This window comes from Sinorhizobium meliloti (assembly GCF_017876815.1).
GTDB lineage: Bacteria > Pseudomonadota > Alphaproteobacteria > Rhizobiales > Rhizobiaceae > Sinorhizobium > Sinorhizobium meliloti.
Map to the genome: position 1 here is coordinate 1,941,235 of NZ_JAGIOS010000001.1, position 57,671 is coordinate 1,998,905.

Consider the following 57,671-nt stretch of genomic DNA (forward strand, 5'->3'; position numbering starts at 1 on the left):
GGTCATTGCAAATCGACGGCGAAAACAATAGCCCTCTATGCGACGAAAAGTGACGTCCGTATGGCGTCGCTCCCATTGCGGCGGATCTTCCCGGAAATGAACGAATGTCAAAGGCACTGACGGTTCTCCTGCTGCTGGCCATGTGCGTCCAGCTCATCAAGCCGCTCGGCTTTCCGGGCCTCAGGCAGCGCCGCGATTTCTGGAAGATTGCCGTCTTCGCCATCGTCGTGATGATGGTCACGGTGCTCGTGCGTCCTTGAACTACTGCCGTGCCGCGCGGGATCTCGATTCTCCGGCGGCTCGGCGTTCCCCGAGAAACAGCAGCTTGGGCTAGGGCCGCGCTATTGTCGTCACCAAGTCGCTCTATCTCCGCACGACATGACGACAGGAAAAGGTTAAATTACCGTGCTCGGCCACAAGATGAAGATCGAGGCTCTGTTGGAACGTCGTCTCACCGCCATTCTCGCAGCCGATGTCGTGGGCTACAGCCGCCTCATGGGAGCGGATGAGGCCGGCACGCTCGCGGCGCTGAAGCGCCACCGCCGCGAGCTGCTGGAGCCCAGGATCGCCGATCATAAAGGCCGAATCGTCAAGCTGGCAGGAGACAGCATGCTCGTCGAGTTTTCGAGCGTGGTGAACGCTGTTGCCTGTGCCGCCGCCATTCAGCGCGGTATGCTCGCCGCCAACGAGGGCTTGCCGAAGAGCAGGCGCATCGAGCTCAGGATCGGCATCCATCTCGGCGACGTGATCGTCGAGGACGGCGACATCTTCGGCGACGGCGTCAATGTCGCGGCGCGGCTCGAAGGGCTTGCCGACCCTTCCGGCATCGCGGTTTCTGCCTCCGTGCGGGACCATGTCGGCTCGAGACTCGATGTCGGCTTCATCGATAAGGGCGAATACAGTCTGAAGAACATCGCATCGACCGTTCGCGTCTATACGGTGTCCCTCGGCGACAATTCGCTCGGCAAGCGTGCGGAATCGTCCGGCGTGGTCGACCGCGGTTACGAATTATCGATCGCCGTCCTGCCCTTCACCAATATGAGCCATGATCCCGAGCAGGAATATTTCTCCGACGGTATCACAGAGGACGTCATCACCGATCTTTCGAAGATTTCGCGCCTGCACGTCGTCGCCCGCAACACCGTCTTCACTTACAAGGGCAAGTCCGTGAAGGTTAAGCAGATCGCCCATGAACTCGGCGTTCGCTTCATCCTCGAAGGCAGCGTGCGCAAGGCGGGCGGGCGCGTGCGCATCACCGGCCAGTTGATCGACGCGCAGACCGGCGGGCACCTCTGGGCCGACCGTTACGACCGCGATCTAACGGATATTTTCGCGATTCAGGACGAGATCACGCACGCCATCGTCGACCAGCTCAAGATAAAGCTTCTGCCGGAGGAGAAGAGGGCGATCGAAAGCGATCCGACGACCTCGGTCGAGGCCTATACCTACTATCTCCGCGGTCGCCAGTTCTCCCATACCTGGACCCGGCCCTATCTGCTGCTCGCACGCCGCATGTTCCTGAAGGCCGTCGAACTCGACCCGAACTATGCGCGTGCCTATGCCGGCATCGCCGAGTGCGAATGTGCGATCAGGGACTGGCACGAAAAGGAGTTTCCGCTGGAGAGTATACTCGACATGAGCGCCAGGGCGCTCGCGCTCGATCCGAACCTGGCGGAAGCGCATGCCTCGCGCGGGCTCGCATTGAACCACGACGGCCAGACGGAGGAGGCAAGCCGTGAGTTTCTCCAGGCTCTGGCGCTCGACCCTTCGCTCTATGAGGCGAATCTATATTATGGCCGTTTCCTCTTCGCGCAGGGTCGATTCCGGGAAGCGATCGGATTCTTCGAGCGCGCGGCGGAAATCCGGTCGGACGACTACTTTTCGCCGATCCATTTGATGGGTTGCTACCTGTCGCTTGGTATGGAGACCGAGCGCCAGCGCTGGGCGCGGATCGGCATCGAAAGAGCGCAAAGCGCAATGGAGCGGAACCCCGAGAATGCCAGCCCGGCGCATCGCGGTGCATTGGCGCTAGCGCATATGGGCGAGGCGGAACGTGCGAAGGAATGGGTTTCTCGCGCGCTGGCGATCGATCCGGACGATATCGTCGCGCAGTACAATGCAGCCTGCGTCCATTCGCTCCTCGGTGAGGGCGAACGTGCGCTGGAACTGCTGGAAACCGTGGTGCCGCAGAGCTCCAGCTACCATGTCCAGTGGTTCAATCAGGACCCCGACCTGGACCTCATTCGCGACGATCCGCGCTTCCGCGCGCTCCTCGACGCACTCGCAGAGTGCAAGGGCGGGAGGCGCTGAATAGTTCGGCGATCAGATCTCGATCTCGCCGCGCATCGCCGAAACGCAGTCGCCCGAGACGCTGACCTTGCGGATTGTGCCGTTCCTCTTGTCGATACCGACCGTGATGAGGCTGCGGCGCCCCATTTCCACGCCCTGTTCGATGACGAGTTCCACCTCCGCGTCGGCCGCGGGAAGCAGCGAGACGAGGTAAGCGCCGAGCGCCGCCGAAGCGCTGCCGGTTGCCGGATCCTCGATGACGTTGTCGAGCGGCGCGAACATGCGTGCCCTTACCTGGCCGGGCCGCTCGCGCGTGCGGGCATAGAGAAACAGGCTGAAGCTGTCTTCCGCAAGCGGATAGCGGATATTCGCCTCCTCGAAGGCCGAGACGTTCGGCCGGGCTCTCGAAAGGGCCTCAACGTCGCGCACCTCAGCGACGGAGAAGGGCAGTCCGACCGAAATGCGCACCGGCGGATGATTTCGGTCGATGAGGTCGTCCTGGCGCAGCGATGCGCAGGCGGCAATCGTCGCGGCGTCTATGGCGGGGCCGATTTGCAGCGCCTGCGGGGCGACGATCCTTGCGCCCGTGACGATGCCGTCACTGCCGAGAAGGGTCACTTCGACCAGGCCCGCCTTTTCCTCGAAACGCAATGCGCCGCCCGGGTTGCGGCCGAAGATTTCCTGTTGCCGGCCGAGCACGAAGGCCGTGCCGACATTCGGGTGGCCGGCGAAAGGCACTTCGGTCGTCGGCGTGAAGATGCGCACGCGCGCAGTGTTCTCCGGGTTTTCGGGCGGAAGGACGAAGGTGACTTCGGAATAGCCGAACTCGGTGGCGATCGCCTGCATCCGGGCCTCGCTCAAGCCCCGCGCATCCGGGATGACGGCAAGCTGATTGCCGGCGAAACGCTCGGCCGTGAAGACGTCGACGGTAATGAAGGAGACGGTGCTCATGGGGCCCTCTGGTCGGTCGCAGATGGCGCAGATTTAAAGTCGTCGCCGGCGCTGCTGAAACAGCGAACTTGTCTCCCTGACAATTGTCGGGGCAGCAAGGCGGCGCCATGCAAAAAGGCCCGGCGGCATCGCTGTCACCGGGCCTCTCCTCTCTCCCTCTGACTATTTTGGCGCTTAGGCTGCCTTTTCGAAGTCCTTCGTCCAGCTTCCCTTGGCGGCGAGGCTGCACATCTTGGCGCGATGGGCGAAGGCGCGCTGACCGGCGGCGACGTTTTCCGACTTTCCGCCCCAGGCATTGAGCGCTTCCTGCTGCAGTGCCCGGCCATAGGAGAAGGTAAGCTTCCAGGGCAGGTCGTGCGCTGCGTTCATGGCCGAAAGGTGGGCCGTCGCCTCTTCGGTCGATTGGCCGCCGGAGAGGAAGGCGATGCCCGGAACAGCCGCCGGAACGGTGCGCTTCAGCACCTTGATGGTGCGTTCGGCGACCTCGTCGACGGACGCTTTGCGCGCTTTTTTGCCGTCGATCACCATGCTCGGCTTCAGGATCATGCCTTCGAGCCTGACGCGGAGCTCGCCAAGTTCCTCGAAGACTGTGCGCAGGACCCATTCGGTGACTTCTTCCGAGCGCTCGATCGAGTGATCGCCGGGGGCGCCATCCATCAGCACTTCCGGCTCCACGATCGGTACGATCTTCGCCTCCTGGCAGAGCGCGGCATAACGGGCGAGCGCATGGGCATTGGCCCTGATCGCGCCCCAGGTCGGGAGAGCGTCGGAAATCGCGATCACGCCCCGCCATTTGGCGAAGCGGGCGCCGGCCTCGTGATATCTGGCGAGGCGGGCGGCGAGCCCGTCGAGGCCTTCGGTTATCGTTTCATTCGGGAAATGGGCCATCGGCTTGGCACCGGTGTCGACCTTGATCCCCGGGATCGAGCCCGCGTTGCGGATGACGTCGGCGAGGGGCGTGCCGTCGGCAGCCTTCTGGAACAGTGTTTCCTCATAGAGGATGACGCCGGAGATATACTCGCGCATCGCATCGTCCGAGCGCAGCAGCATCTCGCGATAGTCGCGGCGCGACGTCTCGGTGGACTCCAGGCCGATGCTGTCGAAGCGCTTCTTGATCGTTGCGGTCGACTCGTCTGCAGCGAGCAGGCCCCGGCCATGGGCGACCATGGCAACCGCAATGTCTTCCAGTCTTTCGCTCATATTCTTCTCCTACACACAGCGCCGATCACCAGCGGAACAGCGAATGAAACCAATCTCGAACTGAGGCGCGAAAGCGTCGTTCGCACCTCAGGAACAAAGGCGCGTTAACAGAAGATACCGCGCGGGAAAATGGCAGTAAAACGGGCTAAAACGATTTAAATAATTTTAATCGTTTGAAAAGGCATAATTATTTTTGATGGTCAGGTCAGAAGCTCTCCTCGAAAGCCCCTCACCCTAATCCTCTCCGTTCCGACGCTACGGCATGCACATATCTCTTGTTGTCCAGCCCTTCGCGGACAGTAGCGAGGCTTGCGGATGGGTCCATGGGATCAAACCCGTATGCGCTAGAGCAGATCCTGTTCAATCCGGGTCATACCCGGCAGCCCTGAAGTAGTTGGCACACTCGTCAGGAGTGAAGCGGGGTATCAAGGCGCCGACTGCGTCCCACAGGGCATCGATCTTTCGCTCCGCGCGGCCTCGCAGCATGGCTTTCAGTTTCGAGAATGCATTCTCGATGGGATTGAAGTCTGGGCTATAGGGCGGGAGGAACATAAGCTTGGCCCCGGCGCGCTCGATGGCATCCCGCACACCGGATGTCTTGTGTGCTGGCAAGTTGTCCATGACTACGACGTCCCCGGCCTGAAGGGTCGGCAGAAGTACCTGTTCGACATAGGCCAGGAAGACGTTGCCGTTCATCGCGCCGTCGTAGACAAACGGTGCGGTCATTCCGGTTAGGCGCAAGGCGCCGGTGAAGGTCGTTGTCTTCCAGTGCCCGTGCGGTACGCCGGCCCGGCAACGTTCGCCTCGCAGTGCACGCCCGCGCAGACGTGCCATCTTCGTGGAAAGGCCGGTTTCATCGATGAAGATCAGCTTCTCCGGATCGAGATCGAGCTGACCATCAAACCAGACGCGCCGGCGCTTCAGGACATCCGGCCGGTCTTGCTCCAGTGCGTGTGCGGTCTTTTTTTAAAGGTCCATCCTCGGCCTCGAAGCCAGGCGCCAAGTGCGCTACGGCTGATCTTCACCTGCCGTTCGACGGACAAGCGCTGGACCATTTCATCGAGCGTCACGTCCTTCCGCTCTTCGATCAGGGCGACAACAAATTCCTCGTGTGCGTCTACCGCCGATGGCCGCCTCCAGCCCTGCGGCCGAGGGGTCAGCTCGCCCTCTTTCGCTCTCGCGATCCAGCGGATCGCTGTCGAGATCCCAACTCCGAACCGGGCTGCAGCCTGTCGAGCTGACATGCCCGCTGCAGACGCTTTCAAAACCCGTATTCGAAGATCGTCGCTCAGTGCCTGGCCCATCATCCACCTCTTCGCTGTGGATGTTGAATCAGCTTCGGCCTGCGTCGTCACTTCACAATCGATTCATCGATCGCAGCACGTGCTCTAGCATTGGCATTAGCGGTCACCCGCCCCTCATCCGCCTGCCGGCACCTTCTCCCCGCAGGCGGGGAGAAGGGACAAGCGGCGCCGACTGAACCCCGCATTCACCGCCCGCCCGAGGGCGCGAGCGGGGCGCGGCATATCCCTTCTCCCCGCCTGCGGGGAGAAGGTGGCGGCAGCCGGTTGAGGGGCAATCCCGACCGAGCGGGGTTGAGGCGGTTGGGTTCCCGAGGGATCCCTTTCATGAGCAGTATCCGCCGCACCGGACCGCAAGAGATATGTGCATGCCATAGCGTTCCGACGGGGAGAGGGGACTGAAAGTCGCCGCGAATCTCCTTCGCCCCGCTTGCGGGGAGAAGGTGGCCGGCAGGCCGGATGAGGGGCTGAAGCCGAGCTCAGTTCCGCTGCCGGAGAACATCTACGCCCGGCAAGGGCTTGCCTTCCATCCATTCGAGGAAGGCGCCGCCGGCGGTCGAGACATAGGTGAAATCGTCCGCGACCTCGGCATGGTTGAGTGCTGCGACCGTGTCGCCGCCGCCGGCGACGGAGACGAGCGAGCCGGCGCGGGTGCGGGCTGCCGCGTGTTTCGCCGCCGCCACGGTCGCCCTGTCGAAGGGCGCGATCTCGAACGCGCCGAGCGGGCCATTCCACACGAGGGTTTCGGCGCGCGAGATCCATTCGTTGATGGCCTCGATCGATTTCGGCCCGACGTCAAGCACCATGGCGTCGGCAGGGATGGCCTTGATATCGACGACCTCGTTGTCGGCACCGGCCTTGAACTCACGGGCAACGACGCCGTCGACCGGAAGCACGATTGCGCATCCCGCTTCCGAGGCGGCCGCGAGGATGGCCTTGGCGGTCTCCGCAAGATCGTGCTCGCAGAGCGACTTTCCGACATCGACGCCTTGCGCCGCGAGGAAGGTGTTGGCCATGCCGCCGCCGATGACCAGCGCGTCGACCTTCTTCACGAGGTTCTGCAGAAGGTCGATCTTGGTCGAGACCTTGGCGCCGCCGACGATCGCGACGACCGGGCGCTTCGGATTGCCGAGCCCCTTTTCAAGCGCTTCGAGCTCCGCCTGCATGGTGCGGCCGGCATAGGCGGGAAGGTGATGGGCAAGCCCCTCGGTCGAGGCGTGGGCGCGATGGGCGGCGGAGAAGGCGTCGTTGACATAGATGTCGCCATTGGCGGCGAGCGCCGTCACGAAGTCCGAATCGTTCTTCTCCTCGCCCTTGTGGAAGCGGGTATTCTCGAGCAGCAGCACTTCGCCGTCGTTCAATTCGGCAATGGCGTTGGCGGCCTTGTCGCCGATGCAGTCGGCAGCGAAATAGACGCGCTGGTCGAGGATCTCCTCGACGGCGGAGGCGATCGCCTTCAGCGACATGTCGGCGACGGGCTCGCCCTTCGGCCGGCCGAAATGCGCGAGCAGAACGACTTTCGCGCCCTTCTCGGAGAGTTCGCGAATGGTCGGCGCCACGCGCTCGATGCGGGTGGTGTCGGTCACCTGGCCGTCCTTGACAGGCACGTTCAGATCGACGCGCACGAGAACGCGCTTGCCGGCGATGTCGGTCAGATCGTCGAGAGTCTTGAAAGTCATCAGATGGTCTCCGGTGATAGTCTCTGGAACAGGGTAGGGTAGTCGAGGACGAGGCCGTCCTCGTCCACCGGCAGGTCCGCCGTGAAGCTGCCGTCCGCCGCCTCGTAGCGGTAGAGCTTGCCGTCATCGAGGCAGGTATAATGCTGGCCGTCGACGGTCGGTTCGAAGCTGTCGAAGGGCACGTAAAGCATGTTGAGCCTGGCGGTGCCGGATTGCCGGGTGAGGCCCAGGCGGCGGATCGGCAGCGTGTTCGTGAAGGGCGTGCCGGCGAGGTCGATATCGACGCAGCCATCGAATTGCGGCAAGGCCGTTCCGTCTGCTTTGCGCCAATGGCCGTGCCCATCGGACATGAGGTGCAGCCTCTGCCCTTGGGTCGTTTCTATGAGAAAGGAAAAGACGCGCCAGCCGGCATCGCAGTCGATTCGGTAGCGGGCGCCATAGGCCGTTGCGCCGCGTTCGCCGATGAGAACGCTTTCGGCGCGGATGGCCGCGCCGAGCGATGTATCGATAGTCCTGAGCGTCAGATGTTCGAGCCCTTCCCCTTCGAGCGGACGCCAGCGCACCGTCGTTGAGGAAAGAGCCCGGAACATCGGTCTTAGATGAGCTTGCTCAGGGCAACCGCCGTGTCCGACATGCGGTTGGAGAAGCCCCATTCATTGTCGTACCAGGACAGGATCGAGACGAACTTGCCTTCCATCACCTTGGTCTGGTCCATGTGGAAGACCGAGGAACGCGGATCGTGGTTGAAGTCGATCGAGACGTTCGGAGCGAGCGTGTAGCCGAGAACGCCCTTGAGCGGGCCGTCGGCGGCAGCCTTGATGGCCGCGTTGATTTCCTCCTTGGTCGTCTCGCGCTTGGCGACGAACTTCAGGTCGACCACCGAGACGTTCGGGGTCGGGACGCGCACGGAGATACCGTCGAGCTTGCCCTTGAGTTCCGGCAGCACGAGACCGACCGCCTTTGCAGCTCCCGTAGAGGTCGGGATCATCGACAGCGCCGCGGCGCGTGCACGGTAGAGATCCTTGTGCATCTGGTCGAGCGACGGCTGGTCGTTGGTGTAGGAGTGGATCGTCGTCATCATGCCGTGATCGATGCCGACGGCATCGTGCAGCACCTTGGCGACCGGTACCAGGCAGTTGGTCGTGCAGGATGCGTTGGAGATGACGAGATGATCCTTCGTCAGCTTGTCGTGGTTGACGCCGTAGACGACGGTCAGGTCCGCGCCGTCGGCCGGAGCCGAGACGATGACGCGCTTGGCGCCGGCTTCCAGATGAGCGGCTGCCTTGTCGCGGGCGGTGAAGATGCCGGTGCACTCCATGGCGATGTCGACGCCGAGTTCCTTGTGCGGCAGTTCTGCCGGATTGCGGATCGCGGTCACCTTGATCGGCTTGCCGTTGTTGATGACGATCGCGTCGCCGTCGACCTTCACGTCGGCCGGAAAGCGGCCGTGGATGGAATCGAAGCGCAGCAGGTGAGCGTTGGTCTCGACCGGACCGAGGTCGTTGATGGCAACGACTTCGATGTCCGTGCGGCCGGATTCGACGATGGCGCGGAGAACGTTGCGGCCGATGCGGCCAAAACCGTTGATGGCGACTTTCACTGTCATATCGGGTCTCTCCCTGTCAGAATGCGTGTGGTGGGAAGGAGGACATCCGGGAATGTCCTCCAGGCTTGATCAGGACAGCTTGGCTTCGGCGGACGCAACCACGACTTCTGGCGTAATGCCGAAGTGCTTGTAGAGATCCTTGTAGGGGCCCGAAGCACCGAAGCTCGACATGCCGATGAAGATGCCATCGTTGCCGATGAAGTGGTCCCAGCCCTGGCGGATGCCGGCTTCGACGGCGATCTTGACCGGCGACGTGCCGATGATCGCCTGCTGGTAGTCCTCGCTCTGCTCGGCGAAGAGCTCGAAGCAGGGGACGGAGACGACGCGCGTCGCGATGCCCTTGGCGGTCAGCGTCTGGCAGGCCTTGACGGCGATCTCGACTTCCGAGCCGGTGGCGAAGATCGTCACCTGCGCATCGCTTGCGGAGATCAGGTCATAGGCGCCGCGGGCGCAGAGGTTCTGTTCCTCGTATTCCGTGCGCACCGCCATCAGGTTCTGGCGGGTGAGCGCAAGACCGGAGGGGCGCTTGCGGTTTTCCAGGGCGAGCTGCCAGCATTCGGCGGTCTCCGTCGCATCCGCGGGGCGGAACATCAGGAGATTGGGGATGGCCCGAAGCGCGGCCATGTGCTCGACCGGCTGGTGGGTCGGCCCGTCCTCGCCGAGACCGATGGAATCATGCGTGAGCACGTGGATGACGCGGATGCCCATGAGCGCGGCAAGGCGGATCGACGGGCGGCAATAATCCGAGAAGATCAGGAAGCCGCCGGAATAGGGGATGAGGCCGCCATGCAGCGCCATGCCGTTCATTGCGGCCGCCATGCCGTGCTCGCGCACGCCGTAGTGGATGTAGCGGCCGGAGAAATCGTCCGGGGTGATGGAGTGTGTCTGGCTCGTCTTGGTATTGTTGGAGCCGGTCAGGTCGGCAGAGCCGCCGATCGTCTCGGCAAGTACGCCGTTGATGACTTCCAGCGCATCCTCCGAAGCCTTGCGCGTCGCCGGCGAGGGCTTGGTCTCGGCAAGCTTCTGCTTGTAGGCGCCGATCGCAGAGGCGAGGCTGCCTTCGAGCTCGCCGGAGAAGCGGCGGACGAACTGCGCCTTCTTCTCCGCCTCAGCGGCTTCGAGCCGTTCTTCCCATTCCTTGCGCGCCTTGGCCGACCGCAGGCCTGCGATGCGCCAGGCGTCGAGCACGTCGGAGGGAACCGTGAACGCCTCGGCTTCCCAGCCGAGCGCCTTGCGGGTGGCGGCGATTTCCTCGGCGCCGAGCGGGGAGCCGTGGACCTTGTGCGTACCGGCCTTGTTCGGCGCACCGAAGCCGATCACGGTCTTGCAGGCGATCATGGTCGGCTTGTCGGACTTGTGAGCCTCTTCGATCGCGGCGGCGATCGCTTCGGGATCATGGCCGTCGACGGCGATCGTGTGCCATTTGCTGGCGCGGAAGCGGGCGTGCTGGTCGGTCGAGTCGGCAATGGAGATCGGACCGTCGATCGAGATGTTGTTGTCGTCCCAGAAGACGATCAGCTTGTTGAGCTTCAGGTGGCCGGCAAGCGCGATCGCTTCCTGACTGATCCCTTCCATCAGGCAGCCGTCGCCGGCGAGCACATAGGTATAATGCTCCATCAGTTCGCTGCCGAACTCTTCGCGCAGCTTGCGCTCGGCGATCGCCATGCCGACGGAATTGGCAATGCCCTGGCCGAGCGGACCCGTGGTCGTCTCGATGCCGGCGGCGTGGCCGTATTCCGGGTGACCCGCCGTGCGCGAACCCAGCTGGCGGAAGTTCTTGATCTCGTCGATGGTGATGTCGTCGTAGCCCGTGAGGTAGAGCAGCGAATAGAGCAGCATGGACCCGTGGCCGGCCGACAGGACGAAGCGGTCGCGGTTCGGCCAGGCGGGGTTTTTAGGGTCGAAGCTCAGATAGCGGGTGAACAGCACTGTTGCGATATCGGCGGCGCCCATTGGGAGGCCAGGGTGGCCGGAATTTGCCTTCTCGACGGCGTCCATGGAGAGGAAGCGGATTGCATTCGCCATCCGGTCGTGTTTTTCGCGAGAGATCATGACTGTTCCGTTTGCGTTCGGTGGTCAGGGGACGGTCTCTATCCTCCAAAGACCGCATGAGAAGCGGCAGACACATAGCAGGTGCGTGAGCCGAGTCAATAAATACGGGCCCTCCGCGACCAAATGCGGCGGCCCCGGCGCGGCGCCTCTCGATGGCAGAAACGCCGCCGGTCGGTGGCCGGTTCGGGAGGCGAAATCGACCATCCACAGCTTCCGCAGTTCAATGCCGCGCTTGGCATTGTTGAGACTTGCGTAATAGGTTTAAAAAGAAAAGGGCCGAAGTGATGAACGCTCTACGATTCGGCCTTGGAGCGAGGCGCATCCAGGCAAGGTGCAAGCGCTCCGCACTTTGTTTTAGGGCAGGGCGAAGCCGCTCCCCCTAGAGAGGTATCGGAAGACATGCCGGCAAAGACGGTCAAGGCGGCGATCGACGAGTTGCGCAACGCGGTTCAGTCTCTTGAGATCGCGATCGACGGCCGCTTCGACAAGGAAAGGGATGTGAGCGAGTTCGAAGGCGAGGTCAGGCGGGTCAACGAGGACCGGTCTCGCCTGGCGCAGGAACTCGACCAATCCCAATTCCGCGCCAACCGGTTGGAAGAGGTCAATCGCGAGGTATCCCGTCGTCTGGTGACGGCGATGGAGACCATTCGCGCGGTGCTGGATCGCTGAGGTTCTGAACGTATGGCGCAGGTGACGGTAACGATCGACGGCAAGGCCTACCGGATGGCCTGCGAGGAAGGGCAGGAAGATCACCTCGGCGACCTCGCGACCAGGTTCGACCAGTATGTCGGCCATCTGAAGGCCCAGTTCGGCGAAATCGGCGACCTCAGGATCACCGTCATGGCGGGGATCATGGTCATGGACGAGTTGAGCGAGGTCAATCGCCGGCTGAAGAGCATCGAAGCGGAAGTGGACGATCTGAAGAGAGGCCGCGATACCGCGCTTTCGGATCAGACGAGAAGCGAGGAGGCGCTTGCCTCGGCGCTCGGCGAGGTGACGGCGCAGATTCAGGATATCGCCGCCAAGCTCAACGGGCGGCCGACTCCCTCGGCAAATTGAGCCCCGCCTGCGATTTCGCAGAAATTATGCAGCTCCATCGCATCCGGCTCTGGTGAAAAGCCCCGGGACGCTCTATATCTGCCAGGCGATCTGCGCTTCCCGACAGGAACCACAATCCCCGGGGCCATACACGATCTCAAGGGGACTGTCCCTGGCCGGACCCGTGGGTCCGGGCATACGGTGCCCACCTACCTAGTAGGTACCCGGGATCGTAAATCATCCATCGGTCGTCGTGGATCGCACTTCTTCCTTTTCCTTCTCGGCCGGTGCCCGGAACGCTCGGCGGATGGCATCCGCCATCGCGTCGACCGTCGGCGACCGGTTCCCGCGCCTCGTCCGCAGCACGACATTGGTCATGTCGATGATGCCGAAGCCGTCCTCCTCGGTAAGTTCCCTGCACCCCGCCGGTATGGCGGTTCGCGACAAGGGTGCGATGGCAAGGCCCGAAATGAGGGCGGCGATGAGGCCGCCGCTCGTGCGGCTCACATATGCGATGCGAGACTCTATGCCGCGGCTCTGCAGGCTCCGCCGGGCCAGTTCGTCGCACCAGCCGCCTTCGGCATAGGTATAGGTCGCGATCGGTACCGGCCGGCGCTCATGGGCACCGTGCTGGTCGCAGGTCGCCCAGACTGTAGGGTTCACCATCAGGACCTCGTTCCGGCTGCGCCCGCCCGGCTCGAAGACGACGGCGATGTCGAGTTCTCCGGCCGCGAGCGCTGCCGAATTGGCCATGGAGGTTTCCTGCCGCACCGTCACCTCCACGCCCGGATGAATGGCAGCGAAGGCGCCAAGTGCCTTCGGAAGCGTGGAGTTGACGTATTCCTCCGAAATCCCGATCCGGACCGAACCCTCGAGCGCCGGCGATCGCATGGCCGCCGCGGTGTCGTCGAGAAGAGAGACGATGCGGCGCGCATTGTCGGCGAGCCGCCGCCCGTCATCGGTCAGTATGACGCCGCGCGAATGGCGTTCGAAAAGCGCCGAGCCGATGAGCTCCTCGAGCTTGCGGATCTGCATGCTGACGGCCGACTGCGTCCGCCGCACCGTATCGGCAGCCCGCGTCAGGTTGCCGGTGTCGGCGACCGCGAGAAAGGTTCTGAGCAGATCGCTGTCGAGCGGAGTTGACATGCTGTCGCCATAAGAAAACTTGATGACAGGCATGGTTGCAATTCATTTGTCAGATGTCAACAAAGGAGAGAGGATCGAGGCTGTCGCTTTCCTCCCGAGGGTCTCGCCATGCCCGTTCTGGTCGTGCCAGCACATCCTGCCGCTCGAAGCTCCCCGCCGCTTGCGACGGCGTTTGCGCGTTGGCGGCTGGGGCTCACCCTTTACATGGAATGGTCGATCGTAAGCCGCCGCGCCGACCCGCACCTGCTGGCAGACGCAGCTATCCCGGACACATATCGTCTCGGATGCGAGGAAGCCCGGCGCCAGCGTGAAGCGGTTCGGCATCTGCACTGGATGCTGTAAATCAGCTCCCTCCGGGAAAGCTCCATAAAGCGTCGCGATACGCGAACGAGTCGCGAAGTATTGCAAAAAGCGGCGGCCGCATGGTTCCAGCCGGAGGCCGTTTTGCGCTATGGCAGGGGCATTCCGATCATGTAAAAGCGGTTCGGTCTGCCCGGAAGGAAGGTTCGATGTCACCCAGGGATTTGAAGGCAGCGTTGAGGAAGGAGCGGCTGGCGCTCCGCGATGCGATGCCGGCGGAAGTGCGGATCGAGGCGAGCCTTGCCATGGCCGATCATGCCGGCGACATTATCGCGCTCGATCCGGGACATGTCGTCTCGGGCTTCTGGCCGATCCGTTCGGAGGCCGACGTCCGGCCGCTGATGGTGCGGCTCAGGGATCGCGGTGCGCGCCTCTGCCTGCCGGTGATCCTGGACAGCAAGGACATCGTTTTCCGGGAACTGCTCGACGGCATCGCAGTCGTCGAAACCGGTTTCGGCACCACCGGTCCCGGCCCCGATGCGCCGGAAGTCGATCCGGACATCATGCTCGTACCGCTTTCGGCCTTCGATGCCGTGGGCCATCGGATCGGCTACGGCGCCGGCTATTATGATCGGGCGATCGAGCGGCTGCGTCGCAAAGGCCACATGCCGCGCCTGATCGGGATTGCATTCGACTGCCAGGAAGTGGCATCAGTGCCGGCTGAACCGCACGACGTGGCGCTGGACGCCGTATTGACGGAGAGCGGTTTTCGGCATTTCAGAGCGGGATGAGGATATTTTGCGCGGATTCCGCCACATCCTGTTCTAAATTCATGGAACCGACCACGTGCACGATTTGGTGTCGATCCAAATTGCCTTGGTCCAAGCGGGATTGACCGGCATGCGACTTCTGTTTCTGGGGGATATGGTGGGCAAGACGGGCCGCATGGCCGTCTGGGAGCGCCTCCCGGGACTCGTGAGCGATCTCAAGCTCGACTTCGTCATCGTCAATGGCGAGAACGCAGCCGGCGGGTTCGGCATCACCGAAGACATCTTTCTCGAGACGATCAGCGCCGGCGCCGATGTAGTGACCACCGGCAATCACGTCTGGGATCAGAAGGAGGCGGTGGTCTTCTGCGAGCGGCACGATCAGTTCCTGCGGCCGGCAAACTATCCTGCGGGGACGCCGGGTCGCGGTTCCAATCTTTTCTTCGCGCGAAACGGCGCACGCGTTCTGGTTGCCAATGTCATGGGGCGGGTCTTCATGCATCCCGAGCTCGACGATCCCTTCAAGACGGCCGAGGCGATCCTTGACGCCTGCCCGCTCGGCGAGCAGGCCGATGCAGTCGTCTTCGATTTTCACGCGGAGGCGACGAGCGAGAAGCAATGCTTCGGCCACTTCGTCGACGGGCGTGCCAGCCTGGTGGTCGGCACGCACACCCATGTGCCGACGGCGGACCATCAGATACTCAACGGTGGCACCGGCTATATGAGCGATGCCGGCATGTGCGGCGACTACGACTCGTCCTTGGGGATGGACAAGGAAGAGCCGCTCAACCGGTTCATCTCGAAGATGCCCAAGGGCCGCTTCGAAGCGGCATCCGGCCCGGCGACCATCTGCGGCGTCGGGATCGAGATTTCGGACCGGACGGGATTGGCGGAGAAGATCGCGCCGCTCAGGATCGGCCCGCGTCTGGCCGAGACGATCCCGCAATTCTGGGTTTGAGCGGCAGAGCTTCTGTTTCTCCACCTGCAATCCTGCCGCGCCCTGCCTCTGCCGAATTGCCTTTTTTCAAGGGTGACAGACCTGTCAAATGGTGGCAGGTTAGCGACCAAATGAGAGCCGCAATCCACGCGGCCGCTATTCGCAAGTTTCCATGCCCAATAGTTGAAGCGGGATGCGGGCGGAGGCGCCCATACCTTCCCTCGTCCCGTCTTAGTGCAACCGAGCCCTATAGCGCCGCACGTCTGTCGGACGCTTAAAGGTCGCTATAGCGCCCCGGTATTGGAATGTCGCCGCGCCAATTGCAGACCCCGGTGCCGGCGATCTGATGTTCAGGTAATTTGGAGAGCGTGCATGTTGCGAAAGTGGCGTCTGCCGGCCATCGCCGGCGTATTCGTCTCCCTTCTCGTTTCGGCACCGGCGGTCGCGCAGGACGCGCAAATGCCGACGGTGACCGTTGCCAAGCCGGTCGTGCGCGACGTCATCGACGCCGACGAATTCATCGGCCGCTTCGAGGCGGTCGACGAGGTTTCGATCCGCGCGCGGGTCGGGGGCTATCTCGATCAGGTCTTCTTCACCGACGGTGCCATGGTGAAGAAGGGCGACAAGCTCTTCGTCATCGACCAGCGGCCGTTCCGCACCGCTCTTTCCCAGGCGGAAGCCTCGCTCGAGGCAGCGCGATCGACGCTCGTCTTCGCGGAGACCACGTTCAAGCGAACGGAATCGCTCGCCGGAACCGGCACGCTCTCCGTGTCCAGGCTCGACGACGACCGCCGGGCGCTGCTCTCGGCACAGGCGAATGTACGCGGCGCCGAGGCGGCGGTTGAGCGGGCCAGGCTCGATCTCGATTACACCACCATCACCGCGCCGCTGAGCGGCCGCGTCGACCGGCGGCTCATCTCCCCGGGCAATCTCGTCCAGGCGGACCAGACGGTACTGACGACGATCGTCTCGCTCGATCCGATCGATTTCTATTTCGATGTCGACGAGCGCCGGCTGCTTTCCTATGCGCGGACGGCGCGGGAACGCGGCAGCGCGCTGCAGGAAGGGGCCGGCTCCATCCCGGTGCTCGTCACGATCGCCGACGCCAACGAGCCGCCTTTCGAAGGCAAGCTCGATTTCGCCGAGAACCGGGTCGACAACGAGACCGGCACGATGCGGGTGCGCGCCCGCTTTGCGAACCCCAAATTCGTCCTGCAGCCCGGCCTGTTCGGGCGTGTGGAAGTCGAAGGCTCGAATACCTATCGAGCGGTTCTCGTCCCTGACGAGGCAATCGCTGCCGACCAGAACGAACGCATCGTCTACGTGGTCGGCGAGGATGGCAGCGTCGCCACCAAACCGGTCCGTCTTGGCCCGAGGCTCCACGGTTACAGGGTCATCCGCAGCGGCTTGACGGGGGACGAGACAGTCGTCGTCAACGGCCTCATGCGCGTCCGGCCGGGGGTGAAGGTCAAGCCCGAACTCGTCGTCCTGCCCCCCGAGGCCGCGCAATCGGCGGAGAATGCCCAATGAGGTTCGCGCATTTCTTTGTCGACAGACCGATCTTCGCATCGGTGCTATCGATCGTTCTGCTGATCGTCGGCAGCATCGCCTATTTTCAGCTTCCGGTGGCGCAGTATCCGGAGATCGCACCGCCAACCATCGTCGTGCGCGCCTCCTATCCGGGCGCGGATGCGGAGACCGTCGCCAATACCGTTGCTACCCCGCTCGAGCAGGAGATCAACGGCGTGGAGAACATGCTCTACATGTCCTCCTATGCCACCGCTGACGGTTCGATGGCGCTGACGATCACCTTCAAGCTCGGGACCGATCTCGATCAGGCACAGGTGCTGGTGCAGAATCGTGTTTCGATCGCCGAGCCCCGGCTTCCCGAGGAAGTCCGGCGCATCGGCGTCACCACGACGAAGAGCTCGCCGGATCTGATGATGGTCGTTCATCTGCTTTCGCCGAACGACCGCTACGACCAGCTTTATGTTTCCAACTACGCCCGCACGCGCATCCGCGACATATTGGTCCGGCTGGACGGAGTCGGCGACGTTCTTCTTTTCGGCGAGCGTGAATATGCGCTGCGCATCTGGCTCGACCCGCAGAAGCTCTCCGCCTACGGCATGACCGCAGGCGATGTCGTTTCCGCGCTGCGCGAGCAGAACGTCCAGGTCTCGGGCGGCTCCATCGGTGGTCCGCCGATGTCGAGCGACAGCGCCTTTCAGTATACGGTGACCACCGACGGCCGCTTCAGCGACGCTCGTCAGTTCCGCTACGTCATCGTCAAAGCGACCGAAGAAGGCAGGCTCGTCCAGTTGCAGGACGTCGCCCGCATCGAGCTCGGTGCGCGCGAATACGTGACCAACAGCTATCTCAACGGCAGCCCCGCCGTCGCGCTCGGCATCTTCTCCCGCCCCGGCAGCAATGCGCTCGCTGCGGCCGATGCGATCCAGGCGACGATGACCGAACTTTCGCGAGATTTTCCCGAAGGACTCGAATACAGGATCATCTACAATCCGACGGAATTCATCTCGGAATCCATCGACGAGGTCTACAAGACCATTGCGGAAGCCGCGCTTCTCGTCGCCCTGGTCGTGATCGTGTTCCTGCAGTCGTGGCGCACGGCGATCATTCCCATCGTCGCCATCCCCGTTTCGCTCGTCGGCACATTCGCGCTTCTCTATGCCTTCGGTTTTTCGCTGAACATGCTGACGCTTTTCGGTCTGGTCCTCGCGATCGGCATCGTGGTCGACGACGCGATCGTCGTTGTCGAGAACGTCGAGCGCAACCTCGCGCGCGGGATGACGCCGCGCGAGGCGGCGCATGTGACGATGGACGAGGTGGGCGCCGCGGTTATCGCGATCTCGCTCGTCCTGACGGCTGTGTTCGTGCCGACCGCGTTCATTCCCGGTATTGCCGGGCAGTTCTACCTGCAATTCGCGGTGACGATCGCAGTCGCGACGGTGATCTCCGCGGTCAATTCCCTGACGCTCTCGCCGGCGCTTGCCGCAATCCTGTTGCGGCCGCACGAGAACCACGACCATGAGAGCCGCAATCCCCTGACGCGGCTCGGCCGCGGGTTTGCCAACGGCTTCAACCGCGGCTTCGACCGCATGGCCGATGGCTATGCATGGACGGTGCGCCACCTCGTCAGGACGCGGATCGCGCTGGCCGGGGCGCTCCTCGTCTTCGTCGCCCTGCTCGGAGCCACCTGGTACATGGCGCAGGTCGTGCCCCGCGGCTTCATACCCACGATGGACCAGGGCTATGCCATCGTCGTCATTCAGCTTCCGGACGGCGCCTCTCTCGAGCGCACCGATAAGGTCGTCCGGCGGGCCTCGGAGATGATCCGCGAGGTACCCGGCGTCAAGGATGCAGTCGCCTTTGCCGGTTTCAACGGCGCGACCTTCACCAATGCATCCAATTCCGGCGTGATCTTCACGCCCTTCGACAGCTTCGAGGAACGCCTCGAGCAAAAGCAGAGTGCTGAACAGATCATCGGCCAGATCTTCGGTGCCATGCAAGGCATTCAGGAGGCTTTCATCATCGCCGTTCCGCCACCCTCCGTGCGAGGCATCGGCAATTCGGGCGGCTTCAAGATGCAGATCATGGACCGGCAGAGCGCCGACATGCGCCGCGCGCTCGGGCTCGCCTATCAGATGATGGGAGCGGCCAACCAGACGGAGGGGCTGACCGGCGTCTTCACCACATTCACGGCCTCCAGCCCGCAATTCTTCCTGGCGATCGACCGCGACAAGGCGCGGGCCCTGAACGTCCCGATCCCCAATATCTTCGAGACGCTCTCGATCAATCTGGGGACGTCCTACGTCAACGATTTCAACGCCTTCGGCCGCGTCTATCAGGTCCGCGCCCAGGCCGACCAGCAATTCCGGCTGGAGCGGGAGGACATACTCGCGCTCAAGGTACGCTCCGCCTCGGGCGCCCTGGTGCCGCTCGGAACGCTCGTCGAAATCCGCGATACGAGCGGACCGGCGCTCGTCCAGCGCTACAACATGTATGTTTCGGTCCCCGTTCAGGGCAATCCCGCGCCGGGCGTCTCGACGGGCAGCGCCCTCGACAAGATGGAAGCGCTTGCAGGTCAGATCCTGCCGCAGGGCACGACCTTCGAATGGACGGAACTCGCTTTGCAGGAGCGCCAGACCGGCAACACTGCGGTCTTCATCTTCGCTCTTTCGGTGGTCTTCGTCTTCCTGGCGCTCTCGGCGCAATATGAAAGCTGGGTGCTGCCGCTGGCCATCATCCTGATCGTGCCGCTTGCCGTCCTCGCGGCACTTCTCGGCGTTTCGATCCGGGGCTTCGACAACAATGTGCTGACCCAGATCGGGCTCATCGTCCTTATCGGTCTTGCCGCCAAGAACGCGATCCTCATCGTGGAATTCGCCCGCCAGGGCGAGGAGGAGGGCAAGACGCCGATCGAGGCGGCGATCGATGCGAGCCGGCTCAGGCTGCGGCCGATCCTGATGACCGCTTTCGCCTTCATTCTCGGCGTCGTGCCACTGGTCATCGCCACGGGGCCCGGCGCCGAAATGCGCCAGTCTCTCGGTACCGCGGTCTTTGCCGGCATGCTCGGGGTCACCTTCCTCGGCCTGTTCCTGACGCCGGTCTTCTACGTGGCCCTGCGCTCCCTGCGCCGCAAGCCCGCACCGGCGGCTGTGCCGGCGCCGGCGCCGGGAGAGTGAGGAGACCAGGTGCATCGGCAATGACGTAATTGTGAGCGGTTGTCCGTCGTTAGACGCTGGACGCGATCATGACCTTGAATGATCCTGCCTGCCGCCCGGCATGAGCGGCAACGCGGGATGCGGGCGGAATGAGAGAGCAAGTTTTTCATCCCGCATATGTGAGAGGTGAAGGATGCTGCTGCGATACCTTGCCTACACCCTGACCGTCATCTGGCTCATCCATGCGCTCTGGCCGACACCGGCTCACGCGCAGCAGGCGAAAGCCCATGTGAGCCAATGCCAGGCGATCGCGGCAGCCACGCCGGCGGCGACGTTCGCCAGCTTCTCGGCCGCCGATGCCACTCCGGTGGCGTCGGCCGACACGAGCGAGGTGACGATCACCTTTCTCGGCCATTCGACCTTCCTGATCGAAACGCCGGGCGGGGTTTCGATCGCCACGGACTACAACGGCTGGTTCCGGACCCCATCGCCGCCTACGGTGGTGACGATGAACAGGGCCCATTCCAGCCACTACACCCTGGCGCCTGATCCGGCGATCGCGCATGTCCTGCATGGCTGGGGCGACAATGGCGAGCCGGCGGATCATGACCTCGTCGTCGGCGACGCCTATATCCGCAATGTGACGACGGATATCCGTTCAGGCTTCGAGGGCATGGAACGGGACGGCAATTCGATCTTCATTTTCGAGATTGCCGGGCTCTGTATCGGCCATCTCGGCCATCTGCACCACGAGCTCGACGAAAGCCATTACCGGCAGATCGGCCGGCTCGACGTGCTCATGGTGCCGGTGGACGGCGGGCTGACGATGGGCGCGGAGAGCATGAGCCGTGTCGTCTCGCGGCTGCGCTCGGCGCTGATCCTGCCGATGCACAGGCCGATGACCAACGACTTTCTGGCGATGTTCGGCGATGACTTCGACAAGCGCTTCGCCACGGAGCCTTCCGTGAAGGTGTCGCTGCGTTCCCTGCCGAGCAGACCGCTCATCTATGTCCTGCAGGGCGTTTGAGGACCGCTGCAGCGCATTTCCCGCCTCCTGAAAACACGACGCGACTGCTGGACTGGACGCGGCAATGAAACTATAAGGCGCCCGATCTCACCAAAATCACGCATGCAGAGGGCGTCATGGCTGGCCATTCACAGTTCAAGAACATCATGCACCGCAAGGGCCGTCAGGATGCGGTGCGCTCCAAAATGTTTTCCAAGCTCGCGCGCGAAATCACCGTCGCAGCAAAAACCGGTCTTCCCGACCCGACGATGAATCCGCGTCTGCGTCTGGCGATCCAGAACGCCAAGGCGCAGTCGATGCCGAAGGACAATATCGAGCGCGCGGTCAAGAAGGCTGCGGGCGGCGATGCCGAGAATTACGAAGAAGTCCGCTACGAGGGCTACGGCCCGGGCGGCGTCGCGGTCATCGTCGAGGCGCTGACGGACAACCGCAACCGCACCGCCTCCAACGTACGATCCACCTTCACCAAGGCGGGCGGAGCGCTCGGCGAAACCGGTTCGGTTTCCTTCTCCTTCGATCGCGTCGGTGAAATCACCTACAAGCTTTCCGCCGGCGACGCCGACAAGGTCATGGAAGCCGCGATCGAAGCGGGTGCCGACGACGTCGAGACGGATGAGGAAGGCCACACGATCACCTGCGGTTTCGAGGATATCGGCGAGGTGTCGAAGGCCCTCGAAGGCGCGCTCGGCGAGGCGGAGACCGTGAAGGCGGTCTGGAAGCCGCAGAATACCGTGCCGGTCGACGAGGAAAAGGCACAGTCGCTGATGAAGCTCATCGACAATCTCGAAGACGACGACGATGTCCAGAACGTCTACTCGAACTTCGAGGTTTCCGACGAGGTCCTGGCGAAGCTTTCGGCCTGAGGAGAGGAAGGGTACCCCCCTCTGGCCTGCCGGCCATCTCCCCCGCAAGGGGGGAGATCGGCAAGCGGCGATGTTCCACTCAATTCAATTAGGCAGCGTGCACGCACTGCGTTCACCGTCGGGCAGGACGGGAGATGCCCGGCAGGGCAGAGGGGGCGTATCGGGCCGGTTGGATCAGAGCACTCAACCCGTTCTTCGGACCCCGCCGAAAAGCTTCACCGAACGCAACCGCGCTTCCATGTCGAAGATCGGCATTGAGACGATCAGCTCGTCCGCCCTGGTGAGATCCACAAATGCCTCGATCTTTCGGCGGATCGTCTCGGGGCCGCCGACCACCGCGTAGCTCATTGCGTGGTCGACGAAAATCTTCTCGTCCTGGCTCCAGAGGCCGTCCATCGATTTGACCGGCGGCGGGAAGCGCCCGCGCGCATTGCGGCGAAGCGCGACGAAGGATTGCTGCATGGAGGTGAAGAGGTGGTTCGCCTCCTCGTCCGTGTCCGCTGCGACGCCCATGACGCCCACCATGACATGCGGCTTGTCGAGCTGTGGCGACGGGGTGAAGCGCTCGCGGTATATTTCGAGCGCGGAAAGCAGCATGTCCGGCGCGAAATGCGAGGCGAAGGCGAAGGGAAGGCCGAGCATGCCGGCGAGATGGGCGCTGAAATGGCTCGAACCGAGCAGCCAGATCGGCACGTTCGAATCCGCGCCCGGAACGGCGATGATCTTCTGGTCTTCGGTCGCCGGGCCGAGCAGCGCCTGCAGTTCCACGACATCGTTGGGGAAATTGTTGGCGCTCGCCTCCATGTTGCGGCGGAGCGCCTGCGCCGTTCTCATGTCCGTGCCGGGCGCGCGGCCGAGGCCGAGATCGATGCGGCCGGGGTAAAGCGCCGCAAGCGTGCCGAATTGCTCGGCGATGACGAGCGGTGAATGGTTGGGCAGCATGATGCCACCTGAGCCGACGCGGATCGTCCGCGTGGCCGAAGCCACATGCGAAATCACGAGAGACGTCGCGGCGCTGGCAATGCCCTTCATGCCATGGTGTTCGGCCAGCCAGAAGCGCTGATAGCCATTCTCCTCCGCCGCGATTGCCAGCCGCTGCGAATTTTCGAGCGACTCTGCGATGCTGCCCCCTTCGGTGATCGGCGACAGGTCGAGAATGGAAAAGGGGATCATGGCGAGGCTTTCAATTAAGAGAAATTGATCTTCCGCAATGTAGGTTCAAGTTTCCTTACGCCAAGGGTGCCCCGGCGCTTTTAGGCAGCACGCCACCATTTCTGTGCAATGTTTTTGTTTTGTTCACTTTTTGCTGGCAGCGTCCCGCCGACCGAAATAGGGTGAAGCATGCAGAATACGATTCGCATCATCGGCATCGATCCGGGCTTGAGGCGCACCGGCTGGGGGGTCATCGAAACGCTCGGCAATTCGCTGCGTTTCGTCGCTTCCGGCACCGTCACTTCCGATGGCGAGTTGGATCTTGCCTCCCGCCTCTGCCAGTTGCATGACGGGCTTGCCGAGGTGGTGCACGGCTACCAGCCGCACGAGGCCGCTGTCGAACAGACCTTCGTCAACAAAGATGCGACCGCCACGCTGAAGCTCGGCCAGGCGCGCGGCATCGCCATGCTGGTGCCGGCCCGGGCGGGCTTGAGGGTCGCGGAATATGCGCCGAACGCCGTCAAGAAAGCCGTGATCGGCGTCGGCCACGGCGAAAAGCAGCAGATACATATGATGTTGAAAGTCCTGATGCCCAAGGCCGAGTTCAAAGGCAACGATGCCGCCGACGCGCTCGCCATCGCCATCTGCCACGCCCATAACAGGCAGGCAGTCACGAGCCGCCTTGCGGCGCTTGCGGGGTAGGTCGTGCGAATGAATATGACGGCAAGCGATGCGCCCTCTGGCCGGCAGGTCAAAGGGCGTTGGAGGGCAACCGGATGATTGGCAAGCTCAAGGGCACGATAGACGAGATCGGCGAGGATCACGTGGTTCTCGACGTGCATGGGGTCGGGTATGTCGCCCATTGCTCCGCGCGCACGCTCGGAAAGCTCGGAAGCGCTGGAGAGGCGGCCGTACTCTTCATCGAGACCTATGTGCGCGAGGATCAGCTGAAGCTGTTCGGGTTCCTGAGCGCGTTGGAGCGCGAATGGTTCCGCCTGCTTCAGAGCGTTCAGGGTGTGGGATCCAAGGTGGCGCTGGCGGTGCTCTCCACGCTGACCCCCGGGGAACTCGCCAATGCCATCGCCTTGCAGGACAAGACGTCGATCTCGCGCGCGCCGGGCGTGGGTCCGAAAGTTGCCGTGCGCATCGTCACCGAACTCAAGAACAAGGCTCCGGCCTTCTCCGGCGAGATGGCACCATCGATCGGCCTCAAGCAGGAGCTCGGCGAAGGCGTTGCCGCAGCGCCGGTTGCGGACGCGGTCTCGGCGCTCACCAATCTCGGCTATTCGCGAGACCAGGCGGCCAACGCCGTTGCGGCTGCGCTGAAAAACGGCGGGGAGGGCGGCGACAGCGCCAAGCTGATCCGCCTCGGCTTGAAGGAACTGTCGCGGTGAGGAAGCGGCGAGCCTTCCTGCGGCCACAAAAGCATTGGAGTAGAGGGACGCTGGCCGTTCTCGCTGGATTGATCCGGGCGCCCCAATTATGGTTGAGCGCGGCAGCGGCGGTGACCGGCCTCAACACCGGCACCCCTATGGCCGCGGACAGCCCGAAACGGAAGCAATGACATGAGCGAAGCCGCACGTCTGATCGCGCCGGAAAAGCGAGGCGAAGACCTCGATGCGACCATGCGCCCGCAGACGCTCGACGAGTTCACCGGCCAGGCTGAAGCCCGCGCCAATCTGAAGATCTTCATCGAGGCGGCGCGCAATCGCGGCGAAGCGCTCGACCACGTGCTCTTCGTCGGCCCGCCCGGGCTCGGCAAGACGACGCTGGCGCAGATCATGGCAAAGGAGCTCGGCGTCAATTTTCGCTCGACTTCCGGCCCGGTGATCGCCAAGGCCGGTGACCTTGCGGCGCTGCTCACCAATCTCGAAGAGCGCGACGTGCTCTTCATCGATGAAATCCACCGCCTCAATCCGGCCGTCGAGGAAATCCTCTATCCGGCCATGGAGGATTTCCAGCTCGACCTCATCATCGGCGAGGGGCCGGCGGCCCGTTCGGTGAAGATCGATCTCGCAAAGTTCACCCTCGTGGCGGCGACGACGCGCCTCGGACTGCTGACGACGCCGCTGCGCGATCGCTTCGGCATCCCCGTGCGGCTCAATTTCTATACGGTCGAGGAGTTGGAGCTGATCGTCCGGCGTGGCGCGCGGCTGATGGGTCTCGGCATGACCGACGAAGGCGCGCGCGAGATTGCCCGCCGGGCGCGCGGAACGCCCCGCATCGCCGGCCGCCTCCTGCGCCGGGTGCGCGACTTCGCCGAGGTCGCACGGGCGGAGGCCGTGACGCTAAAGATTGCCGACGAGGCGCTGACCCGGCTGCTCGTCGACAGCATGGGTCTCGACCAGCTCGACCGGCGCTATCTGACGATGATCGCCCAGAATTTCGGCGGCGGGCCGGTGGGGATCGAGACGATCGCCGCCGGGCTTTCCGAGCCGCGCGACGCGATCGAAGACATCATCGAGCCCTATCTGATCCAGCAGGGCTTCATCCAGCGCACGCCGCGTGGCCGCGTGCTCACGGCGAATGCTTGGAAGCATCTCGGCCTCAATCCGCCACGGGATGTCGAGGCAAGCCAATTCCGGCTGACGCTCGAGGACGACTGAAATGATCACCCGGCGGGGCTTCATGAAGGTCCTCGGCGGTGGATTGGTGAGCGCCGTGGCCCTGGGCAGCTACGCCTTCGGCATCGAACCGCTTGCGCGTCTGAGGGTGGCCCGCTACGCCCTGACACCACCCGGCTGGAGCCCCGGCCTGAAGCTCCGCCTGGTCGCGCTCGCGGATGTTCATGCCTGCGAACCCTGGATGTCTGCGCGCCGCATCGCATCCATATGCGAGCGCGCCAACGACCTCGGCGGCGACGTGACGGTCCTTCTCGGCGACTACGCTTCCGGCATGAATCTCGTGACGCGCTATGTCCATTCGAGCGAGTGGTCGAAGGCGCTTGCCACGCTCAGGGCACCCCTCGGCGTCCATGCGATCATGGGAAATCATGATTGGTGGGAAGACAGGACCGCCCAGAAGAGCGGCGGCGGCGATACCTTCGGCCATCGGGCATTGGCCGGCGTCGGCATTCAGGTGTACGGCAATCGCGCGGTCCGCCTTGAGAAGAGCGGCTTCCCCTTCTGGCTCGCAGGGCTCGAGGACCAGCTTGCGCTCCTGCCGGGACGGAAATGGAAACGCGCGTGGATGGGCGGACTCGACGATCTCGATGGCACGCTTGCACAGGTGACGGACGAGGCGCCTGTGATACTGCTCGCGCACGAGCCGGATATTTTTCCGAAGGTGCCCTCGCGGGTGGCATTGACACTATCCGGTCACACGCATGGCGGACAGGTGCGCTTTGCCGGCCATTCGCCCGTCGTGCCATCGCGTTTCGGCGACCGGTACGCCTATGGTCATATTGTCGAGGGAGATCGCAACCTCATCGTCTCGGGCGGCCTTGGCTGCTCCATCGCACCGATCCGTTTCGGCGTGCCGCCGGAAATTGTGGTCGTCGATCTCGGATGACCGGAATTGCCCCTCATCCGGCTGCCGCCACCTTCTCCCCGCATGCGGGGAGAAGGGACTCGCGGTTTCGTCATTGCAACCAATATCGGCCGCGCATTCGCAGGGGGCATGTCCCCTCTCCCCGCTCGCGGGGAGAGGGTTAGGGTGAGGGGCGAAATCTTGGTTCAACGGTCACAGCTTGCACGGCAAGCTCCCGGATCGTCGCAGCCAGTCTTTCCCTTCCGCCCGGCACCCAGCCGAGCGCGCGCAGCTTCTCCGTCGACATCGTCTTGAATGCTGCCGCTTCCGCTGCCGGCGGCAGAGGGTGCGGGCAGCCGGTTGCAGCCTGGAGAAAGGAGAGGATCTCGCGGTTGTCGGTCAGCACGTCGGAGACGTTGAACACCTGACCGGATATTCTCGCCGGTTCGGTTTCGAGCATGAGGCGGACGGCCTGGGCGACATCGTCGCCGTGGACTTCCGTGCCGATGCGCCTTGGCACCGGTCGGCCGGCAATGTAATCGGAAAAGAGATCGCTCCACTTGTGTTTTCGTCCCGAGCCCGCGGGGCCGTAGACACCGGTGACGCGCAGGCTCGTCGTGACGAAACTGTGGTCGGTCATCGATTTCAAGGCGTTCTCGGTGGCGAGCTTTACCTGTCCGTAGAACGTGTCCGGCTCGACAGGTGACGTCTCAGCGACAATCGGCGGCGCCGTCTCGCCATAGACGGCGCGGCTCGACAGGAAAACGCAGCGCCGTACGCCGGCGGCGCGCGCTTCCTCGAAAAGGCGAACGGAGCCGTCGAGATTGGCGCGGCGGAAACTCGTGGGATCGTCACCCTCGCCTCCGCGATATCTGCCCTCGACATGCTCGAAAGCCGCATGGACGAAATAATAGATATCGTCGAAGGCGCCGGCCTGGTCCGCATCCGCATCGAGACGGAGCGGCACATGGGACACGGGTTGCGAATAAAAGCCGGCAGGCGGCGGAGAGCGCCCACCGACCGTGACCTCATAGCCGTTTGCCAGCAGGTGCTCGATGATGAAGCGGCCGACGAATCCGGTGCCGCCGGAGACGAGAACGCGGGTCATGGCGACGTGAGGCCGGCTTGCGGATTGGGAAGACCGGCAATATCGGGAATCTGCTCGCCGGTCAGAAAAGCGTGCCAGAGATCGATCAGCGGGCGCAGCGCATCCGCGCGCGGATGATCCTTCTCCCACGGCTTTTCGTACTGGTAATGGAGCACCCCGATCGAGCGCCAGTCCCAAAGCTCAGGCAGGTTGAACCACACATATTGCAGCATGTTCATCGTCACCGGCAGGCCATGCCAATCGGGGAAGAAGCTTTGCAGAAAGGTCTGGTCCGTGCGCGGCCAGAAGGCGTCCGGCGCATCGAGGGCCGCGAGCATCTTCTCGAAGGTCGCGACTGCCGGCTCGGCGACGAAGACGCCGGAGTTCAGGCGGTGGAAGTCCGCGAGACTCTCATAGACGTTCGGCGCTGCGGCAAATTCCGGATAGAGGAACAGCTTGTCGATGTTGCGCAACACGATCGCGTCGGCATCGATGAAGATGCAGCGTTCGTATTCGACGAGTTGCCACAGCCTTATCTTGCAGAAATTGTCGAGCGGCGAATGGAAATCGGGCTTGCGTCCTTTTGTGAAGGGTGCCTGCTCATGCACGTTGCGGCGCTGATGCCGGGCGTTGAATTCGTCCGAAAGCGGCAGCAGGTCGGTTTGGATCAGGCGGCAGTCGAATTCGGTCAGCGGCTCGAGGGAGGCGGCATCCACCCCGCCGGTATGGAGCACGACGATATCTGCGGGCGTCCGGGTGAGACGGATCGATCTGAGCAGGGCCCGCGCACCGAGCGCGTAGTCGCTGTTGGTGACGAGCGTCACGAAAGCGTGGCGCGCAGTCACCGTGGAGGAGGGACTGAGCCCCTCCGGACTGGCGAAGACGCGGCTCATGAAACCGATTTCAGCCGCTTGCCCTCCGGATCGTGGTTGATCAAGGGGGCGATGTCCTTCGTCCAGGCGGAAACCGCCGGCACGCGCGAGCGATCGACGCGATAGGCGAATTTCTTCGCCACGTCGACGATCTCCGAAAGCAGCCCGTCTTCGAGGCGAACCGGATTGAGGCCGAGCGCGAGGAATTTCTCGTTCCGCACCACGAGTTCGTTCTCGGCCGCTTCCTTGCGCGGATTGGGCAGCCAGGCGATTTTCGCGCCGGTCATGCGTGCGACCATCTCGGCGAGATCGCGGATGCGATGCGTTTCCGTCATCTGGTTGAATATCTCGACGCGGCTGCCGCGCGCCGGCGGGTTCCTGAGCGCGAGCTCGGTGCAGCGCACCGAGTCCTGAATATGGATGAAGGCGCGCGTCTGGCCGCCGGTTCCGTGAACCGTCAGCGGATAGTCGATTGCTGCCTGGATCAGGAAACGATTGAGGACGGTTCCGTAATCCCCGTCATAGTCGAAGCGGTTGATGAGCTGCGGATGACGCCGCGTCTGCTCCGTATGCGTGCCCCAGACGATGCCCTGATGCAGATCGGTGATCCTGAGGCCGTCATTCTTCGCATAGAACTGGAAGAGCAGCTGATCCAGGCACTTGGTCATGTGATAGACGGAGCCCGGATTGGAAGGATAGAGGATTTCCTGGTTCACCGTCTCTTCGCCCATGGTCTCGATGCCGACGGGCAGGTAGCCTTCAGGGATCGCCGCCCCGATCGTGGAATAGCCGTAAACGCCCATCGTACCGAGATGCACGAGATGGGCATCGAGTTCGAGTTCGACCAGTGCGTTCAGGAGATTGTGGGTCGCGTTGACGTTGTTGTTGACCGTGTAGTTCTTGTGCCTGTCGCTCTTCATCGAATAGGGGGCGGCCCGCTGCTCGGCGAAGTGGACGACCGCATCGGGCCGATGCTCCGCCAGCCAGTTCTTCAGGAGTTCGTAGTCGCGGGCGAGATCGATCAGATTGAAGTGAATACGCCGGCCGGTTTCCGCGTGCCAGATGCGCGTGCGCTCCTGGATGGAATCCATCGGCGTCAGGGATTGAACGCCGAGTTCCGTGTCGATCCAGCGGCGGGAGAGATTGTCGAGGATGTGAACCTCGTGGCCCGCATCGGACAAATGCAGGGCGGTGGGCCAGCCGACGAAACCATCACCGCCGAGGACTGCAATCTTCATGCACGATTCTCCTGCTCGGGAAGAGGACAGGGTCCTGATAGGATAGGATTGTGACAAAGCTGCAGTGCTTGCAAATGTCTTTTTGTTCCTGCACAGGAAAACGCAATAAATCCTCCCGGAGAATGCCATGTCACTGATTTCGCTTGCCGGCGAGCTGACCGAGACCGGCCACCGACTGATCCAGCGGGTCTATTACGAGGACACCGATTTTTCCGGCGTCGTCTACCATGCGCGCTATCTGCATTTCATGGAGCGCGCCCGGACCGACTATCTGCGGCTTCTCGGCGTCGAGCAGGCGTCGCTGGCGATCGAAGGCGACGTGGAAGGCCTCGTCTTCGTCGTCCACCGTATGGAAATCGACTTCAAGGCGCCGGCGCGCATGGACGACGTCCTGACTATCGAGACCGCGACCGAAAAGGCCGGCGGCGCAAAAATGATCCTGCAGCAGCAGATCAGGCGCGGCGACGCGCTGCTGATCGCGGCCAAGGTAATCATTGCGGTCGTCAACGGTCAGGGACGGCCACGGCGTCTGCCGGAGGCACTGGCAACGAAATTCCTGGCTGCGCAAGCGGCTTCCGCGTGAGCGGCCGGCTCATTCGACCGAGTTCAATATCTTCTTCGTCAGCGACTGACTGATCTTGCCGATCTCCCGCCACGGATCGGTCCCGGCTTCGATCCGCTCGATAATGTCCGGAATCTGAAACCCGTTGGCGGCTTCGAGGCCTTGGAGTTCGTCCCAGCCGACCGGTGTGGCGACCGGTCCGCCGGAGCGCGCGCGGGTGGAATAGGGCGCGATCGCCGTGGCGCCGCGATCGTTTCTCAGCCAGTCTATGAAAATCTTTCCCTTGCGCTTCGCCTTCGACATGGTGGCGACGAAATTGTCCGGATCGCGCTCGGCGATAGATCGCGCGAGCGCTTTCGCGAAGCCTTTGGCCTCCTCCCATTCGGCATGGGGGCGGAGCGGAACGATGACGTGGACGCCCTTGCCGCCGGTCACCATGGGCACTGTTTTCAGGCCGATCTCGGCGAGTTCGTCGCGGAGCCTGAGGGCTGCCGCCTTGACTGTCTCGAAGTCGACGCTCGGATCGGGGTCGAGATCGAAGACCAGACGGTCGGGTTTCTCCAGCCGGTCGATGCTTGAACCCCAGATGTGAAACTCGAGCGTCCCCATCTGCACGGCGGCGACGAGGCCCTTGGCATCGTGGATGTACATATAGTTCTCGGTGTCGCCCGATGACTCGGTAATCGGCACTTCCCGGATCGCCTCGGGAAAGCCGTCGCTTGCGTGTTTCTGGAAGAAACAGTGCCGCTCGCCGCCCTGCGGGCAGCGCACCAGCGAAACGGGGTGATCGGCGGCAAAGGGGAGCATCCTCTCGGCGACAACGGCGTAATAGCGGGCGAGATCGATCTTGGTGATGCCCTGGCCTTCGAAGAGCACCCGGTCCGGATGGGAGATGCGGATGCCGAGGACATCGGCGTCTCCCTGCACAGGCGGGGTCTTGCGCGTCCTGGCGGAAGATTTGCTCTTGGCGGTCTCCGGCTCCGCTTCTGCCGGCTTCGGTGTCTCCAGTTTCACGGCCCTGGCCTCCTTGTCCTCGCGCAATCCCTCGAATGAACCGTGACGGACATGTCCGTCGGCCGTGAATTCGGCGAAATCCACCTCCGCCACCAGGTCCGGCTCAAGCCATACCGAATTTCGCATTCTCTCTCGCGGCACGCTGTCGAAGGGCGACGTATCGCGCTTGCGCTTTGCGAAGGCCGCGGCGAGGTCCTCCATTGTCTTTCCGCTGAAACCGGTGCCGACGCCGCCACGGTAGATCAGCTTCCCGCCTTCGAAGGTCCCGACGAGCAGCGAGGCGAAGGCACGCCCCTTCTTTGAAGACGGGGTATAGCCACCGATCACGAACTCCTGGCGCTTCGTGCATTTCACCTTGAGCCAGCTTCGGCTGCGCCCGCTGCGATAGGGGGCATCGGCCTCCTTGGCGATTATACCCTCCTGGCCGGCCTTGCATATCGCGGAAAGCACGTGCTCGCCATTGCCGCGGACATGCTCGCTGAATTGTACGGTAGAGGTGGCGCCGAGCGTTTGGAGCAGCGCTTCGAGCCGTTCCTTGCGTTCCACGAGCGGCTTCCGGCTCAGATCCTTGCCGTCGAGCTCGATGAGATCGAAAGCGTAAAGCCGTGTGCTGGCCCCCGTTCTAAGCGCCTTCTGCAGGGCCGAGAAGGTCGATCCGCCTTCCGAAAGCGCCACCACTTCGCCATCGATCAGAGCGGACTGGCAGTCGAGTTCGGCAAGGGCGGCGGCAATTGCCGGGAACTTCTCGGTCCAGTCGAGGCCGTTGCGCGTGTAGCAGCGCACGGTGCCGGCACCGACGGCGCAGACAAGACGGTAGCCGTCGAACTTGGCTTCGTTCAGCCATGCGTCGCCGGCGGGCACCTTGGTCACCAGAGTCGCCAGCTGCGGTGCCTTGAAGGCGGGCAGCTTGCCGGAGGCTTTTCGCGTCGCGCGCTTGCCTGCATTGCCGTTTTCGGCGATCGCGCCGGCCTTGAGATTGGCCGAGATGCTTTTGTTGGAATGCCAGACCCGCGCCCGCTTCTCGCCCCTGCCTTCGGCGATCTCCTCCATCGTCCGGCCGGTAACGATGCTGGTGATGTTCTCGTTGATCAGGCTCTCGCCGTCATCGGAGGCGACATCGTCCGTTTCCTTGACGAGCAGCCAGTTCTCGCGCTTTTCGCCTTCGCGTGGCCGCATGCGCACCAGCGCCCAGCCGCCCTTCATTCGGCTGCCATGCAGCTTGAAGGAGAGCTTGCCCTTCTTCAGGGCTTTCGACGGGTCATCCTCCGGCTCCCACCAGCCGGTATCCCAGAGCATCACGGTACCGCCGCCATACTCTCCCTTCGGTATCGTTCCTTCGAAGTCGCCATAGGCAAGCGGGTGGTCTTCGGTACGCACGGCCAGGCGCTTGTCTTCGGGGTTGAGGCTCGGGCCGCGTGTGACCGCCCAGCTCTTCAGCACGCCCTCCCATTCCAGGCGGAAGTCGTAATGCAGGCGGGTCGCAGCGTGCTTCTGAACCAGGAACCGCATCCTGTTGTCCCCGCTGCGCCGAGCGACCGCTCCCTTGGGTTCGCTCGTCCGCGTGAAATCGCGGCGCCGGTTATATTCGGAAAGCGGTTCATTGCGAGCGGCCATGGATCGTCAGCCCGATTTCGGCTGGAAGGCTATATGTTTCGGGGACCAGGGGCTCATGGCACCGAAACGTGCGACCTGCTGCGAAGTTCCGTATTGCGCAAGCTCACTCGAACTGCGCGCGCGGTAATACTCCCTTAACCATAATGGTGTCTTAATCCGTGTATCAGGATTTGTGCAGTGCACGTCATCCTTTGACCAAAATTGACGGCAAGAAGGCAGGCTGAAGCGAGTAGATCGCAATGCCGCGATCGGTGGCAATACCGGGGCATTCCTGCTGCAGGACATTTGGGCGACCCGGTCACGAGCATGAGTTGCTCTGCCGGGTGTTTGGATTCGGGGACTGAAATCGATGGAACAGGTTGGATTGGCCGCGACGAGCGACGTGACCCTCTGGTCGCTCTTCATGCAAGCGGGCTTGGTCGTGAAGCTGGTCATGCTGGGGCTCATCGCCGCCTCGGTCTGGACCTGGGCTATCGTCGTCGACAAGAGCCTGAATTACGGGCGTGTCCGCCGGCAGCTCGATAATTTCGAGCAGGTATTCTGGTCGGGTCAGTCGCTGGAGGAGCTCTATCGGACCCTCTCGGACAGGCAGACGAGCGGAATGGGCGCGATCTTCGTTTCGGCCATGCGCGAATGGAAGAAAAGCTTTGAGCGCGGCGCGCGCGCGCCGATCGGCCTGCAGATGCGGATCGACCGCGCGATGGACGTGACGCTCGCCCGTGAATCCGAAGCGCTCGAGGCAAGGCTCGGCTCGCTGGCGACGATCGGCTCGGCTGCCCCCTTCATCGGCCTTTTCGGCACCGTCGTCGGTATCATGACCTCGTTCCAGGCCATCGCCGGTTCCAAGTCCACCAACCTCGCCGTCGTTGCTCCCGGTATCGCCGAAGCGCTGCTTGCGACCGCCATCGGTCTGCTCGCCGCCATTCCTGCCGTTATCGCCTACAACAAGTTCACCGCCGATGCCGGCAAGCTGACGGCACGCATGGAAGCCTTTGCCGACGAGTTCTCCGCCATCCTGTCGCGACAGATCGACGAGAAGCTGCAGCCTTCTCGCCAAGCCGCGCAATAACGACCTCAAAGCACGGAGACCACGCTGATGGGTATGGCAGTTGGCGGAGCCAAGGGGTCGGGCGGCGGGCGCCGCCGCCGCGGCGGCAGAAGAAGCGCGATCAGCGAGATCAACGTCACGCCGCTCGTCGACGTCATGCTGGTTCTCCTCATCATCTTCATGGTGGCTGCGCCGATGATGACGGTCGGCGTGCCGATCGATCTGCCGGAAACGCAGGCGAAGGCCATGAACGCCGATACGCAGCCGATCACCGTCTCGGTCAACCCGGCGGGCGAGATCTTCCTGCAGGAGACGCCGATAGCGATCGACGAGGTCGTCCCGAAGCTCGAGGCGATCGCCACGACCGGCTACAATGAGCGCATCTATGTGCGCGGCGACACCAATGCCGACTACGGCACCGTGATGAAGGTGATGGCACGCATCTCCGCGGCAGGCTTCAAGAACCTGGGTCTCGTAACGCTTCAAGAACAAGAGAAGTGATCGTCCGAATGAAGGGCAGTATCGCTACATCTGCTGTCCTCCACGCCCTGGTCCTGACCTGGGCGCTGGTGTCGCTTGGCAGCCCGGCCGATTTCGAGGTCGCGGACGTCGAGGCGCTGCCGGTCGACATCGTGCCGGTCGAGTCGATCACGCAGATCCAGCAGGGCGACAAGAAGGCTCCGGCCAAGGAAAAGGCATCGCCCGTTCCGACCAAGAAGCCGACGCCCGTCGAGAACGCCGAGAATGTCGGCGAGAACGACGTCGACCTGAAGACGCCGCCCACGCCCAATGTCAAGCCGGTCGAGAACGAGTCGGCCGCAGCGCCGCAGAAGACCGAAAAGGCCCCGCCGACGCCCGATCCCGTGAAGGAAGAGATCGAAAAGGTCGAAGAGACCAAGCCGGCCGCCGAGCCCGCGACGGAAGTGGCGGCACTCCCCGAGCCCAAGCAGGAAGTAAAGCCGGATACGAAGCCGGAACCGGCACCGGCGGAAGAGCAGCCCGCGGAAAATCCCGAGGCCGAGGCTCTGCCGGACAGGGTGCCGACGCCGCAGGTGAAGCCCAAGGTCGAAAAGCCCGCGCAGACGGCCAAGACGCCAGAGCGCAAGAAGGAAGAGGTCAAGAAGGAGCAGAAGAAGGCGTCCTCCCAGAAGGAGAGCGACTTCAATGCCGACGAGATCGCGGCGCTGCTCAACAAGCAGGAATCCTCCGGCGGCGGCGCCAAGCGCTCGACCGAGGAGGCGGCCCTCGGCGGCAAGAAGACGACGAGCGGCAACACGCTTTCGCAGAGTGAAATGGACGCGCTTCGCGGCCAGATCCAGAACAACTGGTCGATCATTCCCGGAATGGCCGACGCGGCGGATGTCCGCATCAAGGTGACGATGCGGCTCGACCCGAACGGCGACCTGATCGGCGAACCGGAAGTGGAAGCCAGCGGCGGCTCGGATGCGGCGCGGCGGGCACTCATGGGTGGTGCACGCCGGGCCATCCTGAAGTCCGTTCCCTTCAAGGGGCTGCCGGCCGACAAATACGATTCGTGGAGCGAGGTCGTCGTCAACTTCGACCCGAGCTCGATGCTCTAGACAGGTTGGGCCGGTTGTGGGCGGAATATTGCGCCTCATCCTGCTCGGAACACGAAAGGCTGAAAGGCTTTATGGAAATGCTGAGACGCAATTTTTTCCGCCTCCTGATGGTGCTGGTCGCCGGCTGCGGGCTCATTGCCTCGCCGGCAAATGCGCTCGTCGAGATCAACATCAACAAGGGTAACGTCGAGCCGCTGCCGATCGCGATCACGGACTTCCTGCAGGGCGAACTCGCCCAGAAGATCTCCGGCGTGATTGCCGCCGACCTAAAGCGCTCCGGGCTTTTCGCGCCGATCGACAAGGGCGCCTTCATCGAGAAGATCTCCAATCCCGATGCCACACCGCGTTTCGAGGACTGGAAAGTGATCAACGCGCAGGCGCTCGTCATCGGCCGCGTCACGCAGGAAGGCGACGGCAGGCTGAAGGCGGAGTTCCGCCTTTGGGATACCTTTGCCGGCCAGCAGATGCTCGGTCAGCAGTTCTACACCCAGCCGGAGAACTGGCGCCGGGTCGCCCACATCATTGCCGACGCGATCTATGAGAGGATCACCGGCGAGAAGGGGTATTTCGACACGCGCATCGTCTACGTCGCCGAAAGCGGGCCGAAGAATGCGCGCAAGCGCCAACTCGCCATCATGGACCAGGACGGGGCCAATTCCCGGGCGCTCACCAATTCCAACGACATCGTGCTGACGCCGCGCTTCTCGCCGAACCGTCAGGAAATCACCTATATGTCGTTCGAGAACCAGCAGCCGCGCGTTTATCTGCTTCAGCTTGAAACGGGGCAGCGCGAGGTGGTCGGCAATTTCCCGGGCATGACCTTCGCCCCGCGTTTCTCGCCGGATGGCCAGCGGGTGATCATGAGCCTGCAGCAGGAAGGCAACGCCAACATCTATACGATGGATCTGCGCTCGCGCACGACGACGCGGCTCACCAACACCGCGGCGATCGACACCTCTCCCTCCTATTCGCCGGACGGCAGCCGGATCGTCTTCGAAAGCGACCGCGGCGGCAAGCAGCAGCTCTACGTCATGGGCGCCGACGGCTCCGGCCAGACGCGCATTTCCTTCGGCGACGGTTCCTATTCGACGCCCGTCTGGTCTCCGCGCGGCGACCTCATCGCCTTCACCAAGCAGTCGGGCGGGAAGTTCTCGATCGGCGTCATGAAGCCGGACGGGTCGGGCGAGCGCATTCTCACCACCGGCTTTCACAATGAAGGCCCCACCTGGGCGCCGAACGGCCGTGTCCTGATGTTTTTCCGTCAGAACGCCGGTGCGGGCGGCCCGCAGCTCTATTCGATCGATCTGACGGGCTATAACGAGCAGCTTGTCCAGACGCAGGGCTTCGCCTCGGATCCGGCCTGGTCGCCGCTGATGGAATAGGGCATCCGCCGCGAGCCCAATCGAGAGAAATGATGAGATTCAAAGATTTCGGGCCAATACGGCCCGAAATTCTTCGTGATCGCGCGTCCACAGTTATGGCAGGGAATGAGGCGAATGTGCCGCTTTCTCGCCGCAAAGTGCTGGTGTAGCAGGCGCCCCGACGCACATTGTCGATTTGTTAACCATATCCGTTGAAAAGCAATTAACCGCTTCCGGTTACAGTCTGGCAACCGTGAATTTGACACTTCTCAAGGAGACCCGGCCCATGAGCCGAATTGACACCCCGGCAGCAAGCCGCATGCAGACCATCGCCCGCAATCCGGTCATGATCGCGCTCGTCATGACGCTTGCCCTTGCTGGCTGCGCTTCGAAGAAGAACCTGCCGAACGATGCTGCCGGCCTCGGTCTCGGCGCAGGCGCGGCGACCCCGGGCTCGCAGCAGGACTTCACCGTCAACGTCGGCGACCGCATCTTCTTCGATACGGATTCGACGTCGATCCGTGCCGACGCGCAGGCGACGCTCGACCGCCAAGCCCAGTGGCTGGCAAAATATCCGAACTACGGAATCACCATCGAAGGCCATGCCGACGAGCGCGGCACCCGCGAATACAACCTGGCGCTCGGCGCCCGCCGTGCTGCCGCGACCCGCGACTATCTCGTCAGCCGCGGCGTCCCCGGAAACCGCATGCGCACGATCTCCTACGGCAAGGAAAAGCCGGTCGCCGTCTGCGACGACATCTCCTGCTGGTCGCAGAACCGCCGCGCCGTTACCGTGCTCGGTGGCGCCGGCAGCTGATTATTCGGCATAGAAGGTGAATTCGAGGGGCGGTCTACGGGCCGCCCTTTCTTTTTTACCACACTTTGGCCGAACTCCGTTGCTTTTTCACGGGAGTTGGAAAACTGTGCGGCACCCCGCCTCGGAATCGGCAAATGTACTGCGCAACGCGATCCAGGGCGGGATAATCGGTTACGAACAGGACAAATGAAATGAAGAAATTTGTCGTGGCAGGACTGCTTGGCCTCGTGACCCTTGCGGGTCTCGGCTCTACAGCAGATGCCATGCCGCTTTCCGGGCTCTTTGCCCGCACGACGCAGACCGATGCCGGCAGCAAGGGCGACCTTCCGGTAATGAAGGTGCAATCACCCGATATTGCGCGGGTCGGTCAACTCGAGGAACAGATCCGCTCCCTCAATGGGCGTATCGAGGAAATGAGCTTCCAGCTCCTGCAGATGCAGGAGCAGATCCGGAAGTTCCAGGAGGACAACGAGTTCCGCTTCCAGGATCTGGAAAACGGCAGGTCCTCCTCCAAGAAGAGCGGCGCGCTTGAAACGCCGAAATCGAATGATCAGGCGTCCGTCACCCCCGGGGTGACGGATAGCCGGCCGTCGGGCGCTCCGGCTGCCGGCGGCGCCGATATGGCGGGTGTCGATCCCAACGCGCCGGGCGCCGCGCCCGCGCCGGCGACGCTGGGGCAGATCATTTTCGACGAGAACGGCAACCCCGTCTCGGCAACGGCGGGCGTAGAGCCCGGGGCCAACGCCACTCTGCCCGGCGTCGATACAGGGCTTGCGACCCAGGGCGGTGGCCTCAACGACAATCCGGGAAGCGTGCCGGACAGCGGACAGGCGACCGCGTCTCTCAGCGATCCGGGCGATCTCTACCAAGCAGGCTACAGCCACGTGCTTTCCGGCGATTACAGCATCGCAGAGCAGGAATTCCGCGATTACCTCGATGCCTTTCCAAGCGGCGACAAGGCGGCGGATGCGAGCTTCTGGATGGGCGAGGCACAGTATTCGCAAGGCAAGTACAGCGACGCGGCCAAGACCTTCCTCAACGCGCATCAGAGCCACGGCAAGTCACCGAAGGCTCCGGAAATGCTCTTGAAGCTCGGCATGTCCCTCGGCGCCCTCGACAACAAGGAGACCGCCTGCGCCACGCTGCGCGAGGTCAACAAGCGCTATCCGAAAGCATCACCCGCCGTGAAGGCGAAGGTGGCGAGCGAGCAGAGCCGTTTCGGCTGCTGAGGCGGGCCCAGATGCCCCATGCCGTCCTCGATACGGCCCGAAATTTTCTCCGATCCTTTATCACGCCCCGCAGGATCCTGGTTGCCGTCTCCGGTGGCAGCGACTCGATGGGGCTGCTTGTAGCCCTGCATTCGGCGATCGCCGCAGATGAGCGACGCGGATTTTCCCTTGCCGCCTGCACTGTCGACCATGCGCTGAGGCCGCAGTCGGCTTGTGAAGCCGAAGATGTGGCGGCCTTTTGTGCTGCGCTCGGCATTGCCCACCGTATCTGCCGCTGGGAGGGCGCGAAGCCGTCGACCGGCATTCAGGCGGCGGCTCGAAACAAGCGCTACGAATTGCTGGCCGAGGCCGCCGACGCGCTCGGCGCCGATTGCATCGCGATCGGCCATACCCGCGACGACCAGCAGGAGACCGTCGCCATGCGCATTGCCCGCGGCAAGGGTGATGGTGCCGGAGACGGGCAGGGCGAGGGGCATGGCGGCGCCGGCATGGCCGCGTCCATGTTATACGGACGGCGTATCTGGGTGTTGCGGCCGTTTCTCGGCTTGGCGCGCGCCGAGATCCGCAGCTTTCTCCAGGCACGCGGCGTCTCCTGGATCGACGATCCGAGCAATGCAAACCCCGCCTTCGAGCGGGTCCGGGTGCGTGCCCGTATAGCGACATCCGGAGGGATGCCGACGCCCTTGGGCAACGGGCGCCAGCGCGCCGCCTCTTCCGCCAGAGCCGCCGCCCTGATCGAGAAGCGTATCCGCGTTCACGAGGCGCTCGTCGCGGAGGTCTCGGCGCGGCATGCCGGGGAGATCGACGATCCGGACTGGCGCCGTGCGCTCCTGACGGTCGCGTCGGTTCTCGGCGGGCGCGAGCACATGCCCGCTTTCGCCACGGTGCAGCGGCTTTCGCAGTTCCTGCGATCGGGTGAGCCTGGCCGCATGACGGCGGGACGGGTCGTCTTCGACCGGCGAGCAAGCGGTCTCTATCTCTATCGAGAGGCGCGCAACCTGCCGGTGCTCGCCGTTGGACCGGGCCGGCAGGGCGCTTGGGATGGGCGGTTCACGGTAAAGAGCCGCGGGCCTGCGGTTACGGTCGCCGCGGACGCTTCGGGGAGGTTGTGGACCAAGAGGCTTATTGACGCAGGGCTGCCGGCGGGGATTGCCAAGCGGGGGTCCACGGTGGCACCAGAAATCGCGTCGACGGACGGCGCGGGGCTCGCCTTCGGCGAGGCTCCGGCGCAAGTCGAGTACCACATCGGGCTTTACGACACCTTTTTGCCGGGTTTCGACAGGATCATGGCGGATGCGGTCGCCGTGTCGTTTGGGCGTGATCGATACCCCGCGCCGCCGGTGCACGATGTTTTGATAGAAATGGAAACGTAACCGGCGGTTTTCCTTGGCAAGGTCACCCCGGACACCTATGTTAGGGACAAGAATACAGTCCGGCAAATGCGCGGGCTGCGACAGGTTCCGGGGAGTTCGATGAACCCTAATTTTCGAAATTTTGCCCTTTGGGCAATCATAGCGCTTCTCCTGATAGCGCTATTCAGCATGTTCCAGCAGCCGACCGAACGAGCAGGCTCGCGTGAAATTCCATTCTCGCAGTTCCTCAAGGACGTCGACGCGAGCCGCGTGAAGGACGTGGTGATCACCGGTTCGAAGGTGATCGGCAGCTACACCGAGAGCGGGGCGACCTTCCAGACCTATGCGCCCGCCGTCGACACGGCGCTGACGGAGCGGCTGGAAGCCAAGGACGTCACGGTCACGGTTCGGCCGGAGACGGACGGCTCGTCGGGCTTCCTCAGCTATATCGGAACGCTGTTGCCGATGCTCCTGATCCTCGGCGTCTGGCTGTTCTTCATGCGGCAGATGCAAGGCGGCTCGCGCGGCGCGATGGGTTTCGGAAAGTCCAAGGCAAAGCTTTTGACGGAAGCGCATGGCCGCGTGACCTTCGACGACGTCGCTGGTGTCGACGAGGCGAAGCAGGACCTGGAGGAAATCGTCGAATTCCTGCGCGACCCGCAGAAGTTCCAGCGTCTCGGTGGCCGCATCCCGCGCGGCGTGCTGCTGGTCGGACCGCCCGGCACCGGTAAGACGCTGCTTGCCCGCTCGGTGGCCGGTGAGGCGAACGTGCCCTTCTTCACGATCTCGGGTTCGGACTTCGTCGAAATGTTCGTCGGTGTCGGCGCATCGCGCGTCCGCGACATGTTCGAGCAGGCGAAGAAGAACGCGCCCTGCATCATCTTCATCGACGAAATCGATGCGGTTGGCCGTCATCGCGGCGCCGGTCTTGGCGGCGGCAACGACGAGCGCGAGCAGACGCTGAACCAGCTGCTGGTCGAGATGGACGGCTTCGAGGCGAACGAGGGCATCATCCTCATCGCCGCGACGAACCGGCCGGACGTGCTCGACCCGGCGCTGCTGCGTCCGGGCCGCTTCGACCGCCAGGTCGTCGTGCCGAACCCGGACATCAACGGCCGCGAGCGGATCCTGAAGGTGCATGTCCGCAACGTGCCGCTCGCACCGAACGTGGACCTCAAGGTGCTGGCGCGCGGCACGCCGGGCTTCTCGGGCGCCGATCTCATGAATCTCGTCAACGAATCGGCGCTGATGGCGGCGCGGCGCAACAAGCGTCTCGTTACCATGCAGGAGTTCGAGGACGCCAAGGACAAGATCATGATGGGCGCCGAGCGCCGCTCCTCGGCCATGACCGAAGCCGAGAAGAAGCTGACCGCCTATCACGAGGCGGGCCATGCGATCCTTGCGCTCAACGTCCCCTCGGCCGATCCGTTGCACAAGGCGACGATCATTCCCCGGGGCCGTGCGCTCGGCATGGTGATGCAGCTGCCCGAGGGCGACCGCTACTCGATGAGCTACAAGTGGATGATCTCGCGTCTCGCCATCATGATGGGCGGACGCGTTGCCGAGGAACTGACCTTCGGCAAGGAGAACATCACCTCGGGCGCATCCTCCGATATCGAGCAGGCGACGAAGCTTGCCCGGGCGATGGTGACGCAGTGGGGCTTCTCCGACCAGCTCGGACAGGTCGCCTATGGCGAGAATCAGCAGGAGGTTTTCCTCGGCCATTCCGTCGCGCAGCAGAAGAACGTTTCGGAATCGACCGCGCAGAAAATCGACAACGAAATCCGCCGGCTGATCGACGAGGCCTATGAGACGGCACGCCGCATCCTCGTCGAAAAGAACCATGAATTCGTGGCTCTCGCGGAAGGCTTGCTCGAATACGAGACGCTGACCGGCGACGAGATCAAGGCTCTGATCCGCGGCGAGAAGCCGGCGCGCGATCTTGGGGACGATACACCGCCGCATCGCGGCTCCGCAGTGCCTTCGGCCGGTACGAAGAAGGAAGCCGGCACGAAGGGCGAAGAGCCTGAAGGCGGGTTCGAACCGCAGCCGCAGTAGGTTCCTACACATGCGCAAATCAAATGCCGCCGCTCCGGAAGGGGCGGCGGCATTTTTTGGATGCTCACGGTTTCAATGAAGCAGTGGTGCGCGCCGGTTTTGCGTTCATGCTTCAGGCGACCCGGCCGAAGCGTTGAAAGATCCAGTTGTAACGCGCTGTAATGATTTCTGATGTTATGATCGGTGCCGTATATTGCGGTTTTATGGCAAATATGGCGCAGATCTGCAGGCGGGGTCGCGGAACTATGAAAAACAATAGCGGAACACGCAGGCAGACGCGGCCGGCACAAGAGACGATGCCGAAGCAGGACAATGGAGTTTTTATGAAGCGCAGATATTTCGGCACCGACGGCATTCGCGGCCAGTCCAATATATTTCCGATGACGCCGGACCTCGCCATGCGGGTCGGCATTGCAGTGGGAACCATTTTCAGAAACGGCGCTCACCGACACCGGGTGGTGATCGGCAAGGATACGCGCCTCTCCGGCTATATGCTCGAGAACGCGATGGTCGCGGGCTTCACGGCGGCGGGGCTCGACGTCTTTCTGCTCGGCCCGATCCCGACGCCAGGCGTCGCCATGCTGACGCGGTCGCTGAGGGCCGATATCGGCGTGATGATCTCCGCCTCGCACAATGCGTTTCGCGACAACGGCATCAAGCTCTTCGGACCCGACGGCTACAAGCTTTCGGATGACATCGAGCAAAAGATCGAGGACCTGCTGGAGCAGGACATGTCCGGGCAGCTCGCCAAGCCGGAGGATATCGGCCGGGCCAAGCGCGTCGACGGTGACATCTACCGTTATATCGAGCAGGCCAAGCGGACGCTGCCGCGCGACGTCACGCTGAAAGGTCTCCGGATCGCCATCGACTGCGCAAACGGTGCCGCCTACAAGGTCGCGCCCTCCGCCCTTTGGGAACTCGGCGCCGAAGTCGTTACGATCGGGACCGAACCGAACGGCGTCAACATCAACCTCGAATGCGGATCGACGCATCCGGCGGCGCTTCAGAAGAAGGTGCACGAGGTGAGGGCGGATATCGGCATCGCGCTCGACGGAGACGCCGACCGTGTTCTGATCGTCGACGAGGAGGGGGCGGTCATCGACGGGGACCAGCTCATGGCGGTCATCGCCGACAGCTGGGCGGCAGACGGCATGCTCAAGGGCGGCGGCATTGCCGCGACAGTCATGTCGAATCTCGGCCTCGAACGCTACCTTCAGGCGCGCCGGCTCAAGCTTCACCGCACGAAGGTGGGCGACCGCTACGTCGTCGAGCAGATGCGTCAGGACGGCCTGAACGTCGGTGGCGAACAATCGGGCCATATCGTGCTTTCCGATTTCGGCACGACCGGCGACGGCCTCGTCGCGGCGCTGCAGATCCTCGCGGTCGTCAAGCGCCAGGGCAAGACGGTGAGCGAAATCTGCCGTCGTTTCGAGCCGGTGCCGCAGGTCCTGAAGAACGTTCGCGTGTCGGCCGGCAAGCCCCTGGAGGATGCGGCCGTGCAGCAGGCGATCGCCGAAGCAGAGGCGCAGCTCGCCAAGAACGGGCGGCTGCTCATCCGGCCCTCCGGCACCGAACCGCTGATCCGCGTCATGGCGGAAGGCGACGACCGCGGTCAGGTCGAGCGCATCGTCGACGAACTCGTCAACGTGATCGGCGGCGTGCGCAACGCTGCCTGAAGAAGTAGCCTTTGCCCCTCATCCGGCCTGCCGGCCACCTTCTCCCCGCAAGCGGGGCGAAGGGACAAGCGGCCTGCCCCTCGAACACCATCGCCTCCCGGCGTCAGGGAGTGAAACCGTTGCCACGAGTCACCTTCTCCCCGCAAGCGGGGCGAAAGGACAAGGGGCCTGCCCTCGTACGCCATCGCCTCCCGGCGTCAGGGAGTGAAACCGTTGCCACGAGTCACCTTCTCCCCGCGCGCGGGGAGAAGGTGACGGCAGGCGGATGAGGGGCAACTATTGTTGGCTGCGACGACCGAATACTGCCGACAGTTAATATTCAAGGTAAATTTTTGTAGTTAATCAGGGATTAACCATTCCCCTTCATTATGCGTCGAAGCATACGGAACCGCTGCGACTATGATCCGTCAGCCGTTCAAGAATACTCTAATGTATTGGGGTTGGGGCATGAAGAAGATTTTTAGGGGCGTTGCTGCGGCTCTGCTGAGCGGCACGCCGGTATATGCAGCGGACGTCTATCAGCCGCCCGTGGAAGCGCCGTTCGTCGAGCAGCCTGTGGAGGTGGTCGAAGCCAGCGGCTGGTATTTGCGCGGCGACGTCGGCTACGCGTGGAACGATTTGCGCGGGGCCCACTATTTCCAGGGCTCGAACAGCAACCTGGTCGATTTCGACCGCGCCGATGTGGATGATTCCTACGTCCTTGGCGGCGGTGTCGGATACCAGATCAACAGCTATCTGCGCGCCGACGTCACGCTCGACTACCTCGGCGAGTCCGACTTCAACGGTTCTACCAGCGGCGGTTGCGGGGTTGCCGTCAATTGCGTCTCGAACGATGTCGCATCGATGTCCGCCTGGAGCCTGCTCGCCAATGCCTATGTGGACCTCGGGACCTACGGCGCCTTCACGCCCTATGTCGGTGCCGGTATCGGTGGCACCCGGGTAAAGTGGGGAACGCTGCGCAACACGAGTTGCGACGTCACGGATCCGAGCAACTGCGACCCGACGATCGAGCACAAGGGCGAAAGCGATTGGCGCTTCACCTATGCGCTGATGGCCGGTACCTCCGTAGATCTCACCTGCAATCTCAAGGCCGATGTCGGCTACCGCTTCCGCCATATCAACGGCGGCAACATGTTCGGCTACAATCTCAACAGCGGCCCGGCCTACGACAAGGACATCTATGTGCACGAGGCGCGCGCCGGCTTGCGCTATTCCTTCGGCAACAATTGCGAAGCGGCCTATGTGCCGCCGGCCGAGCCGATCGTATACAAGTGATCCGAGCTAGACCTAGACTGCGGAGTTTCGAAGGGCCGTCCCATGGGGCGGCCCTTCCGTTTTGTCGCCCTTTCCACATTCCTAAGAGACATGGTTAACCCATAGTTAACCCGTGCCTGCAATAGTTAACGCGAATGGTCAGCTTCATGCTGCAGCGCTTTGCGTCCCCATATGCGCAAGCCCGCAGCTTGGCCGAGCGAAAGGGCATGGCATGGATTGGCGACGGGGATTTTGCAGCATGGCGTTCTGCGCCGGCCTGTTGGCGCCGTTCTCCGCACAGGCCGCCGACGAAGAACTGCTCGACGCGCCCGAGATAACGATTTCGCCGGAAGCGACCGGCGGCGGCCGCCTTTATCTGCGTGGCGACATCGGCTACGCGGCCTGGCTGGACGAGGGCGATCCCTTCTACCGCTCCTTTGGCGGCACGGGAGAAGTTTCCTTCGACAACGCACGCTTCGACAAGCCGCCCTCCGCCACGATCGGTCTCGGCTATCAATTCACCGACGTCATTCGTGCCGACCTGACGGCCGAATATTTCGAGGGCCGCTTCGACGGGTCGTCGCTGTCCGCCAGTCCGTGCGCGGGCGAGGGCGCTGGGACAAGGTGTGCCCTTTCCCACAGCGCCAATTTTTCCGCGCTCGGCCTGATGGCAAACGGTTATCTCGATCTGGCGACGCTTGCCGGTTTCACGCCGTATCTCGGTGCCGGTATCGGAGCAACCCGGATCGACTGGAAAACGACCCATGAAACCTCGACTTGCGTCGGGGCAGGCGGGGCCTGCTCCGGGGCGGCGGGCGGTGCTTCCTACGGCGGGCGGGACAGCTGGCGCTTTACCTACGCCCTCATGGCGGGTGTCTCCTACGATGTCACGGATCGGCTGAAGTTCGATGCGGGCTATCGCTATTCGCAAATCGCGGATGGCGACATGTTTGGCTCCGGGGGCGCGAAGGGTCATGACGACGGACTCTCACGCCATGAGTTCCGAGTCGGCCTGCGTTTCGCGCTTTGGTGATGCAGAGCGGGTTTGCTCGAAACGGCAAAAGTTTCTTCAATCGCGACGCGACCGCTTGACTTCCTCTCCGAGCCGCAATATTCCCGGCGGCGGGACACCCCTCCCCAACGAGGGGCTTCTATCTGAGAGGATAGCATATGACGAAGCCTGCCAAGCCGGCCATGCGCCCGGCCAATACTCATTTTTCTTCTGGTCCTTGCGCCAAGCGTCCCGGTTGGACGCTCGAAGCTCTCTCCGATGCCCCGCTCGGTCGCTCGCACCGTGCCAAGATCGGAAAGACGAAGCTCAAGCAAGCGATCGACCTTACCCGCGAAATTCTCGAAGTTCCGGCCGACTACCGTATCGGTATCGTCCCCGCTTCGGATACCGGTGCCGTTGAAATGGCGCTCTGGTCGCTGCTCGGCGCCCGCGGCGTCGACATGCTGGCCTGGGAGAGCTTTGGTGCCGGCTGGGTGACCGACGTCGTCAAGCAGTTGAAGCTCTCCGACGTACGCCGCCTCGAAGCCGATTACGGCGAGCTCCCGGACCTGTCCAAGGTCGATTTCGACCGCGACGTGGTCTTCACCTGGAACGGCACGACCTCCGGCGTGCGTGTCCCGAATGCCGATTTCATTCCCGCGGATCGCAAGGGCCTGACCATCTGCGATGCGACCTCCGCCGCCTTCGCGCAGGCGCTCGATTTCGCCAAGCTCGACGTCGTGACTTTCTCCTGGCAGAAGGTGCTCGGTGGAGAGGGCGCCCATGGCGTGCTGATCCTCAGCCCCCGCGCCGTCGAACGGCTGGAGACCTATGTCCCCGCCTGGCCGCTGCCGAAGATCTTCCGCATGACCAAGGGCGGCAAGCTCATCGAAGGTATCTTCACCGGCGAGACGATCAATACGCCGTCCATGCTCTGCGTCGAGGACTATATCGACGCGCTTCTCTGGGCGAAGTCGGTCGGTGGCCTCGAAGGTCTGATGGCCCGCGCCGATGCCAATGCCGAGGTCATTCACCGTTTCGTTGCAGCCAACGACTGGATCGCCAACCTCGCGGTGAAGCCCGAAACCCGCTCCAATACGTCGGTCTGCCTGAAGATCGCCGACAATGATGTGTCGGCGCTCGACGCGGACGCACAGGCCGCCTTCGCCAAGGGCGTCGTGGCCCTCCTCGAGAAGGAAGGCGTCGCATTCGACATCGGCCACTATCGCGATGCGCCGTCCGGGCTTCGCATATGGGCGGGCGCGACGATCGAGACGTCCGACATGGAAGCGCTGATGCCGTGGCTTGCCTGGGCTTTCGAGACCCAGAAGGCGACGCTTTCGCAGGCTGCCGCCTGATCCGATGCGATCCGCTTCGCTCTCCCTGAGGGCGAAGCCTAATCCCCAATGGTTCAGACCTGTTTTTTCAAGGAGGCCTTCATGGCACCTCGCGTTCTCGTATCCGATGAACTGTCGGAAACCGCTGTCCAGATATTCCGCGACCATGGCGTGGAAGTGGATTTCCAGCCGAAGCTTGGCAAGGACAAGGAGAAGCTTGCCGAGATCATCGGCAATTACGACGGCCTCGCCATCCGCTCAGCCACCAAGGTGACCGAAAAGCTGATCGCCGCCGCGACCAATCTCAAGGTCGTCGGCCGCGCCGGCATCGGCGTCGACAATGTCGACATTCCCGCCGCTTCGCGCCGCGGCATCATCGTCATGAACACGCCCTTCGGCAACTCGATCACCACCGCCGAGCATGCGATCGCCTTGATGTTCGCGGTTGCCCGCCAGCTTCCCGCTGCCGACGGCTCGACCCAGGCCGGCAAGTGGGAAAAGTCGAAGTTCATGGGTGTCGAGATCACCGGCAAGGTGCTCGGCGTCATCGGCGCCGGCAATATCGGCTCGATCGTCTGCGCCCGCGCGATCGGTCTCAAGATGCACGTCATCGCCTATGATCCGTTCCTGTCGAAGGAGCGGGCGGAGGAAATGGGGGTCGTCAAGGTCGAGCTCGACGAACTCCTCGCCCAGGCAGACTTCATCAGCCTGCACGTGCCGCTGACGGACAAGACCCGCAACATCCTGAACGCGGAGGCGATCGCGAAGGCCAAGCCGGGCGTGCGTATCATCAACTGCGCCCGCGGCGGTCTCGTCGATGAAAAGGCGCTTGCGGAGGCCCTCAAGGCCGGCCACGTCGCCGGCGCAGGCTTCGACGTCTTCGAGGTCGAGCCCGCCACCGAGAGCCCGCTCTTCGGCCTGCCGAACGTCGTCTGCACCCCGCATCTCGGCGCATCGACCACCGAGGCGCAGGAGAACGTCGCTCTGCAGGTCGCCGAGCAGATGTCGGAGTATCTCGTCAAGGGTGCGGTCACCAACGCCATCAACATGCCGTCGATCACGGCGGAAGAGGCGCCGATCCTAAAGCCCTTCATCCGACTCGCGGACGTTCTCGGGGCCTTTGTCGGGCAGGTCACCGAAAGTGCGATCAAGGAGATCGAGATACTCTACGACGGCTCGACCGCGGCGATGAACACCAAGGCGCTGACGAGCGCGGCGCTTGCCGGCCTGATCCGCCCGCAGGTGGCCGACGTCAACATGGTTTCGGCGCCGGTCATGGTCAAGGAAAAGGGTGTGATCCTTTCCGAGGTCAAGCGCGACAAGACCGGCGTCTTCGACGGCTACATCAAGTTGACTGTAAAGACGGCGAACCAGACCCGCTCGGTCGCAGGTACCGTCTTTTCCGACGGCAAGCCGCGCTTCATCCAGATCAAGGGCATCAATCTCGATGCGGATGTCGGCAATCACATGGTCTACATCACCAACACCGACGTTCCCGGCATGATCGGCTTCATCGGATCGACCCTCGGCGACGCGGGCGTCAACATCGCCAACTTCCAGCTCGGCCGTGAGAAACAGGGCGGCGATGCAATCGCGCTGCTTTACGTCGATGGCCCGGTTTCGGAGATCGTGCTCGACAAGCTGCGGGCGAACGAAGCGATCCGCCAGGCAAAGCCGCTGGTGTTCAATATCGACTGAGCACGGTCGCCCCCCTCATCCGGCCTGCCGGCACCTTTCCCCATCGTGTGGGGAGAAGGGGCCGGCAGGCGGATGAGGGGCGGGTTACTACAGCGCGGCGCGATTTCTCACGCGCGCGAACATGCGAGCCTTTATGTCACCGCGGCAGCTTCGGCCGGCCGCGTTCGGCGATGGCGATGCCGCCGAGGACGAGTGCCAACGCCGCGAGATGAAACGGGTGAAATATCTCGCCGACCAGAAGGACGGAGAGAAGGGTCCCGAACACCGGAATGGCGTTGATGAACAGACCGGCACGGTTGGCGCCGATCATCTCGACGCCGCGAACATAGAGAACCTGCGACATCAGCGAGGGGAAGATCGCCGCATAGATCACGATCGCCCAGCCGGTCGCATCCGGCATGATCGCCGTGCCTTTCCCCATCTCCCACAAGAGGAGCGGTATGGCGCTCAGCAGCGCCCCGAAGGCCGGGGCGGCTATGAAGCTCTGCCAATGCATCGCCGGTTTCCACCGCAGCGCAACCGTATATGCGGCATAGACGATGCAGGCGAGGATCATCAGCGCGTCGCCGAAATTGAAGCTCAGGCGCATGAGGCTCGCGAGATCGCCATGGGCGGCGGTAATGAGCACGCCGACCAATGTGACGGTAAAGCCGATGACCTGGGCGAGCGACGCCTTCATCTTGAAAAGCGCGAAATTGAAGATGAAGATCAGCATCGGAATGCCGGCCTGAAGGATGACGGCATTGATGGCGCTGGTGTATTGCACCGCGGAATACAGGAACGCATTGAACATGGTGAAGCCGACGGCGCCATAGGCAAGCAGCTGCAGCCAGTGCTGGCGGATCTTTTGCCAGTCGCGGCGGATCTGCGGCGTCATCAGGACCAGGATGACCGCAAGCGCGAGCAACCAGCGCAAGGTCGTCAGCATCATCGGGCTGACGTGCCCGACGGCCATCTTGCCCGCTACCGAATTGCCGCCCCAAAAGAGCGCGGTAATACCGAGATAGAAATAGGCCCTGGCGTTCACGATGATACGGTCCGTGCGGGATGGAGGAGGATTGCCGGAATGGCACGAGAGTTCGAGATATAGGCGTTAAATCCGCGGTTTGTCATTCAAAAAGGACTGACCACCGCTCATAACGGGGTCGCTTTCCGAAAGACAACACAGTATAGATGCGCGGGTTTGAGAACAGCGCACCGTCCGCATGCGCGCGTGAACAGGAAGAGAATTATGACGAATGTCGTGGTGGTCGGATCCCAGTGGGGCGACGAAGGCAAAGGCAAGATCGTGGATTGGCTCTCGGAGCGCGCCGACATCGTGGTGCGCTTCCAGGGCGGCCACAATGCCGGCCACACGCTGGTGATCGACGGCGTCAGCTACAAGCTGTCGCTGCTGCCTTCGGGTGTCGTCCGTCCCGGCAAGCTCGCCGTCATCGGCAATGGCGTGGTGATCGACCCCCATGCATTGCTCGCCGAGATCGACAAGCTTGCGGCCCAGGGCGTCAAGGTCACGCCCGAGAACCTGCGCATCGCCGACAATGCCACGCTCATTCTCTCGCTCCACCGCGAGCTCGACGGCATACGCGAGGATGCGGCTTCCAACAGCGGCACGAAGATCGGCACGACCCGCCGCGGCATCGGTCCGGCCTACGAGGACAAGGTCGGCCGCCGCGCGATCCGCGTCATGGATCTCGCCGATCTCGACACCCTTCCGGCCAAGGTCGATCGACTGCTGACGCATCACAACGCGTTGCGCCGCGGCCTCGGTGAGGCGGAAATCAGCCATCAGGCGATCATGGACGAGCTGTCGTCGGTTGCCGAGCGCGTGCTGCCGTTCATGGACACGATCTGGCTGCTCCTGGACCGGGAGCGCCGCAAGGGCGCACGGATCCTTTTCGAAGGCGCGCAGGGCACGCTGCTGGATATCGATCACGGCACCTATCCCTTCGTGACCTCGTCGAACACGGTCGCCGGTCAGGCCGCCGCCGGCTCGGGCATGGGCCCCGGTTCGCTCGGCTATATCCTCGGCATCACCAAGGCCTATACGACGCGCGTCGGCGAGGGGCCGTTCCCGACCGAACTCGACGATGAAATCGGCCGCTTCCTTGGAGAGCGCGGCCATGAATTCGGGACGGTGACGGGTCGTAAGCGCCGCTGCGGCTGGTTCGATGCTGCGCTGGTGCGCCAGTCGGTCGCCGCCAACGGCATCACGGGCATAGCGCTCACCAAGCTCGACGTGCTCGACGGGCTGGATGAGTTGAAGATTTGCGTCGGCTATACTCTGGATGGACAGCAGATCGATCATCTTCCCGCAAGTCAGGCACAGCAAGCTTCGGCAAAGCCGGTCTATATCACGCTCGAGGGATGGAAAGAATCGACGGTGGGTGCCCGCAGTTGGGCCGATCTTCCGGCGCAGGCGATCAAGTATGTTCGCCAGGTCGAGGAACTGATCGGCGCGCCGGTCGCGCTACTTTCGACCAGCCCGGAACGGGACGACACGATACTTGTGACGGACCCTTTTGAGGACTAGTGTCGGCGCAGGGAAAGCGGCGACGCGGCAATTGCCGCGGGTCTCGAAATTGAGAAAGTACTGATGGCGGATTTTGTTGCAGTTATTCGCAGGACGGTCGACGGCCTGTCGGAAAACACACTGGAAATGCGAGGCAGGGTCTACGAGAAGGCGCGCGGTGCCGTACGCCGTCAGCTCGAGAGCATGAATCCAAGGCCCTCGGACGACATGATCAACCGCCAGCTCAACAAGCTGGAACAGGCAATCTCCGAGGTTGAAAGCGAACACGCCGAAGCCCTGCCGCCGGTCGAGGAGACCGAAGCTATCGAGCCGGATACGCTCGAAGCACCGCCGAGCGACGAGGCCGCCACACCGGTAACACAGGAGGCGGAGCCCGAGGCACTGCCGGCCGCATCCGTCGAAGCGGAACAGACCGCTCCAACTCCGGTCGAAGAGCCTGCTTCGGACGCCGCCCCCGAAGAACCTGAAGATCTGGTGCAAGCGGCCCCCTATGAGGAGCCGCCTGCACCGGTTGCCGAGGCGCCCACGGTCGACACGCGCGAAGGGGCACCGCTTCACGATGAGGAGCCGGTAGACGCTGCCCCCGCCGTTCCGCAACGGGATGAGCCGGCCGAGGAACAGCAGCCGGTTGCCGAGGCCGATGCGCAGCAGGAACATCCGGCCGAAGACGTGACGGCCGCCGGGCCCGATTCGCAGGATGTCAGCCGCGATGAGGCAGAGATCGAAACGCATCCGGCCGAGCCGGCGCCGATGGAGGTCCAGGCCGAGGATGTGCCGGACAGGCCGGGACCATCCGAGTGGGCCTTGCCCGAATGGGAGGATACCACCCCCGCACGGCCGAGCGAGACCCCGGCCGAGCCGGAAGACCATAGGCAGGACGAGACATCGCCGGCCGAGCCTGAACGGCTTGGCATACATCCGGTCGAGCCGGAAAAGGCGGAAACGCAGCAGCAGGGCGGCGAGGCCGACGCAGCGCGCTCCTGGTCATTCGACGACAGCGACCCCTTTGCCCAAGGAACCGAAGGCAAGAAGGACCGGCCGGCCGACGAGCCGGAAATTTCCGAATGGTCGTGGCCCGTCGAGAAGGCTCCGGCGGCCGCGAACCAGGAAGAGCGTGCCGGCACGGCCTGGGACCATGTCGATGATCTGCTCGGTTTTGACGACGACGGGCGAACGGCGAATGGTCCGACGAGCAACAAGGACAAAGACAGCAGCCTTGCCGCGCCGCCGGCGGTCCCTGCTCGCCCCACTTCCTATCGCACCACGCCCAAGCCCAGCCGGTTCAGCATCAAGCGCCTGTCGATCGGCGCGGCGGTCGTGCTTCTCCTCGGCGCCGGCGGCTACGCCTACTGGCAGAACAGAGAGGCGGGCAATGCCTGGCTCACGGGCATGGTCGCGAAGCTCATGCCGGGTGATCCCGCCGAGGCACCGGCACCGGCGACGCCCGGTAGCGAGGCCGAGCCGGCGAACCGACCGGCCGAACAGTCCGGCATCGAGGAAAATGCAGCGCTTTCGGATGCTGCATCCACCAAGTTCACTCAGCGGCTGCTTGCCGATGGAACGGAAATGGACGAGGGACCTGCCGTCGCGAACGAGACGGCAGCTTCTCAGGAAGGCAAATCCGTCGCCGCACGGACGCATGCGGTAGAGCCGCCGAACGCCAATGCCGGCGTGCAGCAGGCGGCAGCGGATCAGACAGCCTCGCCGGGGCCCGGCCAGGCCGCCAGCGAGGCAGCGCAGCCCGAGGTTTCCGTCGCCGATGGCGAGAAGATGTTCCTCTATGAAGAGAGGCTCGGCCAGTCCTCACCGACCGCGATCCCCGGCACCGTTGCCTGGTCGATCAAGGAGGAATCGCCCGGCGGCGATGCCAAGCCCGAGCCCGCGATCCAGGCGCAGATCACGGTTCCCGATCGTGGCCTCACGGCACTGATGACCATCAAGCGAAATGCCGATCCGTCCTTGCCCGCAAGTCACGTGATCGAGTTCGTGTTTTCGCTGCCCGAGAGCTTCGAGGGCGGCGCCATCGACGGCGTCCAGCGCGTTTCGATGAAGCGAACCGAGCAGGACCGCGGCGATCCGCTGATCGCAGTCCCGGCGAAGATCACCGACGATTTCCACATGATCGCGCTCAACGATTTTGCCGAAGCGGTCAGCAACAACACCGAGCTTCTGCGCAGCCGCAGCTGGATCGATATCCCCATCACCTATCGCAACGGCCGCCGCGCGCTCCTCACCTTGGAGAAGGGGCAGGGCGGAGCGGACGCCTTCAACAAGGCCTTGCAGGCATGGGGCAGTCCCGGCAGCACAGCTTCCAGCGGGCAGTAGAGCACTTCCCGGAAAAGTGGGTAACGGTTTTCCGTCCGGTAGTGCGTGGTTTCAGAGCACATGAAGACATGAAAAAATCCCGGCTGGGTGTCCAGCCGGGATTTTCGTTTGTCGAGAAATGAGTGGTCCTTTAAGCGCCTTCAACCACGCGCAGCGCACTGGCTCGTTCCAGCGCAGCCTTGCGCACGGCCTCCTGCACCTTTTCGAAGGCACGAACCTCGATCTGCCGCACGCGCTCGCGGCTGATGTCGAACTCGGTCGAAAGATCCTCCAGAGTTATCGGTTCCTCGGTGAGGCGGCGGGCCTCGAAGATCCGGCGCTCACGATCGTTCAGAACCTTCATGGCATTGGCCAGCAGTGCGCGGCGGCTCTCGAGCTCGTCCTGTTCGATCAGGATTTGTTCCTGATTGTCGTGATCGTCCACCAGCCAATCCTGCCACTGGCCGGAATCGCCTTCGCTCGCCTTGATCGGCGCGTTGAGCGAAGCGTCGCCCGAAAGGCGACGGTTCATCGAGACGACCTCTTCCTCACTGACCTTCAGGGTCGTGGCGATCTCCTTCACCTGTTCCGGCTTGAGATCGCCTTCATCGAGCGCCTGGATGCGGCCTTTCAGCCGTCTCAGGTTGAAGAACAGGCGTTTCTGGTTGGCCGTCGTGCCCATTTTGACCAGAGACCACGAACGCAGGATATATTCCTGGATGGCAGCCTTGATCCACCACATGGCGTAGGTCGCGAGGCGGAAGCCGCGATCGGGCTCGAACTTCTTGACCGCCTGCATCAGGCCGACATTGCCTTCGGAAATGACTTCGCCGATCGGCAGACCGTAGCCGCGATAACCCATCGCGATCTTGGCGACGAGGCGAAGATGGCTCGTTACGAGCTTGTGCGCGGCCTTGCGGTCGTCATGCTCCTGATACCGCTTGGCGAGCATGTACTCTTCCTGCGGCTCGAGCATGGGAAATTTGCGAATCTCGTCGAGATAGCGGTTGAGACCGCCCTCTCCAGCAGCAATGGTCGGCAAGGTATTGCGGGCCATGAAGCACCCCCTTTGTGCGTCGCCGGCCTCCGGGACGGCAGGCCGGGCCTGTGGGTCTTCATCCAAGACCCCACGAGGCTAATAGATAAGTGCGGCGAAAGCATGATTCAAGGAATCCAGTTTCACGCTGTCGTGAAACTGGAGAAAGAAATCGGCGAATTGAAACGCCTATAAGATCGGAATCTTCACACGCAAATTCAAGGGGCTCCGGCCCGCAGCGCCGCGATCAATTCCTGCATATCCGCCGGCACGGGCGTTTCGAAATGCATGGTCTCGCCGGTTGCGGGGTGTTCGAATTGCAGCATGAAGGCGTGCAGGGCCTGTCGCGGAAAGCGATTGACGGCGGCCCTCGCCGGTTCCGGCAGCAGATTGGCCTTGGTGCGGAAGGCCGCGCCGTAATCCGGATCGCCGATGAGCGGATGACCGATATGGGCCATGTGCACGCGGATCTGGTGCGTACGCCCGGTCTCCAGATGGCACTCGACGGTGGAGGCGAGAGAGGTGCCGTCCGGTTTCTCGTGATAGCGCTCGACCACCTCGTAATGCGTGATCGCCTCGCGTGCATCGTCGCTGTCTTCGCGTTTGACGGCCCGTTTCGTCCGGTCGCCCGCCCGCCCCAGCGGTGCGTCGATCTTGCCCTTCAATTGGCGCGGCCGGCCCCAGACTACGGCGCGATAGGCGCGCTCGAGCGGCCCGTTGCGGCCATGGTCGGCGAACTGATCCGAAAGGTGGCGGTGTGCGGCATCGTTCTTCGCGACCACCATGACGCCGCTCGTGTCCTTGTCGAGGCGATGCACGATACCGGGGCGCTTGACGCCGCCGATGCCGGAAAGGCTGTCGCCGCAATGGTGGATGAGCGCGTTGACGAGGGTTCCCGTCCAATTGCCGGCGCCCGGATGCACGACCAGACCGGCCGGCTTGACCAGTACGATCAGGTCGGCATCCTCGTAAAGCACGTCGAGCGGGATCGCCTCACCCTTGGGTTCGGGATCCTCCGGCTCGGGCAGTGCAATCCGGAAGGAGTCGCCGGGATGAACCTTTCGCTTCGGTTCGGTGACGGTCGCGCCGTTGATCGAGACGGCTCCTTGCTCGATCAGGCTCTTGATGCGATTGCGCGAAAACTCGCCCGCAAGCGCTTCCGTCAGGAAGGCGTCGAGGCGCCCGGCCGCGTCATCGCCTGCCGTCAGGACTTTCCTATTGCCGGGCGCTTGTTTAAAGGGATCGTTCATTCCGTTCCAATTCCGATAGAAAGCCGACCATGACCGCAATCGAGCCTGAAGAACAGGAAGACAAGCCGCTTGACCCCGCGATGGAGAACGTCCGTCGCAAGATGGTGCGCCTGCAACTCGTCTCGGCCGGCGTGATGCTGGTGATGCTTATGGCCGTCCTCGGGGCGATTGTCTACAAGCTGACCCGCACGGACGGAAGCGCCGAGGCGGCGCAGCCGGCCCTGAGCGTGCCCGGCGATGCGCCGGTAAGTGCCATTGCGGCGCTGCCGGCCGGCTTCTCGGTGAGCAATGTGGCGCTTTCCGGCTCGCAGCTCGTCTTCTACGGCAGTTTGCCCGGTGCGGAGCCGCGTGCGATCGTTTTCGACATCAAGGCTGGCCGCATCGTCGCCGACGTCACGGTCAGGACCAACTGACGACATGACTGAGCCTCTCCTTCGCATCGACGACCCGGCGGACCCGCGCATAGCCGGGTTCCTGTCGATCAAGGAGCGCGATCTGACGGGACGGCAGGGCCGCTTCATCGCCGAGGGGACCGTGGTGCTCAGGATGCTTGCGGCTGCGCATCGCGAAGGGCGCGGCATCGCAGCCGAGGCGATCCTGCTCCTCGAGAGCCGGGTCGCCGGCGTCGCGGAGCTGCTCGCGCAGTTTCCGCCGGACGTTCCGGTCTATGTGGCCGCCAGCCGCGTCTTCGACGCGATCGCCGGGTTCAACATGCATCGCGGCGTGCTGGCGCTCGGCCGGCGCGATGCCGCGCCGGGCCGCGATGCGCTGATTGCAGGCTTACCGCAGTCGAGCCTCGTGCTCGCCGCCTGCGGCATATCGAACCACGACAATATGGGATCGCTCTTTCGCAACGCTGCGGCCTTCGGGGTCGATGCGGTGCTGATGGACTCGACGAGCTGCGATCCGATGTACCGCAAGGCAATCCGCGTATCCGTGGGGTCGGTGCTGACGCTGCCCTTCGCGCGCGAGGGTACGGCGGCGGAGCTGATCGAACGTCTTCAGACGGCAGGTTTCGTCGTCTGGGGTTTGTCCCCGCGCGGCACCGCCGACATCAACGCAATCCCGCCGGCGCCGCGCACCGCATTGCTTGTCGGCACCGAAGGCGAGGGACTGCCCGAAACGATCCTTTCGCAAATCCGCACGGCCCGCATCCGGCAGCGGCCCGGCCTGGACAGCCTCAACGTGGCGATGGCGGCGGGCATAGCGCTGCATCAGGTTGCAAGCATCAACGGCAGGATTTGAGCGCAACGGCGAGCGTTTAGGCAAGATGGGTGCGGATGCTGCCCCTCATCCCGCTGCCGC

The 57,671-nt window shown here is 63.3% G+C and carries 48 protein-coding genes, 1 other RNA gene and 1 pseudogene; 34 read left to right on the plus strand and 16 right to left on the minus strand.

Translation table 11 applies throughout. From position 1 onward, the window contains the following. The first annotated feature begins 104 nt into the window (after positions 1–104). Positions 105–260 carry a hypothetical protein gene (locus JOH52_RS09045; protein WP_003536010.1) on the plus strand — a complete coding sequence of 52 codons (156 nt, stop codon included), beginning with the start codon at positions 105–107 and terminating at the stop codon, positions 258–260. Between the two features lie 145 nt (positions 261–405). Next, positions 406–2,310 (plus strand): TPR end-of-group domain-containing protein, encoded by a 1,905-nt coding sequence (locus JOH52_RS09050; RefSeq protein ID WP_010970181.1) that lies wholly within the window; start codon positions 406–408, stop codon positions 2,308–2,310. A 12-nt stretch (positions 2,311–2,322) separates the two neighbouring features. Here JOH52_RS09050 and JOH52_RS09055 read toward each other — a convergent pair whose 3' ends face one another. The 7 genes from JOH52_RS09055 to tkt form a co-directional block, all read right to left on the minus strand. Beyond that, positions 2,323–3,240 carry a PhzF family phenazine biosynthesis protein gene (locus JOH52_RS09055; RefSeq protein WP_010970180.1) on the minus strand — a complete coding sequence of 306 codons (918 nt, stop codon included), beginning with the start codon at positions 3,238–3,240 and terminating at the stop codon, positions 2,323–2,325. A 174-nt stretch (positions 3,241–3,414) separates the two neighbouring features. Beyond that, a complete protein-coding gene (locus tag JOH52_RS09060) occupies positions 3,415–4,440 on the minus strand; it encodes a class I fructose-bisphosphate aldolase (RefSeq protein ID WP_107010532.1) in 1,026 nt (341 codons plus the stop codon). A gap of 360 nt (positions 4,441–4,800) precedes the next feature. After that, positions 4,801–5,744, minus strand: a protein-coding gene (locus JOH52_RS09065; RefSeq protein WP_186808768.1) for an IS630-like element ISRm10-1 family transposase whose coding sequence is annotated in 2 segments (ribosomal slippage) — positions 4,801–5,408 and positions 5,408–5,744 — 945 coding nt in all. Because the reading frame shifts where the segments join, the coding sequence is not laid out codon by codon here. Positions 5,745–6,220: 476 nt separating this feature from the next. After that, positions 6,221–7,420 (minus strand): phosphoglycerate kinase, encoded by a 1,200-nt coding sequence (locus tag JOH52_RS09070; protein WP_010970179.1) that lies wholly within the window; start codon positions 7,418–7,420, stop codon positions 6,221–6,223. Beyond that, on the minus strand, positions 7,420–8,010 hold the full coding sequence (locus tag JOH52_RS09075; protein WP_010970178.1) for a putative glycolipid-binding domain-containing protein: 591 nt from the start codon (positions 8,008–8,010) through the stop codon (positions 7,420–7,422). The genes JOH52_RS09070 and JOH52_RS09075 overlap by 1 nt, the downstream gene beginning before the upstream one ends. Before the next feature lie 5 nt (positions 8,011–8,015). Further along, positions 8,016–9,026: a type I glyceraldehyde-3-phosphate dehydrogenase gene (gene gap / locus JOH52_RS09080; RefSeq protein ID WP_003535991.1), complete on the minus strand. Its 1,011-nt coding sequence runs from the start codon at positions 9,024–9,026 to the stop codon at positions 8,016–8,018. Positions 9,027–9,095: 69 nt separating this feature from the next. Continuing rightward, positions 9,096–11,078, minus strand: a complete 1,983-nt coding sequence (gene tkt / locus JOH52_RS09085) for a transketolase (protein WP_003535989.1) — start codon at positions 11,076–11,078, stop codon at positions 9,096–9,098. 399 nt (positions 11,079–11,477) lie between these two features. Here tkt and JOH52_RS09090 point away from each other — a divergent pair, with 399 nt between their 5' ends. From JOH52_RS09090 to ssrS, 3 genes are all read left to right on the plus strand, one after another. Continuing rightward, complete coding sequence (locus JOH52_RS09090; RefSeq protein WP_003535987.1) at positions 11,478–11,747, plus strand: DUF4164 domain-containing protein; 270 nt, start codon at positions 11,478–11,480, stop codon at positions 11,745–11,747. A 12-nt stretch (positions 11,748–11,759) separates the two neighbouring features. Continuing rightward, positions 11,760–12,137, plus strand: a complete 378-nt coding sequence (locus JOH52_RS09095) for a cell division protein ZapA (protein WP_003535985.1) — start codon at positions 11,760–11,762, stop codon at positions 12,135–12,137. Positions 12,138–12,221: 84 nt separating this feature from the next. After that, a non-coding RNA gene (gene ssrS, locus JOH52_RS09100) (6S RNA) lies at positions 12,222–12,380 on the plus strand. Positions 12,381–12,470: 90 nt separating this feature from the next. Here ssrS and JOH52_RS09105 read toward each other — a convergent pair. Further along, positions 12,471–13,295 (minus strand): annotated as a pseudogene (locus JOH52_RS09105) (LysR family transcriptional regulator); the annotation flags it as partial. A 75-nt stretch (positions 13,296–13,370) separates the two neighbouring features. Here JOH52_RS09105 and JOH52_RS36115 point away from each other — a divergent pair. The 7 genes from JOH52_RS36115 (at position 13,371) to JOH52_RS09135 (ending at position 21,838) form a co-directional block, all read left to right on the plus strand. After that, positions 13,371–13,604, plus strand: coding sequence for a hypothetical protein (locus tag JOH52_RS36115; RefSeq protein WP_017265915.1), 234 nt, complete (start codon positions 13,371–13,373; stop codon positions 13,602–13,604). 167 nt (positions 13,605–13,771) lie between these two features. Continuing rightward, positions 13,772–14,353, plus strand: a complete 582-nt coding sequence (locus JOH52_RS09110) for a 5-formyltetrahydrofolate cyclo-ligase (protein WP_013844840.1) — start codon at positions 13,772–13,774, stop codon at positions 14,351–14,353. Between the two features lie 109 nt (positions 14,354–14,462). Beyond that, on the plus strand, positions 14,463–15,287 hold the full coding sequence (locus JOH52_RS09115; protein WP_013844839.1) for a TIGR00282 family metallophosphoesterase: 825 nt from the start codon (positions 14,463–14,465) through the stop codon (positions 15,285–15,287). 351 nt (positions 15,288–15,638) lie between these two features. Next, complete coding sequence (locus tag JOH52_RS09120) at positions 15,639–16,796, plus strand: efflux RND transporter periplasmic adaptor subunit (RefSeq protein ID WP_010970174.1); 1,158 nt, start codon at positions 15,639–15,641, stop codon at positions 16,794–16,796. Beyond that, a complete protein-coding gene (locus JOH52_RS09125) occupies positions 16,793–19,969 on the plus strand; it encodes an efflux RND transporter permease subunit (RefSeq protein ID WP_010970173.1) in 3,177 nt (1,058 codons plus the stop codon). Before JOH52_RS09120 ends, JOH52_RS09125 begins: the two co-directional genes overlap by 4 nt. 172 nt (positions 19,970–20,141) lie before the next feature. Next, positions 20,142–20,975 (plus strand): MBL fold metallo-hydrolase, encoded by an 834-nt coding sequence (locus JOH52_RS09130; protein ID WP_010970172.1) that lies wholly within the window; start codon positions 20,142–20,144, stop codon positions 20,973–20,975. Between the two features lie 116 nt (positions 20,976–21,091). Continuing rightward, positions 21,092–21,838, plus strand: a complete 747-nt coding sequence (locus tag JOH52_RS09135; protein WP_010970171.1) for a YebC/PmpR family DNA-binding transcriptional regulator — start codon at positions 21,092–21,094, stop codon at positions 21,836–21,838. A gap of 183 nt (positions 21,839–22,021) precedes the next feature. On the opposite strand, the gene JOH52_RS09140 is transcribed toward JOH52_RS09135, so the two are convergent. Then, on the minus strand, positions 22,022–23,011 hold the full coding sequence (locus JOH52_RS09140) for an LLM class flavin-dependent oxidoreductase (protein WP_010970170.1): 990 nt from the start codon (positions 23,009–23,011) through the stop codon (positions 22,022–22,024). 168 nt (positions 23,012–23,179) lie between these two features. Here JOH52_RS09140 and ruvC point away from each other — a divergent pair, with 168 nt between their 5' ends. The 4 genes from ruvC to JOH52_RS09160 all read left to right on the plus strand — a co-directional run bounded on the left by ruvC (position 23,180) and on the right by JOH52_RS09160 (position 26,500). Next, complete coding sequence (ruvC, locus tag JOH52_RS09145) at positions 23,180–23,692, plus strand: crossover junction endodeoxyribonuclease RuvC (RefSeq protein WP_003535966.1); 513 nt, start codon at positions 23,180–23,182, stop codon at positions 23,690–23,692. Positions 23,693–23,766: 74 nt separating this feature from the next. Beyond that, on the plus strand, positions 23,767–24,384 hold the full coding sequence (gene ruvA / locus JOH52_RS09150; protein WP_010970169.1) for a Holliday junction branch migration protein RuvA: 618 nt from the start codon (positions 23,767–23,769) through the stop codon (positions 24,382–24,384). 171 nt (positions 24,385–24,555) lie between these two features. Next, positions 24,556–25,596 (plus strand): Holliday junction branch migration DNA helicase RuvB, encoded by a 1,041-nt coding sequence (ruvB, locus tag JOH52_RS09155; RefSeq protein ID WP_003535962.1) that lies wholly within the window; start codon positions 24,556–24,558, stop codon positions 25,594–25,596. A gap of 1 nt (position 25,597) precedes the next feature. After that, positions 25,598–26,500, plus strand: coding sequence for a metallophosphoesterase (locus JOH52_RS09160; protein ID WP_010970168.1), 903 nt, complete (start codon positions 25,598–25,600; stop codon positions 26,498–26,500). 139 nt (positions 26,501–26,639) lie between these two features. Here the strand turns inward: JOH52_RS09160 and JOH52_RS09165 are convergent, their stop codons facing one another. The 3 genes from JOH52_RS09165 to JOH52_RS09175 are packed head-to-tail and all read right to left on the minus strand — an operon-like array spanning position 26,640 to position 29,655. Beyond that, positions 26,640–27,566 carry an NAD-dependent epimerase/dehydratase family protein gene (locus JOH52_RS09165; protein WP_014529894.1) on the minus strand — a complete coding sequence of 309 codons (927 nt, stop codon included), beginning with the start codon at positions 27,564–27,566 and terminating at the stop codon, positions 26,640–26,642. Continuing rightward, the gene (locus JOH52_RS09170; RefSeq protein ID WP_010970166.1) at positions 27,563–28,438 is read right to left on the minus strand and encodes a glycosyltransferase; all 876 of its coding nucleotides are present in this window, start codon (positions 28,436–28,438) and stop codon (positions 27,563–27,565) included. The genes JOH52_RS09165 and JOH52_RS09170 overlap by 4 nt, the downstream gene beginning before the upstream one ends. Then, complete coding sequence (locus JOH52_RS09175; RefSeq protein ID WP_014529893.1) at positions 28,435–29,655, minus strand: NAD-dependent epimerase/dehydratase family protein; 1,221 nt, start codon at positions 29,653–29,655, stop codon at positions 28,435–28,437. The genes JOH52_RS09170 and JOH52_RS09175 overlap by 4 nt, the downstream gene beginning before the upstream one ends. A gap of 127 nt (positions 29,656–29,782) precedes the next feature. Between JOH52_RS09175 and ybgC the strand changes: the two genes are divergently transcribed. Next, positions 29,783–30,238: a tol-pal system-associated acyl-CoA thioesterase gene (ybgC, locus tag JOH52_RS09180; RefSeq protein ID WP_014529892.1), complete on the plus strand. Its 456-nt coding sequence runs from the start codon at positions 29,783–29,785 to the stop codon at positions 30,236–30,238. A 9-nt stretch (positions 30,239–30,247) separates the two neighbouring features. On the opposite strand, the gene ligD is transcribed toward ybgC, so the two are convergent. Then, a complete protein-coding gene (ligD, locus tag JOH52_RS09185) occupies positions 30,248–32,845 on the minus strand; it encodes a DNA ligase D (protein WP_010970164.1) in 2,598 nt (865 codons plus the stop codon). A gap of 349 nt (positions 32,846–33,194) precedes the next feature. On the opposite strand from ligD, the gene tolQ reads away from it, so the two are divergent. From tolQ to serA, 13 genes are all read left to right on the plus strand, one after another. After that, positions 33,195–33,914, plus strand: coding sequence for a protein TolQ (tolQ, locus tag JOH52_RS09190; protein WP_003527594.1), 720 nt, complete (start codon positions 33,195–33,197; stop codon positions 33,912–33,914). 27 nt (positions 33,915–33,941) lie between these two features. Beyond that, entirely contained in the window at positions 33,942–34,394 is a 453-nt protein-coding gene (tolR, locus tag JOH52_RS09195) for a protein TolR (protein WP_003527592.1), read from the plus strand. A gap of 8 nt (positions 34,395–34,402) precedes the next feature. Then, entirely contained in the window at positions 34,403–35,473 is a 1,071-nt protein-coding gene (locus tag JOH52_RS09200) for a hypothetical protein (RefSeq protein WP_003527590.1), read from the plus strand. 71 nt (positions 35,474–35,544) lie between these two features. Beyond that, positions 35,545–36,855: a Tol-Pal system beta propeller repeat protein TolB gene (gene tolB / locus JOH52_RS09205; protein WP_010970163.1), complete on the plus strand. Its 1,311-nt coding sequence runs from the start codon at positions 35,545–35,547 to the stop codon at positions 36,853–36,855. A gap of 265 nt (positions 36,856–37,120) precedes the next feature. Further along, a complete protein-coding gene (gene pal, locus JOH52_RS09210) occupies positions 37,121–37,651 on the plus strand; it encodes a peptidoglycan-associated lipoprotein Pal (protein WP_003527588.1) in 531 nt (176 codons plus the stop codon). A 191-nt stretch (positions 37,652–37,842) separates the two neighbouring features. Further along, positions 37,843–38,880: a tol-pal system protein YbgF gene (ybgF, locus tag JOH52_RS09215; RefSeq protein ID WP_003527587.1), complete on the plus strand. Its 1,038-nt coding sequence runs from the start codon at positions 37,843–37,845 to the stop codon at positions 38,878–38,880. Between the two features lie 11 nt (positions 38,881–38,891). Continuing rightward, complete coding sequence (gene tilS / locus JOH52_RS09220) at positions 38,892–40,253, plus strand: tRNA lysidine(34) synthetase TilS (RefSeq protein ID WP_010970161.1); 1,362 nt, start codon at positions 38,892–38,894, stop codon at positions 40,251–40,253. A gap of 99 nt (positions 40,254–40,352) precedes the next feature. After that, positions 40,353–42,290: an ATP-dependent zinc metalloprotease FtsH gene (gene ftsH, locus JOH52_RS09225; RefSeq protein WP_003527585.1), complete on the plus strand. Its 1,938-nt coding sequence runs from the start codon at positions 40,353–40,355 to the stop codon at positions 42,288–42,290. Between the two features lie 323 nt (positions 42,291–42,613). Then, positions 42,614–43,966 (plus strand): phosphoglucosamine mutase, encoded by a 1,353-nt coding sequence (gene glmM, locus JOH52_RS09230; RefSeq protein WP_003527581.1) that lies wholly within the window; start codon positions 42,614–42,616, stop codon positions 43,964–43,966. A gap of 399 nt (positions 43,967–44,365) precedes the next feature. After that, positions 44,366–45,241 (plus strand): outer membrane protein, encoded by an 876-nt coding sequence (locus tag JOH52_RS09235; RefSeq protein WP_013844837.1) that lies wholly within the window; start codon positions 44,366–44,368, stop codon positions 45,239–45,241. Positions 45,242–45,479: 238 nt separating this feature from the next. Then, a complete protein-coding gene (locus JOH52_RS09240; protein WP_003527577.1) occupies positions 45,480–46,253 on the plus strand; it encodes an outer membrane protein in 774 nt (257 codons plus the stop codon). A 137-nt stretch (positions 46,254–46,390) separates the two neighbouring features. After that, positions 46,391–47,569 carry a phosphoserine transaminase gene (locus JOH52_RS09245; protein ID WP_010970159.1) on the plus strand — a complete coding sequence of 393 codons (1,179 nt, stop codon included), beginning with the start codon at positions 46,391–46,393 and terminating at the stop codon, positions 47,567–47,569. Between the two features lie 81 nt (positions 47,570–47,650). Next, a complete protein-coding gene (gene serA / locus JOH52_RS09250) occupies positions 47,651–49,246 on the plus strand; it encodes a phosphoglycerate dehydrogenase (protein ID WP_010970158.1) in 1,596 nt (531 codons plus the stop codon). Between the two features lie 136 nt (positions 49,247–49,382). On the opposite strand, the gene JOH52_RS09255 is transcribed toward serA, so the two are convergent. Further along, positions 49,383–50,273 carry a DMT family transporter gene (locus JOH52_RS09255; protein ID WP_010970157.1) on the minus strand — a complete coding sequence of 297 codons (891 nt, stop codon included), beginning with the start codon at positions 50,271–50,273 and terminating at the stop codon, positions 49,383–49,385. 204 nt (positions 50,274–50,477) lie between these two features. On the opposite strand from JOH52_RS09255, the gene JOH52_RS09260 reads away from it, so the two are divergent. Continuing rightward, positions 50,478–51,776, plus strand: a complete 1,299-nt coding sequence (locus JOH52_RS09260) for an adenylosuccinate synthase (RefSeq protein WP_003527570.1) — start codon at positions 50,478–50,480, stop codon at positions 51,774–51,776. A gap of 63 nt (positions 51,777–51,839) precedes the next feature. Next, positions 51,840–54,101, plus strand: coding sequence for a membrane protein (locus JOH52_RS09265; protein ID WP_010970156.1), 2,262 nt, complete (start codon positions 51,840–51,842; stop codon positions 54,099–54,101). Positions 54,102–54,231: 130 nt separating this feature from the next. On the opposite strand, the gene rpoH is transcribed toward JOH52_RS09265, so the two are convergent. Next, positions 54,232–55,137, minus strand: coding sequence for an RNA polymerase sigma factor RpoH (rpoH, locus tag JOH52_RS09270; RefSeq protein ID WP_003527567.1), 906 nt, complete (start codon positions 55,135–55,137; stop codon positions 54,232–54,234). 197 nt (positions 55,138–55,334) lie between these two features. After that, positions 55,335–56,366, minus strand: coding sequence for an RluA family pseudouridine synthase (locus tag JOH52_RS09275; protein WP_003527565.1), 1,032 nt, complete (start codon positions 56,364–56,366; stop codon positions 55,335–55,337). A gap of 29 nt (positions 56,367–56,395) precedes the next feature. Here JOH52_RS09275 and JOH52_RS09280 point away from each other — a divergent pair, with 29 nt between their 5' ends. After that, a complete protein-coding gene (locus JOH52_RS09280; RefSeq protein ID WP_010970155.1) occupies positions 56,396–56,779 on the plus strand; it encodes a hypothetical protein in 384 nt (127 codons plus the stop codon). Between the two features lie 4 nt (positions 56,780–56,783). After that, the gene (locus JOH52_RS09285) at positions 56,784–57,611 is read left to right on the plus strand and encodes a TrmH family RNA methyltransferase (protein WP_003527563.1); all 828 of its coding nucleotides are present in this window, start codon (positions 56,784–56,786) and stop codon (positions 57,609–57,611) included. The last annotated feature ends 60 nt before the right edge of the window (positions 57,612–57,671 follow it).

Coding starts and splice junctions, on each gene's coding strand:
- JOH52_RS09115 (WP_013844839.1), top strand. CDS start 14,463: ATGCGACTTCTGTTTCTGGGGGATATGGTGGGCAAGACGGGCCGCATG.
- JOH52_RS09245 (WP_010970159.1), top strand. CDS start 46,391: ATGACGAAGCCTGCCAAGCCGGCCATGCGCCCGGCCAATACTCATTTT.
- JOH52_RS09110 (WP_013844840.1), top strand. CDS start 13,772: ATGTCACCCAGGGATTTGAAGGCAGCGTTGAGGAAGGAGCGGCTGGCG.
- JOH52_RS09235 (WP_013844837.1), top strand. CDS start 44,366: ATGATCCGTCAGCCGTTCAAGAATACTCTAATGTATTGGGGTTGGGGC.
- tkt (WP_003535989.1), bottom strand. CDS start 11,078: ATGATCTCTCGCGAAAAACACGACCGGATGGCGAATGCAATCCGCTTC.
- JOH52_RS09135 (WP_010970171.1), top strand. CDS start 21,092: ATGGCTGGCCATTCACAGTTCAAGAACATCATGCACCGCAAGGGCCGT.
- JOH52_RS09130 (WP_010970172.1), top strand. CDS start 20,142: ATGCTGCTGCGATACCTTGCCTACACCCTGACCGTCATCTGGCTCATC.
- rpoH (WP_003527567.1), bottom strand. CDS start 55,137: ATGGCCCGCAATACCTTGCCGACCATTGCTGCTGGAGAGGGCGGTCTC.
- JOH52_RS09055 (WP_010970180.1), bottom strand. CDS start 3,240: ATGAGCACCGTCTCCTTCATTACCGTCGACGTCTTCACGGCCGAGCGT.
- JOH52_RS09160 (WP_010970168.1), top strand. CDS start 25,598: ATGATCACCCGGCGGGGCTTCATGAAGGTCCTCGGCGGTGGATTGGTG.
- JOH52_RS09280 (WP_010970155.1), top strand. CDS start 56,396: ATGACCGCAATCGAGCCTGAAGAACAGGAAGACAAGCCGCTTGACCCC.
- serA (WP_010970158.1), top strand. CDS start 47,651: ATGGCACCTCGCGTTCTCGTATCCGATGAACTGTCGGAAACCGCTGTC.
- JOH52_RS09165 (WP_014529894.1), bottom strand. CDS start 27,566: ATGACCCGCGTTCTCGTCTCCGGCGGCACCGGATTCGTCGGCCGCTTC.
- JOH52_RS09275 (WP_003527565.1), bottom strand. CDS start 56,366: ATGAACGATCCCTTTAAACAAGCGCCCGGCAATAGGAAAGTCCTGACG.
- JOH52_RS09265 (WP_010970156.1), top strand. CDS start 51,840: ATGGCGGATTTTGTTGCAGTTATTCGCAGGACGGTCGACGGCCTGTCG.
- JOH52_RS09285 (WP_003527563.1), top strand. CDS start 56,784: ATGACTGAGCCTCTCCTTCGCATCGACGACCCGGCGGACCCGCGCATA.
- JOH52_RS09060 (WP_107010532.1), bottom strand. CDS start 4,440: ATGAGCGAAAGACTGGAAGACATTGCGGTTGCCATGGTCGCCCATGGC.
- ftsH (WP_003527585.1), top strand. CDS start 40,353: ATGAACCCTAATTTTCGAAATTTTGCCCTTTGGGCAATCATAGCGCTT.
- JOH52_RS36115 (WP_017265915.1), top strand. CDS start 13,371: ATGCCCGTTCTGGTCGTGCCAGCACATCCTGCCGCTCGAAGCTCCCCG.
- JOH52_RS09075 (WP_010970178.1), bottom strand. CDS start 8,010: ATGTTCCGGGCTCTTTCCTCAACGACGGTGCGCTGGCGTCCGCTCGAA.
- tilS (WP_010970161.1), top strand. CDS start 38,892: ATGCCCCATGCCGTCCTCGATACGGCCCGAAATTTTCTCCGATCCTTT.
- JOH52_RS09260 (WP_003527570.1), top strand. CDS start 50,478: ATGACGAATGTCGTGGTGGTCGGATCCCAGTGGGGCGACGAAGGCAAA.
- JOH52_RS09070 (WP_010970179.1), bottom strand. CDS start 7,420: ATGACTTTCAAGACTCTCGACGATCTGACCGACATCGCCGGCAAGCGC.
- JOH52_RS09140 (WP_010970170.1), bottom strand. CDS start 23,011: ATGATCCCCTTTTCCATTCTCGACCTGTCGCCGATCACCGAAGGGGGC.
- ybgF (WP_003527587.1), top strand. CDS start 37,843: ATGAAGAAATTTGTCGTGGCAGGACTGCTTGGCCTCGTGACCCTTGCG.
- ruvC (WP_003535966.1), top strand. CDS start 23,180: ATGCAGAATACGATTCGCATCATCGGCATCGATCCGGGCTTGAGGCGC.
- JOH52_RS09200 (WP_003527590.1), top strand. CDS start 34,403: ATGAAGGGCAGTATCGCTACATCTGCTGTCCTCCACGCCCTGGTCCTG.
- tolQ (WP_003527594.1), top strand. CDS start 33,195: ATGGAACAGGTTGGATTGGCCGCGACGAGCGACGTGACCCTCTGGTCG.
- JOH52_RS09170 (WP_010970166.1), bottom strand. CDS start 28,438: ATGAGCCGCGTCTTCGCCAGTCCGGAGGGGCTCAGTCCCTCCTCCACG.
- tolR (WP_003527592.1), top strand. CDS start 33,942: ATGGGTATGGCAGTTGGCGGAGCCAAGGGGTCGGGCGGCGGGCGCCGC.
- glmM (WP_003527581.1), top strand. CDS start 42,614: ATGAAGCGCAGATATTTCGGCACCGACGGCATTCGCGGCCAGTCCAAT.
- gap (WP_003535991.1), bottom strand. CDS start 9,026: ATGACAGTGAAAGTCGCCATCAACGGTTTTGGCCGCATCGGCCGCAAC.
- ruvA (WP_010970169.1), top strand. CDS start 23,767: ATGATTGGCAAGCTCAAGGGCACGATAGACGAGATCGGCGAGGATCAC.
- JOH52_RS09120 (WP_010970174.1), top strand. CDS start 15,639: ATGTTGCGAAAGTGGCGTCTGCCGGCCATCGCCGGCGTATTCGTCTCC.
- JOH52_RS09240 (WP_003527577.1), top strand. CDS start 45,480: ATGGCGTTCTGCGCCGGCCTGTTGGCGCCGTTCTCCGCACAGGCCGCC.
- JOH52_RS09090 (WP_003535987.1), top strand. CDS start 11,478: ATGCCGGCAAAGACGGTCAAGGCGGCGATCGACGAGTTGCGCAACGCG.
- JOH52_RS09125 (WP_010970173.1), top strand. CDS start 16,793: ATGAGGTTCGCGCATTTCTTTGTCGACAGACCGATCTTCGCATCGGTG.
- tolB (WP_010970163.1), top strand. CDS start 35,545: ATGGAAATGCTGAGACGCAATTTTTTCCGCCTCCTGATGGTGCTGGTC.
- JOH52_RS09175 (WP_014529893.1), bottom strand. CDS start 29,655: ATGAAGATTGCAGTCCTCGGCGGTGATGGTTTCGTCGGCTGGCCCACC.
- ruvB (WP_003535962.1), top strand. CDS start 24,556: ATGAGCGAAGCCGCACGTCTGATCGCGCCGGAAAAGCGAGGCGAAGAC.
- pal (WP_003527588.1), top strand. CDS start 37,121: ATGAGCCGAATTGACACCCCGGCAGCAAGCCGCATGCAGACCATCGCC.
- JOH52_RS09045 (WP_003536010.1), top strand. CDS start 105: ATGTCAAAGGCACTGACGGTTCTCCTGCTGCTGGCCATGTGCGTCCAG.
- JOH52_RS09095 (WP_003535985.1), top strand. CDS start 11,760: ATGGCGCAGGTGACGGTAACGATCGACGGCAAGGCCTACCGGATGGCC.
- ybgC (WP_014529892.1), top strand. CDS start 29,783: ATGTCACTGATTTCGCTTGCCGGCGAGCTGACCGAGACCGGCCACCGA.
- ligD (WP_010970164.1), bottom strand. CDS start 32,845: ATGGCCGCTCGCAATGAACCGCTTTCCGAATATAACCGGCGCCGCGAT.